This is a genomic window from Aeromonas lacus, assembly GCF_000764665.1.
GTDB lineage: Bacteria > Pseudomonadota > Gammaproteobacteria > Enterobacterales > Aeromonadaceae > Aeromonas > Aeromonas lacus.
Map to the genome: position 1 here is coordinate 1 of NZ_JRGM01000026.1, position 57671 is coordinate 57671.

Below are 57671 nucleotides of genomic sequence, written 5' to 3' on the forward strand. Positions count from 1 at the left end.
GATACTGGATGGATTCATATCGCTCTTTCTGATTGCTGCATAAGGCATCAACCAGCAGATTGGCATCCTCCCCTTCCAGAGAGAAATCATATTCTTCCAATCCAGCTTTTTTGATTGCCGCTTTCAACGCCAGTTTACCGCCAACCTTAAATAATCCAAGCAGCCGCTGACGCATTCCTTCTGGAATCGGATTTTCTTTTCCCGCAATCATTTTTAATTGGTCGATAATCGATGAAATAACCGTCAATAAAGGATCATCGGAAAAGTCCTGCTGCCAGGCATCGATATAGACGGTGGGATAGTGCGCTTTCAGCTCCATATACCAGCGCTTGATAAACCAGGTTTTCCCCGCCCCCCATTCGGCATTGAGGTTAAGCACATAGTTGCGCTGCTTGCCTTCGGCGGCGAGGTAGTTGGTCAGAAACTCGGCATAGCGGGCACGATCCAACCGATCGGCACTCAAACTCTCTTCGCTACCCGCAATGGCCCCCGGCCCGTCCCACTGAATTGTTGAATCCCATTTAAACGGTGCCACTGCCATCTCGAACCTCCCCATGTTACGTTGCAGGGATGATATCAGGGGCACCGTGAAAATAGTTTGATTAAAGACCTGTTTGTTGCCCTTTCTGCCGCTCAGGTTGGCGTATTTGACTGCCGGTTAATTTCTCTCTGCTGGCCCACGAAGCCGGGCCGATATGGGTGGGACAGTTATCTGAACAGCCACGGACTCAGTTGATTTCCTTTGACCACACCAACGATGACAATCGTGTGACATCGCGCAGATCCTGCGGAAATAAACGCGAAATATGGCCTGTTCAGTGCTTAATTTAAACAGTTGGTACATATATTCGCGCGGTATACAACGACTCCATTAACCAAGGATGGTTAACCCCATGAAGGATGAACCCTTCTCCATTCGATTGCAGCATGAGCTGGATCACCTCAAAGCCATCTTTAACGAGACTGACGCCTACCTTTTTACCAAAGATTTGGCGGGCCGTTACACCTATGCCAATCAGGCGGTGCTGGATCTCTTTGGCTGTACCCTCGCCGAGTTGCAGGGGCAGGATGATCGTGCCTTTTTTGATCTCGAGTTCTCTGATGCCGTTAAGCGCAATGATCAACTGGTGCTGGAGCAGCAGCTCGCCCTCGCGCAGGAGGAGATCAACTACCTCAAAACCACCGGAGAAAAGCGCTTCTACTGGACAGTCAAAAAGCCCATGTATGACCGGGATGGCAACCTGATCGGCCTGTGCGGCATCTCAACCGATATCACCGAACACAAGATGATCGAGGCCCGTCTGGCCGAGCAGCACCAGTTGCTGGAGATCATCCTCGCCAATGTCGATGCCCATATCTATATGAAAGACAGCCAGCACCGCTTTCTTTACGTCAATCAAAAGGTCTCCGAGCTACTTGGCATCCCTGCCGAACAGATCATCAACCGGCGCGATGACGAGGTGATCCCGGCCGCTAGCGCCTGCCAGCTGTGGCGGCTGGACAACCGGGTATTCGAAACGGGAGAACTGCAAGCCGGAGAAGAGACGCTGACCGATATCGAGGGCAATCAGCACTACTACTGGTCGGTCAAGGTGCCCTTTCTGCTGGGGGATGGCACCCCGACCCTGATCGGTATCTCCTCCGATATCACCGAACTGCACCAGCTCAAGGAGCAGTTGCACCAGCAGTCGGTGCGCGATGGCCTCACCGGCCTCTACAACCGCCGTTTCTTTTTCGAGATGTGTGAGAAGAACCTCAGTCTGGACATGCGCCACCACCTCACCTCGGTGCTGATGGTGCTGGATGTGGATCAGTTCAAGTGCATCAACGATCGCTTCGGCCATCCCCTGGGGGACAGGGCGCTGGTTCATCTGGGCAGGGTGATGCAATCGGTGCTGCGCAGCGAAGATGTGCTGGCTCGTATCGGCGGCGACGAGTTCGCCATTTTACTGCCCAACACCACCCTCTCGGCCGCCGCATCACTGGCCGAACGGCTGCGCCTGCAGGTGATGCAAAACCCGCTCTCCCTGCCCGATGGGGATGAGCTGATCATCACCATCAGTGCCGGACTGGTGGAGAATGGCGAGGGGGAGCTGATGGAGAGCCTCTACGCCCGCGCCGATCAGATGCTCTATCAGGCCAAACAGACCGGCCGCAACTGCGTCGCGTGCAAGGCGCGATAGCTGGCTGGCCAGTCAGGCATTCCCATCTCCTTTTTTGCACTTATCCCAACCGCTTATCCACCCTATTGCAAGCTGCTTTCACTCACGCGCATGGGCGTCTATCCCAACTGCTTGCGCAGCACAAACTTTTGCACCTTGCCGGTGGAGGTCTTGGGCAGCGGGGTGAAAATGATGCGCTTGGGCGCCTTGAAGTGAGCCATCTGCTCCCGGCAAAAAGCGATAAGCTCCGCCTGGGTGGTCTCTCGCCCCTCTTTCAATTTCACGAAGGCGCAGGGCACCTCCCCCCACTTCTCATCGGGCATGGCGATCACTGCCGCTTCGTCCACATCGGGATGGCGATAGAGCACATCTTCCACCTCCAGACTGGAGATGTTCTCCCCGCCGGAGATGATGATGTCCTTGGATCTGTCCTTGATCTCCACATAACCATCCGGGTGCCACACCGCCAAATCCCCACTGCGGAACCACCCCTCCGCCATAGCCTCGGCGCTGGCCGCAGGATTTTTCAGATAACCCTTCATCACCACGTTGCCCCGCAGCACTATCTCCCCCATGGACTTGCCATCTTTGGCTACCGGCTCGCCGGTGACCGGGTGGACCACCCGCATCTCCCCCTGCAGGGGTGATGCGACACCCTGCCGTGCCTTTAGGCGCGACAGCGTGGTGGCATCCTGCCCCTGCCAGCTTCTTTGCGGTTCGCACAACACGCAGGGGCCATAGGTTTCGGTCAGGCCATAGACGTGGGTCACGTTTATCCCCATCGCCTCCATGCCAGCGATCACGGTGGCGGGGGGCGCAGCCCCGGCGGTCATAACCTTGATGGGGTGATCCAGCCCCTGCTTGAGCGCAGGATCGGCATTGTTGAGCATATTGAGCACGATGGGCGCTGCGCAGAAGTGGCTCACCTTGTGCTCGTGCAACGCCTCATAAATGGCGGCCGCCTGCACATGACGCAGACAGACGCTCACCCCTGCGGTGGCTGCCAGCGTCCAGGGGAAGCACCAGCCGTTGCAGTGAAACATCGGCAATGTCCAGAGATAGACGGGATGTTTGGGTAGCTCCCAGGAGAGCACATTGTTGATGGCGTTGAGGTGGGCACCGCGATGGTGATAGACCACCCCCTTGGGATTGCCGGTAGTGCCCGAGGTGTAGTTAAGGGAGATGGCCTGCCACTCATCCTCTGGCTGCCAGCCGGGTTCATCGCCACTCCCTTGCGCAAGGAACTGTTCATAATCGAGATCACTGATAAGCGCTCCCTCCCGGTAGAGGGGATCGTCAATTGCGATGACCAGCGGTTGGCTCTCCAGCAGATCCAATGCCTTGCGCACCACAGGGCCAAACTCCCTGTCCACCAGCACCACCTTGCTCTGGGCATGCTGGAAGATAAAGGCCATCGACTCAGCATCAAGCCGGGTATTGATGGTATTGAGCACGGCGCCGTTCATCGGCACCCCGAAGTGGGCTTCAAACATCGCCGGGATATTGGGCGCGACGATGGAGACGGTATCCCCCTCCCCGATACCGCGAAGCCGCAGGGCCGAGGCAAACTGGCGACAACGGCGGGCGGTCTCGCCCCAGCTCTGGCGCAGCGGACCGTGGATCAGCGCCGGATTGTCGGGGTAGACCCGCTCCGCCCGTCCCAGAAAGCTGATGGGGGTCAGCGCCTCGTAATTGGCGGGATTTTTTTCCAGATCGCGCTGATAGATGTTCTGCTCTGTCATCGGACTCCTTCCTCACAGGTGGCACAAAACGGGCTGTTCCGGGATCATTCCGGGCTCAACAAGCGACATGGGCATCCTGCCCGTCGCAGGTCTCTTATGGGGATGACAGCCTAACAGTGAGCCTGTGGCGGCAGGTATTAGCAAAACGTCTTAGAGAGGGCGTCAACGAGGCGGCGAAGAACGAGACAGTGCAGAGAAGCCTCTCACCATGAGTGAAAGGCTCTCTTGATTTGGGATAGAGCTCAGTGGCGGATCCGCCCCTGTTGGCGGAAGCAGTAGAGTTTGAGACTGATGTCGGCCAGCTCAGCAGGCAACTCTTCACCCTGCTCGGAAAGTGGCTGATAGAGAGAGGCGAGCAGGCGCTCCGCTTGCTGCACCGTGATGATGTTGGCCTGAATGGCCGGGGTGATCCACCCGGGTAACATTGACATATCTCCCCCTCATTGCTCCGGTTCGGAGGTGGTCTCCTGTCTGGCGCGACCCCTTGGTGCCTAACGCCCCACTCTCCTTACCCCAATCCAAGCAAAAGGCTTGCCGTATTCTCTTATCGGCACAAAGACGATCTGGCTGCAGTGGTTTATCAATGAGTTGGCGGCAGCATCCTGGGGATTACGCACTGCACTTGACCTCGCGGGCGGAAGCAGTTTGCCACTAGCCAGATAACCGTCATTTTTTCATTGCAAAATGCGACTCATAATGGGCTGTTCACCCCCTCATTTCCTTCTCATTATCCCCAAAATGGTCATTTTTACGGCGCTGTCGCCAAAGTCAGACACTTTTTTGTAGTGGCTGTTTTTTGACCTTGTCACCAGCTGTCGCACCCTCATCCCTCTCGCCTTGTCCGCAGCAGCGGCTATGACAAGATGGCGCCAGATTGGAACAGCTCGAATGGACATTGCAGGAGAACAACAAAATGAACAGATCCATGATGGCAGGTATCGGTATTGGCGTCGCTTCCGCACTGGCTCTGTCGGCGGCGGCCAGTGGCTCGCTCTTTACACCGACCCCCACCTTTGCCGAGGTGATTGCCAGCAAGCCGGTCACAGAGACCATCCAGACTCCGCGTCAGGAATGTCGCAACGTCACGCTCACCCACCGCAAACCGGTACAGGATGAGAACAAGCTCCTCGGCACCGTGGTTGGCGCCGCGCTGGGTGGTGTACTCGGCCACCAGTTTGGTGGTGGCAGCGGCAAGAAGGTTGCGACAGCCGCCGGAGCGGTTGCGGGTGGCTACGCCGGCAATCAGGTACAGGGCAATATGCAGGCGGGCGATACCTATACCACTACCGAGCAGCGCTGCAAGACGGTACAGGATAGCAGTAGCCGCACCATCGGCTATGACGTGACCTACCGACTCGCCGGCCAGGAGGGGGTGATCCGGATGAAACAGGCTCCCGGCCCCACCATTCCGGTCAAGGATGGCAAACTGGTGATCGAGCCGCAAAAAGGGTAATCAACCCGGTTAACGACTCAAAGAGAGAAGGCCCGCCTCTTGCGAGACGGGCCTTTGGTTTTATGACTTGTTACGCGGTTACGCGGCGTTCGTCACCGAAGGGGCAAACTGCTCTCAACCCTTGCAGCACCTCTTCACCGCCCGCACCACGTTCTGATAGCCGGTACAGCGGCAGAGGTTGCCCGACAGGCCGCGGCGGATCTCCGCATCGGTCAGCGGACGGCGCTCAGTCTTGTCGAGCAGGGCTGCACTCGCCATCACGAGACCCGGCGTGCAAAAACCGCACTGCACCGCCCCCTCCTCGATAAAGGCCTGCTGCACGTCGGAGAGCTCATTGCCTTTGCGCTCCCCCTCCACGGTGCGAATGGATTTGCCATCGGCCCAGACCGCCAGATAGAGGCAGCTGTCGATGGCAGTGCCATCCACCCGCACGGTACAGGCACCGCACTCACCGACACTGCACCCCTCTTTCACGCTGATAAGCCCCTGCCCGCGCAGGAAGTGGAGCAGCGACATGGTGGGCGGCACAGCATAGGAGTAAGGCTTGCCGTTGATCTCGCACTGGATCTCTACGGAGGGACAGCTTTGCGGTTGCATCATAGGATCTTGCCTCCGGCACGTTCTACTGCGCAGGCGACCACCCGCTGCGCCAGGGTTTTGATAAGGTGCAGGCGAAACTCTTTCTCCGCCCGCCAGGAGGATCGCGGCGCCACATCGGCCACCACCGCCTCGGCAATCGCGGCTAGTGTGGCGCGAGTTAGCGGTTGCCCTTCGGCCGCCGCTTCGGCGTGCGGGGTGCGCACCGGGGTCGGGGCCGCCACCCCATAGGCCAGCCGCAGACTTTTGAAGTGGCCATCCTCAATCTGGCAGTAGGCGGCGCAACCGATGGTGGCGATGTCCATGGCGTCGCGCATGGCGTATTTGAAGTAATGGGAGCCCACATGGGGGTGCGAGTCCGGGGCAAAGTGAAACGCCACCAGGATTTCCGCCGGTTGCAGTGCCACCTTGCCGGGGCCGGTGTGAAATCCGGCAATGGGAATGCGGCGTGTGCCGTCTGGCCCCGCAATTTCGAGCTCGGCTTCCAGCGCTACCGTGGGCGCTGCCGAGTCGGCACTGGTGGCACCGTTGCAGATGTTGCCGCCATAGGTGGCGACGTTGCGGATCTGCGGACCGGCTATGGTGGCAGCCGCTTCGGCCAGCATCGGCAGGCGGCGCTGCACCAGTTCGTTTTCGATGAGCTCGGTAAAGGTGGTGCCGGAGCCGATACGGATCGATCCGTCGGCCAGCTCGCTCACCCCTTTGAGCTCGGGCAAGTCGTGAATATCGACGATATGGCGATAGGCGGCGTTGAGGTGATGGAGCTGGATCATCACATCGGTGCCACCGGCCAACAGACGCGCCTCGGGGTCGGCCTGGCGCAGGGCAACCGCCTCGGCCACACTGTGGGCCTTGTAGTAACGGGCAATATCAAACATGGCGTTGCTCCTCCCCTGCTCCCTCGCCAATCAGACCCGCCACGACAAACTCCCGAAACAGGGTCTTGGGGGTGATGGGCAGCTCGTTGATGGCGACCCCGGTCGCCATGCGAATGGCGTTACGGATCGCCGGGCCCGGCGAGATGATGGGCGGTTCCCCCAGGGATTTGTGACCATAGACCGACTGGGGCTCGTAGGTCTGCACGAAGTCGCATTCGAGCTCGGGCAAATCCAGCATGGTGGGGAACTTGTAGTCGAGCAGGTTGGGGTTGCGCACCACGCCGGTCTTGGCGTCGATGATCATCTCCTCGAACAGGGACCAGCCGATCCCCATCCCCATGCCGCCGTGCACCTGCCCCTCCGCCAGCTGCGGGTTGAGGATCTTGCCCGCATCGTGCAGGTTGAGGATGCGGTTGATGGTCACCTTGCAGAGATCGATGTCGACACTGAGATCGACGAAGGTGCAGCCAAAGCTCGGCGGGTTGGTGGTGGTCTTGTGGGAGACCTCGGAGGTGATCTGGCCGCCGATGGTGAGGTGGTAATAGGCGTTGACCGACACCTCGGCGACGCTGATGAGCACCTTGTCCGGCGCACCGGCCAGCACCACATAACCATCGATCAGGGTCAGGGATCCCACATCCTGATGGCAGAGCTGGGCCGCCAGCGACAAAATACGGGCCCGCAACTGCAGCGCCGCCTGATGGATAGCGGGGGCCGCCACATAGCTCTGGCGCGAGGCGAACGAGCCCGGGTCGTAGGCGGTGATGTCGGTATCCTGGGTCGAGATGACCCGGATCTGCTCAAACGGAATGCCTAAGGTCTGGGCCGCCATCTGGGCAAAGACGGTGTCCGACCCCTGCCCTATCTCGGTGGCGCCGATCTGCAGATTGACGGTGCCATCCTGATTGAGCAGCATGCGGGCACCGGCGATCTCGACCCCCACCGGATAGGTGTTGGAACCGTAACTGAAACAGGCCACCCCGATGCCGCGCCGCACCCGGCTCGCCGGATCCTGCGCCAGACATTCTGCCTTGAGCCGCTCCCACTCGAACTGCTCGCCACCCCGACGCAGACACTCGGGCAAGCCGGCGCTGTAGATGGTTTTCTGGTTGACCTGATTGACGTCCCCCTCGCGGGCCACGTTGGCGATACGCACCGCAAGCGGATCCAGACCCAGCTCGGCGCAGGCATCGTCCAGCATGCATTCGAGGGCAAACACCACCTGCGGCGCGCCGTAGCCGCGCATGGCACCGGCGGTGGGCAGGTTGCTGTAGAAGGTTTTGGCGTCGTAGCCAAAGGCGCTGCGCGGATAGAGGTAGCTTATCTTGTTGGCGCCGGCACTGGCGATGGAGTGGCCGTGGGAAGCATAGCCGCCGGTGTTGGAGAGCACGTCCAGCTGATAGCCCTTGAGGGTGCCATCCCGGCTGATGCCGAGGGTACCGTCGATGGCAAAGCCGTGGCGGGTGCGAGAAGCGAAGAAGCACTCCTCCCGGCTCAAGGTCACCTTGACCGGCACGCCGCCGAGCTTATAACTCAGAAACGCCGCCATCGGCTCTTCCAGCACATCCTGCTTGTTGCCAAAACCGCCGCCCATGTAGGGCTTGATCACCCGCACGCTCGACCAGGGCAGGCCGAGGGATTTGGCCACCCGGCTGCGCACAATCTGGGGGATCTGGGTGCTGGTGACGACGATGATGTGGTCCGGCTGATCCATGTAGGCGTAGCAGGTCACCGTCTCCAGGTGGCAGTGCTGCACCACCGGCGTCTGATAGTGCCCCTTGAACTGCAAGTCGGCGGCGGCGATGGCCTGTTCCGGCTCTCCCGCCCGGATCTGGTTCTGGCGCAGCAGGTTGCCGGTCGGGTGGATGGGGCAGGCCCCCTCGGCCAGGGCGCTGGCCGCATCCGTCATCACCGGCAGCGGCTCGTAGGTCACCTTGACCAGGGCGGCAGCCTTCTCGGCCACCAGCGGATCGCGCGCCACCACGATGGCGACCCCATCGCCGAAGTGGCGCACATGGTCGGTGAGCAAACGCCGGTCTTTCACGTCCCGTTTGGCCTCATCGAGGGACCAGGCGTGACCGGCGGTGCGAAAACAGGTGGTGGGCACATCCTCGTGGGTGAACACGGCTTCAACCCCGTGCAGGGCCAGCGCCTCGCTGGCGTCGATGGTGAGCACCTTGCCGTGGGCGATATGGCTTCGCACGTACTTGGCGTGGCGCATGCCGAGCATGATGTTGTCGTCGGTATAGCGGGCGCTGCCGGTCACCTTGGCCTCGGCATCCACCCGCTTGAGCGGTAATCCTATGGACATATGCAAGTCCTTTGTCAGGCAGAAAAAATCAGAACCGGTATAAAAAACAGCAAGATATGCGCCCGTTTCCGGCAAGGTGGGCCAACCGGGGGGCAAAGGCGGCGAGCAAAGGGAAGAAGTGTGAAGAAGATCCCATCCGGCGCCCATCAGGCTCTCCGTCATGGCCGTGGTCAACCCCGCAGCAGCAGCCCATGGAGGACTCGGCGGCGCCATTGCCGGGCGGCGTTATCAATCTGGTAGCCCCCGTTATCAAAATGGTATGAGTTCGGTTTGAAGGGCGGGGCCGGCCAAGAGAGGCTGGCCCCGCGATAAAGAAGGACGCGATGCGGACTAGATGGCCCAGCCGCCAGCGTAGAAGAGCACCAGCGCCAGGGCGATGATGACGGTGCCGACGTTGAGCTTGCGCCACTCCTTCGAGCAGATACGGCCGATCACCAGGGCGCTGAAGCCCAGCATGATGCCGGTGACGATGTTGCAGGTGAGCACGATGAAGACGGCGCACAGCAGGCCGGACATGGCCCCGACGAAGTCATCGAAGTCGAGCCGGGCGACGTTGCTCAACATCAGGAGACCCACATACATCAGCGCCGGTGCGGTGGCATAGGCCGGCACCAGATAGGAGAGCGGCGAGAGGAACAACATCAACAGGAACAAGACCCCTACCACGGTGGCGGTAAGGCCGGTCTTGCCGCCTGCCGCTGTGCCCGCCGCCGATTCGATGTAGACGGCGGCCGGCGCGGCCCCCACCAGACCGGAGAAGATGCTGCTGATGGAGTCGGCGCTGAGCGCCTTGCCACTGTTGATGATGTGACCATCCTTGTCCAGCAGGTTGGCCTGCCCCGCCACGGCGCGAATGGTGCCGGTAGCATCAAACACCGCCGTCATCACCAGCGCCAGCACGCTTGGCAGCACCAGCGGCGAGAGCGCCCCCATGATGTCCAGGCTGAAGATGAGGGACTTGCCCTGCTCGTCGGCGAGGCTCGGCATGGCGAACAGCCCCTGGTACTTGACCGCCGGATCGAAGATGAGGCCGAAAATGGAGATGGCGATGATCACCAGCAGGATCCCGCCCGGCACCTTGAGCTTCTCCAGCCCAACGATGACCGCCAGCCCGATGAGGGACATGATGACCGGCATGGAGGTAAAGGCCCCCAGCGCCACCGGCAGCCCCTCCAGCGGGTTCTTGATCACCAGCCCCACCCCGTTGGCGGCGATCAGCAGCAGGAAGAGCCCGATGCCGATGCCGGTGCCGTGGGCGATCCCCATCGGCAGGTTGTCGAGGATCCAGCTGCGCACCCCGGTCACCGAGATGGCGGTAAACAGCACCCCCATCAAAAAGACGGCGCCGAGCGCCACCGGGATGGGGATCTGCTGCCCCAGCACCAGGCTGAAGGCGGTAAAGGCGGTGAGCGAGATGGCGCAGCCGATGGCCATCGGCAGCTTGGCCCAGAGCCCCATCAGCAGCGAACCAAAGCCCGCCACCAGACAGGTGGCCACAAACACGGCGCCGGGGGGAAAGCCCGCCTTGCCGAGCATGCTGGGCACCACGATCACCGAATAGACCATGGCGAGAAAGGTGGTGAGCCCCGCCAGCACCTCCTGGCGAACGTTGCTGCCCCGCTCGCTGATCATGAAATAGCGATCGAGAGCCGTGAGCGGTTGCTGTTGTGATGCGGTCTTGCCGGTGTCTTGACTGGCCAGCCCTTCCACGCTGTTTGTCCTGCTGTTTGCTTGGGTCATACCCAACTCCTTCACAAGCGCCTGAATGTTTCATCACGAAATGGCGACAGGATCTGTGGATCTGCCATTGCACACGGGAGGTGCAACTCAGAGACCAGGGCTGGCAGCACCAATCAAACGTTTGCCTTGCTGATCAAAAAACCGGGCCATTTCAGGTTGGTCATCAGGGGGTCGCCCTGATGTATCGCGGCGCTGGCGCCCCGGGCGGGCACGCCAGCTTCCGTATTCGTGGCAGAGCGGCGATCTTGCTGCCCTGCCCGGTTTATTCTCCCTAACCCCGTTCGTGGACCAGCTGACCATCTACATAGGTACGGTAGATGGCTCTGTCATCACCCAACGTCAGCAGCACAAAGAGCTTGTCGCGCAAGGTGGTGGAGTTGTCGTAACGCAGCTGCTGCAGCGGGGTGGCGACCGGATCGAGCACTACGAAGTCAGCCTCCTTGCCCACCGCAAAGCTGCCGATCTTCTCATCCAGCCCCAGCGAATGGGCGCCGCCCAGGGTGGCCAGATAGAAGGCTTGATAGGCCGAGAGGCGCTCGCCCTGCAACTGCATCACCTTGTAGGCCTCGTTGAGGGTTTGCAGCATGTTGAAGGTGGTACCGGCGCCAATGTCGGTGCCCATCCCCACTTTCACCTGCTTGCGCCACGCCTTGTGCAGCTTGAAGAGGCCGCTGCCGAGATAAAGATTGGAGGTGGGACAAAACGCGATGGTGGAATTGGTCTCTTTCAGACAATCCCACTCCTGCTCTTCCAGATGGACGCAGTGGGCAAAGACGCAGTTGTGGCCGGTCAGCCCATGCTGGTGATAGACGTCGAGATAACCCTTGTGTGCCGGGAAGAGGGATTTTACCCAGGCGATCTCGTCCTTATTCTCGCACAGATGGGTGTGCAGATAGGTGGTGGGAAACTCTTCGCGCAGCCGCCTCGCCATCGCCAGCTGCTCAGGTGTCGAGGTGGGTGCAAACCTTGGTGTGATGGCATATAGAAGTCGACCGTTACCATGCCAGCGCTCGATAAGCTGCTTGCTCTGCACATAGCTGCTTTCGGCGGTATCGAGCAGATAGTCGGGCGCATTGCGATCCATCATCACCTTGCCGGCGATCATCCGCATATTGATGCGACTTGCTGCCTCGAACAGGGCATCAACCGACTCGGGGTGAACGGTGCCAAACACCAGCGCCGTAGTAGTACCGTTGCGCAGCAGTTGCTTGATAAAGAAGGTGGACATCTCGCGGGCATACTCGAGATCGTTGTAGCGTCGCTCGGCCGGGAAGGTGTGGCGGTTGAGCCACTCCAGCAGCTGCTCGCCATAGGCCCCCACCATTTCACTTTGGGGATAGTGAATGTGGGTGTCGACAAAGCCCGGCACTATCATCTTGCCGCGGTAATCCCGCACCCGCACTTCGGCCGGAATGCGATCCTTCCCCTCCTCCCACTGACCGAACCAGTCGATGCAACCGTTGCGAATGATCAGCAGGCCATCCTCGATAAGGCGGGCGTTGGACTCAATCTCCTCGGGCTGATCTACCACCCGGTTAATATCGAAGAAGCTGCCGCGTACCGCTTTGACAGAGTTGTCGTTTTTCATAACCGTTTCCCTGTTTTTCTTGTTCTGTTGACGTTTTTTGCCGGTTTAACCGTCAGATCCGTTCCACTTGTGGCGCCACCGCTTGCCCGGGCACTGGCTCTGGTGACCCCTCACCCTTGCTGGCCGACGGCTGGCCCGCATTGCGGGCGGTAAAGATCACATCCGGCTTGTCGCTCAGCTGGATCACCTCCACCGCCTCGGCATCCCTGACGGCCGCCTTGCGTTTGCGGCTTTGCGGCAAAACCAGATTCATGATGATGGCGGTGATGCCACCGGCACAGATGGGGTTCTCCACCAGCATGTAGATACCCGCCGGCAGCACCTTGAAGACGTTCGGGTCATAGGAGACACCAAGCCCAAGGCCCAGGGAGGTGGCGACGATCAGGGTCTCCCGCCGATCGAAGCCGTGGCTGATGATGATGCGACCACCGGCGATGGCGATCATGGAGAACATGATGACCATGGCGCCCCCCATCACAGGCGACGGTATGGTGGTAAAGAAGCGCCCCACCACCGGGAAGAGCCCCAGCAGCACCAGAATGACGGCAATGAACTTGCCCACATGGCGTGAGGCCACCCCGGTCATCTGGATCACCCCGTTGTTCTGGGCAAAGGTGGTGAGCGGCAAAGAACCGAGGGCCGAGGCGATCACCGAGACCAACCCATCAGCCAGCACGCCGCCGGAGAGCCGCTTTTGAAACTCGGGGCCCTGAATATCCCGGTTGGAGACCATGGCGGTGGCGGTGATGTCCCCCACCGCCTCCAGCACGCTCAACAGATAGATGGTGCCTGCCAGCATAAAGGCGTGAAAATCGAAGGAAAAACCGTATTTGAACGGGATCGGTACCGTAATAAGCGGCAGGTTCTCAAGGGCGGAGAAATCCACCATGCCAAGCATCAGGGCCACCCCATAACCCACCATCAGGCCGATGGCAATGCCGCTCATCCGCAGCAGCGGGCTTCGACTGCAGTTGAAGGCGACGATGACGCAGAGCACCAAAAGCCCCAGCCCGATGTGCTCGTATTTGCCAAAGGTGCCGCTGCTCATGGCGGAGAAGCCGCCGCCAAAGTCGATGATCCCTACCTTGATAAGGCTCAGACCAATCATCAGCACCACTACCCCGCTCACGGTCGGGGTGATCACCCGCTTGAGGTAGGGCAGCACAAAGGAGGAGCCCATCACCAGAAAGGCACCGACAAATGAGACCCCGAGCAGGGTCGAGACGATCAGCTCCTCATGGATGCCATCTTTTTTCATGGCGCCGCCGAGTGCGATCATCACGGTGACGAAGGAGAAGTTGACCGACTGGATGGAGAGCAGCCCCGAACCGATGGGGCCATAACGGTTCACCTGCAACCAGGTGCCGATACCGGAGGCGATCATCGCCATGGAGACCAGATAGGCGGTAATCTCGGTGGATAGACCCAGGGCGCCGCCGACGATCAGCGCCGGGGTCACCATGGGGACAAAAATCGCCAGCAGATGGGTCACTGCGCCCATCAGGGTTTGATAAAACGGGGGTTTGTCTTCCAGCTCGTAAATAAGATCCGAGTGCTTGCGTGTTGTTTTAGACATCGTGTTTGTCCCATCACACAGAATGTAGGCGGAGTACTCATTCCGCCGTCAGGCGCTGGGGACGAGCTTGCGCCCGCCCCTCACCTTTTCTTTTGTTATGCCGACACGTGTTGCTCCAGCTTGCCCAGCTCGCGCAGGATCTGCTCCGGCGTGAAGTGCCACTTGCGCAACCAGACACCACAGGCGTCGTGGATGGCGGTAGCGATGGCAGGCGCCGCGCCGTTGACCCCGATCTCCGAGATGGACTTGGCGCCGTAAGGGCCGACCTTGTCGTCACTCGGTACCAGGAAGGCCCGGAAGTCGCGCGGAATGTCGCCAATCTTGGGCGCGCCATAGCTCTTCAGATCCCGGGTGAGCGGGATGCCCTTACCGTCGTAGCAGATCTCCTCGGTCAATGAGTGGCCGATGGCCCGCATGGTCGCCCCGTAGATCTGGCCGAGCGCCAGTTCCGGGTTGATGGGGGTGCCGCAGTCGAGCAGGGCGTAGAACTTGTCGAGCCGGATCTCGCCGGTTCTGACGTTGACCGCCACCTCGGCGAAGTTGGCCCCATACGGGAAGGCAAGCTCAGAGGTGATGTAGCTGGCGGTGCCCACGAGGATACCGAAGCCGGTACCGGTCTCGGCCTTGTGGGCCAGCTTGGCGAGGGTCACCTCCCCCAGCTTGCCGCGCACCACGCCCGGGAACGCCAGCTCAACATCTGTTACCGGCTCGCCCAGCATGGCGGCACCATGGAACAGGATCTTCTCCTTGAGGTTCTCGGCCGCCTTCTTGGCCGCGTTGCCGGAGAAGCAGGTACCTGACGAAGCGTAAGCCCCCTTGTCGAACAGAGCGTGGTCGGTGTCACCGGAGATGACGTGAACATCCCCGAGCGGGCAGTGCAGCACCTCGGCAGTCAGCTTGGCCACCACGGTATCAAGGCCGGTGCCGATATCGGCGCCACCGGAGTGGACGATAAAGGTGCCGTCCGATTCCAGCTTGACCATGCAGTTGGCCTGATCGATATCCGGGATCCCCGATTTTTGCATGATGATGGCGACGCCACGACCGATGCGCCAATCCCCGTCAGCGGGTTTGGGGCTATCCCAAGCAATCAGCTCGCGACCCTGTTTGAGGATGGGCTCGAGGGCGCAACTGGCGGCGTGGGGTACCGAGGTGGGCATCTTACCCTCGCCGATGGCGCCCAGCACCTTGAGGATGTCCCCTTCATGCACCCGGTTGTGCTCCACCATGTCGAGCTGATCGATGCCCAGTTTCTCGGCAAGTTCCGCAATGGCCATGGTCAGCGCGAAGTTGCCCTTGGGCGCGCCATAACCCTGATAGGCGCCGGTCGGACAGATGTTGCTGTAGTAGGTGTTGACGGTAAAGCGCACGTTGTCGCACGGATAGAGCGGCAAAGAGAGCGCCGGGCCGTTGCTCGGCACCGTCAATGAGTGGTTGCCGTAAGGGCCGGTGTTGGCGCGAAAATCCATCTCGATGGCGGTAATGGTGCCATCTTTCTTGGCCCCCACTTTCACCTTCACCTTGGCCACGTGGCGGGAGGTGTTGCTGATGAACTCCTCTTCACGGGTGTAGCGGAAGGTGACCGGACGACCGGTGACCTTGGTCGCCCAGGCGCACACCTCTTCCAGCAGGATATCCTGCTTGGAGCCAAAGCCGCCCCCTACCCGCTCCTTGATCACATGCACCTGGTGCTGCTTCATGCCGACGATGCGCGCCACCTGACGGCGCACGTGCCACGGCACCTGAGTGGATGCGTGAATAACCAGACGATCGCCATCCATGTAGGTGAAGCAGATGTGCGGCTCGGTCGGGCACTGCTGGGCCTGGGTCGATTCGTAGGTGCGCTCGACAATCTCGTCCGCCTCGGCAAAGCCTTTGGCCACGTCGCCGATCTGGCCATGGACGCTGGCGGCCAGGTTCTCGTGCGGGCGGGAACCGATGGGGAAGTTGATGATCATGTGCTCGTCACCGCGACGCACCGAGCAGGCGTTCTGCTGCTCGAGATCCGCCGGTGCACCGGCCATGTAGACGATGGGCTCGTCGTGCACCAGCGGTGCATTGGGGGCCATCGCCTCGTCAATGCTCATGACCGCCGGCAACACCTGATACTCGACCTCGATGAGTTTGAGCGCGACCAATGCGATGGCTTCGCTCTCGGCCACCACGGCGGCCACCCGGTCACCTACGTGACGCAGCTTGCGGCCAAACATGCGGCGATCGAGCGGTGACGGCTCGGGGGCGCTCTGGCCACCCGGGGTGTAGTAGATATCCGGGCAGTTGAGGTGGGTGATGACATGCACCACCCCCGGCATGGCTTCGGCGCGGCTCACATCAAGTTTGGTGATCACCGCATGGGGATGGGGGCTTCGCAGCATCTTGATGACCAGCGCATCCTCGGTGACCCGATCCTCCACGTAACAGGGCTTGGCCTGTACCATCTTGGCGGCGTCAACCTTGGGGCAGCTCTTGCCGATATGGCGCAGATCGTCACGGAACTCGGGGGCAATCTGGCACAGATAATCGGGATCCTTCATCCGTGAACTGGCAAGCTCGATGGCCTGATAGAACTGCTGGTAGCCGCCATCGCGGTGAAAGAGACCCGAGAGCGCGTCATCGATTTGATCACGGGTGGGTTCGGGATGGCGATCAAGCAGGTCGGTGACGATGAGCGCCGCAGCCGGATCGTTGTAGCCCGACTGCACCACGCCCACGTCCACCATGGCCTGCTGCACCAGACTGAGCTGGTTCCAGCTGCCCAGCGACTCGGCGGTGCGCACCTCTGAACCATCCAGCTGGGCGGCGATCAGCAGGGAGGCGTTGATCACCTTGCCGTTGAAGAGAATGGCGTCGGAGCCGGCAAAGCCAAAGCCATCGTCACTGTTGCGCACCGAGTGCATCCGGCACTGGTTGAACAGCACCCGCTGGGCATTCTCGCCAGCTGGGATGATAACGGTGCGCAGGGCACCGTTCAGTGTGAAGTTGAGTTCCATCATGCCTGTACCTCCTGCTGCTGGCACTCGACCAGCAGATCCGCCACCACTACCCCGCTGATATAGCGCTTGTAGGTCACGCTGCCGCCGAGATCCTTGCGCGGTGCAACCAGCTCGCTCACGGCCGCCTCCAGCGCGGCATCGTGCAGATCGCGGCGCTCCAGATCCCGCAGACGCATCGGCTGCGGCGTAACGCCAGCCACGGCCACCCGCATCTCGCCAATGCTGTCGAGGGCCACGGCGGCAGTCATCACCGCCAGGCCATCGGCGTTGCGGCTGATGCGGCGAGTCGCGCAGCGCAGTTCAGGCTCCGGCAGCACCACCCCCAACACCAGCTCCTTGCGCTGGCCCGCCAGATAGGTATCGATGGGTTCCAGCTGGTTGCTCTCCAGCACTACCACGGCTTCGAGGACCAGCAGTACCGGCAGCAGCGGGGAGTCCTGCTGCTGGCAGGCAATTTCGCCGCCAATGGTGGCCTGATTGCGCAGATGGCGGGAGTAGACAAACCCCAGCGCCTCGCACAGGGCGGCCGGGGTACGGGGGTCATCTTTGAGGGCTTGCAGGGTAACAGTGGCGCCGATGTGGAGTTGACCGTGCTGCTGCTCAATCTGGCCAAGTCCGAGCTTGTCCAGCGAGATGGCGACCTTCTTGTCGGTGCGGGTCGGGGCTGCGTTGAGCTTGCTGCCGCCCCCCATGTAGACGGCGTCGTTGCCAAAGCGGGCCTTGAGTTCCAAAGCCTGACCCAGTTGCTCGGGTCGGAAGAATTGCTCAATCATGTGTCGTCCTTACTCTTGCTGCCCGCCGCCGGGCAAATCCACAGGGCGGGCAATCCAATCCAAACGTGCGGAGGGGGGCCTTAGGCCAGCTGATCCATCCGTTGCCACAGGCGGCTCGCCACCTTGCTGGCCTGCTGATAAATGGGCTCGACGTCAAAGGCGAACTCGCGATCCTGATAGACCATGCGCCCCTCGACCATCACGCTGTTGACCGAGGATGAGCCCATACCGAAGGCGAGATGGCCGCCGAGGTTGCGCGGCGCCAGCGGGGTCGGTGCGTCGTAGTCGAAGAGTGTGAGGTCGGCCTTGTAACCCGGCTCCAGGCGGCCAAATTTGGCGCCGAAGTTGCGCTCCAGCAGGGTGTTGCCGTTCCAGAGGAACCGGGCAAAGCTGTCAGGCCAGAGCGCTCCGCCGGCATCCTTGTGCTTGAAGTAGGCGAACTTGAGCTCTTCGAGCATGTCGGAGCCGATACCATCGGTACCGAGCGCCAGATTGCGATACTCCGGCAGGTGCATGTTGTAGCCCACGTGGTTGTTCATGTTGGAGCGGGCGTTGTGCACCAGGAAGGCATCGCGGCTGTTGAGCAGTTCGATGTCAGCCGGGCTCAGGTAGATGCCGTGGGCGATCAGAGTCTTGCTGTCGATAAGGCCAAACTCGTCCAGCCGGGCGATGGGCTCCTTGCCATAGTGGTGGTGGCCGTGGGCCATGTCGTAGCGGTCTTCCGCCACATGGATATGCAGCCCGCGACCGGTGACCTGCACCGCTTCGCGCAGCATGGCCAGCCCTTCGTCAGGTACGGTGAAGGGGGCGTGGGCACCGATATGGGCTTCCACCAGATAGGGTTCGCTGCCCTTGGCCTTGGCGGCGTCAATGGCCTGCGCAAACAGGATGTTCTCCTCCACCCCGGCCTGCAGTTCGGCGAGGCCACCGTTGCGATCCGTGGTCTCGAAACAGGTCATGCCACGCAGGCCCGCCTCCATAAACCCTTTGCGCAATACATTCAGCGAGCCCTTGATGAAGTTGGGCGAGGCGTGGTGGTCGATCACCGCACTGCAGCCGCTCTTGATCGCTTCCAGCGAGCAGATGAGACCGCTGTAGTAGAGGGACTCTTCATCGAGCGCCCGATCGAGCCGCCACCAGAGGTTTTTCAGGGTGGAGATAAAGTCCGGGCAAGGGGCGATATTGGCCATGATCCCCCGCGACAGGCCGGAGTAGAAGTGGTTATGAGCACAGACGATGCCCGGCATCACCAGCTTGCCGCCCATCTCCCGATAGTTGGCCTCCGGGTAGAGGGCCCGCAGATTGGGCCCCACCGCTTTGATAAGGGTGCCTTCGATGGCGATATCCACCCCTTCCAGCACCCGGGTCGGCTCCAGCTGGACGGCGGTGACGTTTTTCAGAATAAACATGGTTTGCTCCTTCGCTTATTCGTGGTTCGCTCAGGCCTCGACGGCCCCCAGCAGGTAGTGGTGATGAGCATGGACATGGCTGATGATGCGGCACATGTCGCCGAGAGCCGCTGGCGCATCCTTGATCCGGCTCTGGGCGTCGATGGTCAGGCGATAGGTCTCGCCATCCTGACGCACCCGCAGCTCACCGCCATCCGCCAGATAGAAACCGGGGTTGCGGCTGTTGTCGAAGTCCTCGGGCAGGCTGAAGATGGTGACCTTGTCCTGATAGGGCTTGCCCTGCCACGGGCAGAACTGGGCGCAGTTGCCGCACTCGTTGCAGTAGGCATCCAGGTGCAATGTCTGGAACTGATCCTTGAAGCCCGGCACCGCGATGGCGACGTTGGCCCGGTTGGGGCAGACATCCACGCACTTGCTGCAGAGGTAGTTGCACTCGAGGCAGCGGTGCGCCTCTTGCGCCACGAAGGCATCGCGCTCGTTTTTGTCAACCATGGTGACGGCGATGCTCCCCTTGCGGCGATAGATCTCATCCTTGCCCGATGGCTGGATGGTCACTTCACTCTGCTGGCTGGCGATATGCTCGCGAGAGAGCACCAGATCCGCGGCGCGGCGGGCACCACCAATGGCGCCGACAATGGAGGACGGGCCGCTCTGCACGTCACCGATGAGGAAGACGTTGCGACGGCTGGTTTCGCCGGTCTGGCCATCCACCTCGGGCCAGCCATCGCTGCCAAGGGGAATGCCCATCGCTTTCAATACTTCGCAATCAGGCTGCTCGCCGATGGCGGTGATCAGGGCATCCATCTGCATCACTTCGGTCTGCTCGGTGGGCACCGGACGGCGGCGGCCCTGCTCGTCAGGATCCCCCAGCGCCATCATCCGCACGGTGAGCTTGCCATCTTTGTCAAAGCGCTCCGGATTGGTGAGGAAGCAAAAACGCACCCCATCCTCCACCGCTTCCAGATACTCCTCGCGATAGGCGGGCATCTCTTTTTCGCTGCGGCGGTAGATAACGGTCACATCGCTGACACCCGGCACCTTGAGGGCGGCGCGGGCACAGTCCATGGCGGTGTTGCCGGCACCGATCACCGCCACATGGCGGCCCAGCGGCAGCGGTTTGCCCTGATTGAAGCTGCGCAGGAAGTGGAAGGATTTGTAAATCCGCTCGTGTCCCCCCTCGAGGCGCATGCCGCCATTCTTGTCGGCGCCGATGCCGACGAAGACATAGCTAAAGCCCCGGGCATGCAGCTTGTCGACGGTGAGCGCCGGATCGCAGCCAAACTCGAACTTGACCCCGTGGGCGGCAACAAAGTCGATATCGTGCTGGATCAGTTCGGCCGGAATGCGGAACTCGGGGATGATGTGCTTGACCACGCCACCGGCATCCGCTTCGCGCTCGAACACGGTGACCGGGTGGCCGGCACGGGCCAGGAAGTAACCGGCGGAGAGACCGGCCGGGCCGGCGCCAATGACCGCGACCGGATGCTTGTCACCGCTGCCTGCCGGTTTGTGCCAGCGCGCCTTGTACCCTTCCCAGCCGCGCTCCAGCGCCACTTTTTTCAGTTCGCGGATATTGAGCGCGCTGTCGTAGTCGAGGCGGGTACAGTTGTACTGGCACTGGTGATCGCAGATGTGGCTGGTGATGGCAGGCAAGGCGTTGCGCTGATAAATCAGCTCAAGGGCTGCCACATACTCCCCCTCGCCCATCAGACGAATGTACTCGGGGATATCCTGATGCACGGCGCAGGCAGTGACACAGGGCGCCACGTAGCAGTCGGTCAGCGGAAGGCCACCCCCCACTTCGATGCGATCCTCGGACTTCCACTCCTTCTGGGTGTAATCCATGGTGAGCGCCTTGGCGGCAAGCGCTTCCAGCTTAGCCACATCCACCTGACTCATGCCCCAGCTGTCCGACGCATCTATCTCTTTGAGGCACTCAATCTGGCGCAGGTAGCCACCCGGTTTGAGCAGGTCGGTGGCCATGGTGATGGGACGAATACCGGTCTCGAAGATCTCGGCGATGTTGAACTTGCTGGCACCACCGGAGTAGGAGATAGGCAGCTTGCCATCGAAGGCGCGAGACAGCACGGCGGCCACGTTGATGGAGAGGGGGAACAGCGCCCGGCCGGACATATACATCTCATCCCCCGGCAGCGCCCCTTTGCGGTTGATGGTGCCAAGGGTATTGGTCAGCTTGACCCCGAAGGTGAGCCCCTTCTCGGCCCCCAGCGCCATCAAGCGGGTCAGCATCGCCTTGGCCTGATCCAGCTTGAGGTCGTGATCGAACGACTCTTCGCTCAGACCAATGTAATCAAAGCCGCAGGTATCGAGGATCTCGCGCACCCGCGGGTAGCCCAGCAGAGTCGGGTTCAGCTTGACGAAGGTGTTGAGCCTCTTCTCTTCCAGCATGTAGCGGCAGATGGCCTCAATCTCGTTGGGCGGGCAGCCATGCATGGTAGAGAGGGTAACGCCGTGCACCAGATTGGCCGGGATACGATCTACCAGCTGTTGCAGGCGATCGCGGCGCGCCCCCATTCCCAGCTCGGCGATAAACTGCTCGTCGGCCACGAGGTCACGTACCACCTGCTTGTACTCGGCAAATTTCGGATTGCTGCTGGCATCCATCAGGCTGTGGATGAACTGCTGCATCGGTGGCTGTTTGATGCCATCGAGGTTGTAACCCACGCTCATGTTGAAGATGAAGGACTTGGCCTCTCCGTCGAGGCGCGGGTCGAACACCTCCTCCAGCAGGTAGAGGGCAAACCAGGCCTTCAGATACTCGTCAAACGCCTTGGGCAGGGTGAACTCGGTAGACCACTCGGTGTTGAAGCACTCATCCTCGGCATCGATGCAGGGCTTTTCCAGTTCGAGACGGTCCAGGATCTGCACCGTCTTGAGCTCGATAAAGCGCCCGCCAGTCAGCCAGGAGGTGACGATGTTCTGGGCCAACTGGGTATGGGGGCCGGCTGCCGGGCCAATGGGGGTCTCACAGGTTTCACCGAACACCTTGATCTTGCGCTCGTCCTGCTTGCGATAAAATTGTGCGGCGGGAATACCGAAAATGCTCTGACTCTCTTTATATTCCGCAAAAATACGGGTCAGAAGGTTCTTGAAGGGAACGGGTCGCATAATATCGCCCATGGCTATCTCCTTGCAGCTGTTCTGCGCATTGGCAGCATGAATAAATGGGGTATCCCGCACGGGCATTACCCCTTGGCAAGGAGAGGAGCAACTATCAGGCCACTCCATCGGCAAAACTATTTTTTAGGGTAAAAGCGTGAGATGGCTCGAATTAATGAAGGCGGTTTGGCATGTCGCCATTATGATTAATGAGAGTGGTTCTCACTCACTTGAAATTTTATTCAAGGCAATGCCAGAGAAAAATGAAAAGTATCAAATCGGCAGCGATAAATATCACTTTGATAGGGTAAAAATCATCCAGCATTATCGCAAGCAAACCCCGGCCAATATGGCCGGGGCTGGCTTAAAAGTCACTGCCATATAAAAGGCAGTCGTCGCTATTTCGGTTTGTCCAAAGGCTGCGGGATGACTCGGCGTTACCGCCCCGCTGGCTGCCATTGTATGCAGAGGGAGGTGGGTCCCAACGATACGACTCAGCCCTGCTCGGTCGTAAACTCGTCGGCAGAACACAGCTCCAGCTCGCCGCGGATCAGCGCCTGATATCGCTCGGGGGTATCGATATCAAAGAGGATGGCAGGACTCTCGACCGGTATGCTTCGGTGTGGGCGTTGCAGCAACCAGCGGCGCACCGAACCCTGTGCCGGCGCATCAGCCAGCGCCCTTGCGAGGGATTTTGGCAGCAAGACCGGGTGGCCCGCCTCCCCCTCAAAGCTCGGGAACAGGGCGAGCTCTCCCCGCGCCTGCCACAACTGCTGATAGACCTCGCACGGGATACAGGGCAGATCCCCGTGGCTGATAAAGAGGTAGTCAGCATTGCTGGCCGCCAGAGCGCAGCGGATGGAACTGCCCAGCCCCAACTCATAGTCAGGGTTATGGACGATGAGAATGTCGGGGCGATTCCCATAACAGGCAGCGAGTTCGGCCCCGCGATGACCCACGACCAAAATAATCCGGGAGCAGAAGGCCAGGGCATTTTTGAGACTTGCATCAAGAATTGTCCCCGAGCCATAAGGTAGCATCATTTTCCATGCCCCCATGCGGGATGACAAACCTGCTGCGGTAATTATACAGTCACACTGTTCACGCCCCCGAGCCTGCACCTTTTCATTCACCTCGCTATTTATTTCGGTCATTGCCATGTTCTTGCCACACTCTGTTATTCACGCGTTTCCGGATATTGGTTCGCTTTTAAATCCACTGCTTGAAAATAGTGACAACCATACCACGCTAATTAGCCTTTGTGGTGCCGGCGGAAAAACCAGCACCCTGTTCTGGCTAGCGGAATATTTTTATAAGCAGGGTAAAAGGGTGCTAATTACCACCACCACCCGGATGTTTCTGCCAGCCCCGTCACACTATCGGGAATTGATTATCGAGACGGATCCCGTTCGTCAACTTACCCGCTGTCAGGCCCTGCCGGATGGCCCGACCCTGGTTGCCCTGTTCAGCCATCTCGACGAGCGCACCGGCAAGGTTGCAGGGCCGGATCTGCGCCAAATCGACCTGCTCAAAGGACAGCAGCGCTTCGATCTCATCCTGGTCGAAGCGGATGGCGCCCATCACAAGTTATTGAAAGTGCCCGCTTTGCACGAACCTTGCATTCCACACCAGAGTGACTGGGTGATCGCCCTGCTGGGCGGCGCCATGGTGGGAGCCAATGCCGAACCGGCGCAGATCCACCGCTGGGCTGAATTGCAGGCCCTGTGCGGGATTGCGGCGGGTGAGCCACTGGATTGGGCGCTGTTTGACAGGCTGCTCTCCCACCCCGAGGGGGTGTTCAAGGGCACCCCGCCCGGGGCGCGCCGGATCTGGTTTATCAATGGCGATTATCAAAATGAGGCGTCGTGGCTGGCGGAATTGATAAAGCTGCAGAGCCGCCACCCCGAGATCCACGCCATCTGGCAGGGGGCCGTGCGCGAATCCCCTCCCATCCGTCACCTGATCTGCACAGCTCCGCACGGGGAGGCGCTTTAGCCTCACCCCTGACGTTTTAAGGATGAAAAGAGGTACCTTATGAATCTGTTTGCACACGCAGCCCGACTGGAACAGGAGAACACGCCGTTTGCCATGGCCCAGATCATCGAGAGCCGGGGCTCCACCCCGCGCCATCAGGCCCAGATGCTGGTGATGGCCGATGGCCAGATCCTCGGTACCATCGGCGGCGGCATGATCGAGCGGCTGGTGATCGAGGAAGCGATGGCCGCCATTGCCGAACGCAAGCCCCGTATCTTCCACGGCCGGATGGCACGCAACGGTGAGCATGCGGTCGGGTCGGATTGCGGTGGTGCCATGTCGGTCTATATCGATGTCTATGGTCTGCGACCACGGCTGGTGCTCATTGGTGCCGGCCACGTCAACCGGGCTGTGGCCCATGCTGCGGCGCCGCTCGGCTTTGATGTCCATGTAGGGGATTGCTTCGTGGGGAGCCTCAACCCTGACCTCTTCCCCGCCGGTACCCATCTGGTGCAGGCCGATACCATCAGCGCGGTGATCGATAAACTGGCCATCGAGCCCGCCAACTTCGTCATCATCGCCACCAACCATCAGGACAAGGAGGCGCTGGATCGGCTCATCAGCCGTCCCCTCGCCTATCTGGGGCTGCTCGCCAGCAAGCGCAAGGTGCAGACCTTCACCCAGGCGCTGCGCCAGCAAGGGGTTAGCCAGGATCAACTGCAGCAGCTGCACGCCCCCATCGGTTACAACATAGGTGCCGAAACCCCCGAGGAGATCGCCATCAGTATCCTCGCCGAGCTGCTGCAGGTGAAAAACGGCAAAGCGGGTGGGCTGATGCAGGATGATGTGCGCCTCAAGCGGGATCAGCTGGTGGTGATGCGTGGCTCCGGCGATATCGCCACCGGGGTGGCGCTGCGCCTGCACAATGCCGGCTTCAAGGTGGTGATGCTGGATCTCGACAAGCCCACGGTGATCCGCCGCACTGTCGCCTTCGCCCAGGGGATGTTCGACGGTGAAACAAGCGTCGAAGGAGTACGAGCCAAGCGGGTCGAGTGCGTCGAGCAGGCGTTCGAGCAGCTGGATCGGGGCGTCATTCCGCTACTGGTTGACCCCGACTGTGCCACCCTCGCCGAGCTCAAGCCCCGCTATCTGGTGGATGCCATCCTCGCCAAGCAGAATCTCGGCACCCACAAGGAGATGGCCCCCATTACGGTGGCCCTTGGCCCGGGGTTTGAGGCGGGGCGCGACTGCGATGCGGTCATTGAGACCAACCGTGGCCACCATCTGGGGCGAGTCATCTATCAGGGCCCCGCCCAGCCCAATACCGGCATTCCCGGGGTGATCGAGGGACACTCCGCCCGCCGGGTGGTGCGCGCCCCTGTCGCCGGGGTGATGAAGAGCATTATCAAGCTCGGTGATCTGGTGCAGGAGGGAGATGTGATCGCCCATGTAGGTGACACCCCCATTATCGCGCCGCTCTCCGGCATGGTGCGAGGTCTGCTCAGCGATGGTATCGAGGTCACTGTCGGCTTCAAGATCGGTGACATCGACCCCAGAGGCGAGCGGGCCGACGCCACTACGGTATCCGACAAGGCCCGCGCCATCGGCGGCGCCGTGCTGGAGGCCATGATGCATCTGGCCCAGCGTAGATAAGGCTGTGTGCCAACACAAAGGGCCCGCCATGATGGCGGGCCCTTTTTATTTCGTTGCCGACAATCGACTCAGCCGTGCTTGATGCGAGTCTCCCCCGCCACCGACACCACAGAGCGCTTGCCCTTGCGGCTGATGACGATAAGCGCCAGCACGATAAGGGCGATGCCGCTCCCCTCCACCGGCCCCGGATTTTCACCAAGCAGCCACCATGAGAGCAGCACGCCGCTCACCGGCACCGCCAGGGTACTGAGGCTGGCGATCCCGGCAGGCAGCTTTTTCAGCACGAACAGCCAGAGGCTCCAGGCCAGTGCCGTGGCGAAGATGGCGCTGTAGGCGAGCGCGCCAAACACATAGGGCTGCCAGTCGATGGGTCGCTCCGGCACCAGCGCCGCCACCACGGCCATCACCATGGTGGCGTAGATCATCTGCCAGGTGGTGAGGGACATCAGATCCACCGCGGGGTGGCGGGCATACATCCGCTTGGCGATGATGGCACTGATCCCCCAGCAGATGCCGGAGGCAATCCCCAGCAGCGCACTCTTCATGGAATCCAGATGCAGCTGCCAGGGCTCGATCACCAACAGCAGCCCGCAAGCAGCCACCCCGACCGCCAGATAGTGGAGCTTGCGCATCCGCTCGCCGAGAAAGAGCGCCGCGAAGACCACCACCCAGAACGGCATGGTGTAGCTCAAGATTGCCACCTTGCCCGCCCCGCCGCTGATCAGGGCCCACTGAGCCAGCCCCACCATGCCGCAGGTCTGGAACAAGGCAATGGCCAGGGTATAGCGAAACGGGGTGGGTTTGAGGTAACGGCGCCCGCGCAGGGCCAGCACCAGCAACAACACTAACGAGCCGCACAGACAGCGCAGGGCGGTGAACTCGAAAGCCCCCGCATAGAGCATCACCTGCTTCATCACGATCCAGCTGTAACTCCAGATGGCGGTGAGCAGGATTAACCCCCCCAGCGCCGCCATATTGATCTTTCCACTCATCTCTCACCACGCATTGCTCTGCCTTTCGCCTGTTGTTCCGGTGGGCCAACCCCTTTGTCGGGGTGGCCATCTTACCCCTGCGCTGGCGGGCTGCCCACGCCCTACGGACAAATTGCCTGTGGACAGATCACCCTCAGCCACGGCAGCGCCCTTGCCAAACACAACAGGGGGCCTAGGCCCCCTGCGCATAAATCAATCATCGAGCGACTGGTTACTGGCTGATCACGGTCCCGGTCTTGCCAGCGATCCCCTCTGCAGCCTTCTCCAGCAGGGTGATCAGGGATTTACGGCCCGGCATGGAGGTCGCAAAAGAGAGCGCCGCCTCCACCTTGGGCAGCATGGATCCTTTGGCAAACTGCCCCTGCTCGATAAAGCTGTTGGCATCCGCCACGCTCAGGTTATCGAGCCACTGCACATCAGGCTTGCCGAAGTTGATGGCGACCTTCTCTACCGCGGTAAGGATGATCAGCATGTCGGCGTCAATCAGTTCCGCCAGCTTGGCACTGGCCCAATCCTTGTCGATCACCGCGCTGGCACCGCGCAGGTGATTGCCCTCGCGCAGCACCGGAATACCGCCGCCACCGACGGTGATCACCACCTGACCGGCGGCCAGCATGGCAGAGACGGTCTCCTTCTCGATGATATCGACGGGTTTGGGAGATGCGACCACCCGGCGATAGCCACGGCCGGCATCCTCTTTTAGCCGCTCGCCCCTGGCCATCAATGCTTCGGCCTCCTCCTTGCTGAAGAAACCGCCGATGGGTTTGCTCGGGTCGAGGAAGGCAGGATCGTTTTTATCCACCTCCACCTGGGTCACCAAAGTGGCAACCGGCTTGTGAATACCACGCGCCAGCAAGGCCTCGCGCAGGGCGTTTTGCAGGTCATAACCGATATAACCCTGACTCAGAGCCACGCAGACCGACATGGGCAAATGGGGCGCCTTGGGGTCATGGCGGGCCGCCACCTCGAACGCCTGCTGGATCATCCCCACCTGCGGGCCGTTGCCATGGGTCACCACCACCTCATGCCCCTGGGCGATCAGGTCGGCAATGGTGCCCGCCGTGCTCTGCACCGCCTTCATCTGCTCGGGCAGGTTGTTGCCCAGCGCATTGCCACCAAGGGCCAGTACGATTCTCTGTTTCATCTTGTTATCTCCAGTGATGGGACAAGCCGGCGCAACACCGGCCCACCTTTCGTTGTTCGCATAAGTTTGCGGGTTAGCGTGCTTCGAACTGATTGTCAGCCTGCCACCACGGGGCAAGGCGAGTGCAGCTCCGGCGCCAACGCCGGGTCAAAGGGCGCTCTGGCCAGAAAACGGCCGTGACCACGTTGCCCCAGAAACTCGCCGTCGCGGGCGACTATCTCTCCGCGGCTCAGGGTCAGCCTGATCTGGCCCGGACAGCGCATCCCCTCGTAGGGGTTGTAGTCGCCGTTGTCGTGCAGCACGGCGTGGTGGATATGGGTCTCGCCACGGGGATCCATCAACACCAGATCGGCGTCGGCCCCCGGTTGCAAGTTGCCCTTGCGCGGCCAGAGGCCAAACAGGCGCGCCGGGTTGGCGCTGGTGAGGGCCACGAAGCGGGACGGCGAGATGCGTCCGCCCAATACCCCGTGGGCAAAGAGCAGCAGCATCCGGTTTTCGACCCCGGGCAAGCCGTTGGGGCAGCGGCTGAAATCGCCCCCCGAGAGGGTCATGCGCTGGGCGTGGGAGAAGTTGCAGTGATCGGTCGCGACGGTGTCGATATCGCCAGCTGCGATGCCGACCCACAGCTTGTCCTGCTCGCGGCGTGAGCGCAGCGGCGGGCTCAGCAGATAGTCGACCCCGTTCTCCTTGTAATAACACTGCTCATCGAGCAGCAGATATTGCGGGCAGGTCTCCACCCAGACCGGTTGCCCCTGACGGCGCGCCAGTTTCAGATACTCCATCCCCAAGCCGTTGGAGAGGTGGACGATATAGAGCGGCGCATTGCTCGCGAGCCCCGCCAGATTGATCATCCGGGCGATCGCCTCCGCCTCGCACTCCAATGGGCGGCTTTGCGGGTGATACCAGGGCTCATGATGGCCAGCGGCCAATAGGGCAACTCGGCGCGCCGCAATGGCGGCATCGTTCTCGGGATGGACGGTGGCAAGCGCCCCCACCTCCTTGAGGCGGGCCAGCGCGCGCAACACGTCGTGATCACCCAGCTTGTACTGGTAGGTGAGATAGAGCTTGAAGCTGCTGATCCCCTCCTCCTGCACCATGGCGGCCATCTCGTGGAGGATGGCGTCATCTACATGCTGGACAACGCCGTGAAAACTGTAATCGATCACCGCCTGATCGGCGGCATAGTCGTGATAGCGGACCAGCTGGTGATGCAGATTGCACCCCGCCGGGCCAAATCCCATGTGATCGACGATGGTGGTGGTGCCACCACAGGCGGCAGCACGGGTACCGCTGAAAAAGTCATCGCAACTGCGGGCAATGCCCACGTCGATGTTGAAGTGGGTATGAACGTCGATGCCACCCGGCATCACATAACAGCCGCTGGCATCGATCACGTCGGTCTCGCCATCGGGCTGGATAGCGGCGGCCCGCGCGCGGATCACCCCGTTATCAATCAGCAGATCCTGACGATATTCACCCTGTGCATCGACCAGCACACCGTTTTTGATCAGCCGTTTCATTCCCACCACCTCGAACATCACTTCAAACAGCAAAGCCCCGCCTCAATGGAGACGGGGCACTTGCCACACTTGCGACAGACGGGCGGTGATGAGAGTCACCACCCGGCAGACCCCTTACTTGTCCAGCTCGGCCAGATAGAGCATGGGGATCACGGCGTACATGGCGGCGCACTTGACCAGATGCTCTTTCCAGGTCTTCTCGTTCGGGGCGTGGGCCTCCGGCTCTTTACCCGGGCCAAAACCGATGACCGGAATACCGTGGCGACCCATGATGGAGACCCCGTTGGTCGAGAAGGTCCACTTGTCCACCACCGGCTCCTTGTTGAACAGCTCACGATAAGCCTTGGAGAGGGTTTTGACGGTGATGTGATCCTCTTCCACCTTCCAGGTCGGGAAGTAGCACTCGGTCGGATAGACCAGACCGGTATAGGCCGGACGATCGTACTGGTACATGGAGACCTCGGCACCGGCGGCTTTCACCGCTGGCAGGGCACGGATCTCGTCGAGCGCTCCTTGCCAGGTTTCACCCCAGGTGAGACGGCGGTCGATGGAGACGGCGCAGCTGTCTGCCACGGCGCAGCGGCTCGGCGAAGTGAAGAAGATCTCGGAGACGGTCAGGGTACCCTTGCCGAGGAAGTCATCATTGCCGAGGTTGTGGCTCAGCTCCTGCAGCTCGCCAAGGATGGGGCCCATCTTGAAGATGGCGTTGTCACCGCGCTCCGGTGCGGAGCCGTGGCAGCTGACCCCCTGCACATCGATGCGGATCTCCATGCGGCCACGCTGGCCACGGTAGATCTGGCAGTCGGTGGGTTCGGTACTAACCACAAACTCGGGGCGGATCTTGCTCTGCTCGATGATGTACTGCCAGCAGAGGCCATCGCAATCCTCCTCCTGTACGGTACCGGTCACCAGCAGGGTGTACTGATCTTCCAGCCCCAGATCCTTGATGATCTTGCCCGCATAGACCATGGAGGCCATGCCCCCTTCCTGATCGGAGGCGCCGCGACCACCGATGATCTCGTGATCTTCCATCCCCTCATAGGGGTCAAACTTCCAGTTGGCCATGTTGCCGACGCCCACGGTATCGATGTGGGCATCCATGGCGATCAGGTGCGGGCCGTGGCCGATATAGCCCAGCACGTTGCCCATGGGGTCGATCTCGACCTTGTCAAAGCCAACCTTCTCCATCTCCTGCTTGATGCGCAGCACGACGCGCTCTTCATCGCAGCTCTCGCTCGGGATGGCGATCATGTCGCGCAGGAACTGACTCATCTCTGCCTTGTACTGGTAGGCCTTCTCCAACACCATTTCAAACGGAATTTGCTTGCTCATTGTGATTCTCCATAACAACTGAGAGTGCGCGGCCTGTTCGTCGGCAGCGCCCTGTGCCCGTTACCGCGCCCCGTTGGCGAGGCGCGATCAGTTCTTCAATTCATCTCTCTGCTCTCGCAGGGAGTTACTCGCAGCCGGGGTTAATCGCAGGCAGGATGTTTGCCTTCCCACACCACTTCCCGGTAGTGCTTCACATCGGTATCCCCTTCGGTGTTGATGATGAGCACGACCGAGTTGCTATCCAGCCCCAGACGTTCCATCAGTGCCGCGCGATCCGGGTGGTGACACACCGCCGCCAGTACACCGGTACCGACCGAGCCGGATTCACCGGAGATGATGCGAGGGTCATTGCCAAGGGGGTTGCCGAGCACTCTCATCCCTAATGCCGACACCTTGTCGTGGCAGGAGATGAACTGGGTGGTGCAGCCCCTGAGCAGCGGCCAGCCAAGCGGGTTGGGTTCACCGCAGGCGAGACCGGCCATGATGGTGCGCATGTCGCCCCCCACGTTGACCATCTCCCCTGCCACGCCGGAGCGGTAGATGCAGTCGGCCTGATCTGGCTCGACCACGATGCTGTGCAGGTTTTTCGCCCCGAAGCAGTCCACCAGATAACCGAGCACGCCGCCCGCCAGCGCCCCTACCCCGGCCTGCAGCAGCACGTGGGTCGGCTGCTTGATGCCCATATCCTGCATCTGCTCGACCGCTTCGTCGGCCAGGGTGGAGTAACCCTGCATGATCCAGGTCGGGATCTTGGTGTAGCCCTCCCAGGCGGTGTCCTGCACTATGTGCCAGCCGCGCTCTTCCGCCATTTTCATGGTGAGACGGACGGTATCGTCGTAGTTCATGTCGGTGACGATGCACTCGGCACCGAGATTGAGAATGTGGTCAACCCGCTCCTGGGCAGAACCCTTGGGCATGTAGACCACCGCATGCTGACCTACCTGCTTGGCGGCCCAGGCAACGCCGCGACCGTGGTTGCCATCTGTGGTGGTGGCGAAGGTCATCGGCTCCTTGATGGTGCGCTTGATGAGATCGAAGGAGAAATCCTCGACTGCCACGCCATATTTTTCACAGAGCAGGTTGGCAATGGCGTAGACGCCACCCAGCATCTTGAAGGCATTGAGACCAAAGCGTTTTGACTCATCCTTGACCAGAATATTTTTAACCCCGATATAGGCGGCCAGATCTTTCAAATCACACAAGGGGGTTGGCTCATAACCGGCCAGTTTTTTATGAAAGGCACGGGCCTTTTGTGCTTCGGCGCGAGAAAACAGGGGAGATGGTTCACCGGTAAAAAAACGGTTATCGGCAATATCCATCTTCAGAGAAAATTGGGACATGCGTACCTCATCCAGATTATGGGGTCGGGAGCCATCTCACCGGGAAATCCGATATTCAGATACCACGGGGAGAAAACTCACGACAATTCCGCTGTTGTAGCAGGCAGGGGAATGATTACCCCTGCCATTTCTTTTATTTATTTCAGCCAACGCTATTTATTTAACCCGCTTCTGGGCCTCTTTCAGCAGCGTTTCGAGGGTCTCTCCCGGGGCGGAGAATTTACGGGCCATGATCATGGCGGCGATAATATAGGGCTTCCAGCTCGCCTCTTTATAAGTAGCGATACGATATTTCTCGAATACCCCTTCGGTCACTTCACCCTCTTTACAGGAGACGCCGGAAATATCGGCCGGCAGGCAGTGCATATAGAGCGCTTCGCCACCCTTGGTGAGCTTCATCATCTCTTCAGTGCAGTGCCAATCCTTATGCTTGGCGTTCTGCTCAAGGCAGTGTTTCTCCAGCTCCTTGAGGCCGGCGTGGTCATTGGCACGCAGCAACTCGGTGCGCTGCTCCATCACCTTGTAGGGGGCCCAGGACTTGGGATAGACGATGTCGGCATCCTTGAACGCCTCTTCCATGGAGGTGACCTGACGGAAGCTGCCGCCGGAGGCCTTGGCATTCTCCTTGGCCACTTCGATCACATCTGGGATCAGGTCATACCCCTCCGGGTGGGCCAGGGTCACATCCATACCAAAGCGGGTCATCAGGCCGATGATGCCCTGCGGCACGGAGAGCGGCTTGCCGTAGCTCGGGGAGTAAGCCCAGGTCATCGCAATCTTCTTGCCCTTGAGGTTTTCCAGGCTGCCGAAGTGCTCCTGCAACCAGGCCAGATCAGCCATGGACTGAGTCGGGTGATCAATGTCGCACTGCAGGTTGACCAGCGCCGGACGCTGGGGCAGCACCCCCTTCTCGAACCCTTCATCCAGTGCGGCGCCCACTTCGCGCATGTAGGCGTTACCGGCCCCCAGATACATGTCATCACGGATACCGATGGCATCGGCGCAGAAGGAGATCATGTTGGCGGTTTCACGGACGGTTTCACCGTGGGCAATCTGGGATTTGCCCTCATCCAGATCCTGCTGGGCCAGACCGAGCAGGTTCAGTGCAGAGGCATAAGAGAAGCGGGTTCGGGTGGAGTTATCGCGGAAAACCGAGATACCGAGCCCGCTGTTAAACAGTTTGGTAGCAATATTTTCGGCACGCAGTGTCTTGAGGGATTCGGCCAGTTTCAATACCAGTTCAAGCTCCTGAGGTGTTTGCTCCCAGGTCAGCAGAAAATCTTTTTCATGCAGGTTGGATTTGAGTGCTTTGATCTCTTTGATTAACTCGTTCACTGCTTTCATCGTTCGCCCCAATTCGTTGGATGATATATGAATAGCTCCCCAGTCACTCACGATGTCACCAGCATCCCGGTTATGGGTGAGCTCATCGGTTAGCGTCGATATAGGGCAATCAATAAGCGTGCCAAGGTAAAGATTTGCGGCGGAATAATATGAAATGGCAAAAGTATGTGATGGGCGCCACAAAAATAGCAGCGATTAGCCCTATTTGGCTGATGAGGTTATGCGCGCACTGAATTTATCCTGCTGCGACCACATACCTATGGGGTGATAAAACCGAGTCACGGTAGAGATAATTATCATCCGGGTGCATCGCTCGGGGCTGAAATGATATAAAGCAGACCAACTTTATCATTATGATAAGCAGCCGGGAGGTGACCGCCCTCCCCTCCTCTCTGCAGCCTTGCAAAGGGCATTGAGGCATGTATGCCACATCTGTCTGAATACCAGAGCGCCTTTCCGAGACTGGTAAACACAGGCCAAAGGGCGCAAGCTGGTTTGACCTGCAGACCATTCGCAGCATGGTTCCGGCCACTTTACCCACCGCAGCAAGGAGTGCTTATGACCGATGCCGCCGACAAGTCGCCCTCCTCCTGGCAGCTTTCGGATATCCGCGAGCTGGCGCAACTGCTGACCCAGGCGCTGCCCGCTACCGTGCAGATCACAGAGGCGGTGCATCAGGCTGTACTGGGCGGTATGGGTATCAAGGGGCGGGACAAGGGTAAAACGGCGGGGCTCACCGGGCTTATTTACAAGGGGGTTCACGGGGCCGCCAATAGCCTCGGCAGTGGTATCAATGGCCTGCTGGCCTGCCTGCCACTCCCAACGCAACATTCTGTAGCAGAGACGCCCAAGCGCGCGGCTCTGCTTGCCACCCTCAATGGCGTGCTGGGGGACAAGCTGGTCGAGCAGCAAAACGCCCTCGCCACTCCGATGACTCTGCGCTATCAGGGCAGGTCGCTCAATTGGCAGACCATGCCAGCCGACCTTCCCCACGCGGGGAGAGTGCTGCTGATGATCCATGGCCTCTGCATGAACGACTTGCAATGGCAAACCAGCTATCAGGGGAAGTCCATCAACCATGGCGAAGCGGTGGCCAGAGAGCTTGGCCATCTGCCTCTCTATCTGCGCTACAACTCGGGTCTCTCTATTGCCAGCAACGGGCAGGCGCTGGCGCTACAGCTGGAGGAGCTGTGTGACCGATGGCCGGGGGCCATCAAGCAGCTCAGCGTGCTGGCCTACAGCATGGGGGGACTGGTTATCCGAAGTGCCTGCCATTACGCCCAAATCCACTCACTGCGCTGGCCCGAGCGACTGCGGCATCTGATCTTTCTTGGCACGCCGCACCATGGTGCGCCGCTCGAATCCGCTGGCCACTGGCTGGAGCAACTGCTGCCAGTCACCCCTTACAGCATGCCCTTTGTGAAGCTGACCCGCATACGCAGCCAGGGCATTCGGGATCTTCGCCATGGCAAGGTCATCGACGCCTCCCGTAATAACAGGGAGCGCACCATAGGGCGCGATCCCCGCCAACCGCTCCCGCTTCCAAGCGGCGTAGCCTGCTTTGCCATCGCAGGCACCACATCCGCCAAACGCACCCTGCTGGCAGAGCGGCTGATTGGCGATGGACTGGTCCCCCTGCGCAGTGCGCTGGGCCAGCACCGGGAGCGCGCACATCAACTCGACTTTCCTCCAGAACATACTCTGATCGCCTATCGCACAACTCATATGGCGCTGCTCGGCAGCCCGGAGGTTGGCGCACAACTGCTGGACTGGCTTGACGATGCCAGGTGATCCCCCTTTTCCTTGCATGCCGTTTCAGGTTTTTGGTCGAACAGCGCCAATCGGGCGCCGCATGCTGTGCTCGTAGCAGCTAGCCTTGGAGGCAGTGTTTGATATGAGCCAGCAGTGGAGCGCCATATGTTCTCTTACACCCTCACCTTCAAGGATGATGTCGACCGCCTGACCGCCCCCGAGCAGGAGGTCTCCTTGCAAAGCCCTGCCCAGGCGGGCGATTTCCTTATCCTCTCCGACGGCAGCCGCCATCAGGTGATGTTTGTCACCCACAGGGCCAACTACAGCAGCCTCTATCTCGATAAAGGGGTCAGGGTGCCGCAAAGCTAGCGAAGCTCATACCTCAGTTTGCGAAAGCAAAAGAGCGGCACTTGGCCGCTCTTTGATAAGTCGTGATATGGCGTTGGCGTCACAGCACCTTGATCACCGGTTGGTGCACTATCTCGACGTCGTTTTTATAGACCACCAGCTCACCCGGTGGCACGCCTCGCTCACCCAATACGGTGACGACACATTCGTAGCGATAAGGGCCGCTCGTGAAGAAATAGGTATGATTGCCACCCGTCCCTTCCATCCTGACGGTGCCATTTTTCAGCACCAGATCCGGCTTGTCGGCGAGCGTCTTGCCCTTTGCCCAGGAGGCGTAGCGATAGTGGCCATCGTCCAACTCATCGATGCGGATGGTAAATTTCTCGGTTTGCCACATCAGCTCGGGGCTTTTGTACTCCTGCACACTGGGATGCAGACCGCTCTTCTGCCTGGCGATAAGCTCGGCTTTCAATTTGGCGGCCTGCGCCGTCTGATGATTGATACCGATCACCTTGCCATCAAAATCCATCCAGACCTCGCCACTGCCCAGCATGATGCCGCGCCAGCCCATGGTCTGCCAATCCTGCCCGACCCGGGAGGTAGCGATGCTTTTTAAAATGGCGTCATCAAACACCTCGTCAAAACGGGTCAGCATCTCCGCCGGGGTTTTGATGGCGGGAATGGGATACTCCAACTTGAAGGGGTATTTCATTTGATTGGCAAGGGCCTGATGATCCCGGGCTTCTGCCGCATCGACCAACTGCTGCACAAAGGGGCGATATTCGGCCGGCAACTGCTCTTCGTCGGCAGATACGGAGAGCGATCCCAATAATGATCCCAGCAGCAACGCAGCCCATAGGCCATAACGCCCCTGCCCTCCTTTGCTATTACGGCCAAACAGCGCCCTGACATTCCATCTTGCCACTTTCATTCTGCCTGCTCTCCACATAACTGAAATGGCCAGCCACTATCCGCAAACATTAGCTGGCGGACTTCAGAGATTTTTTAACGCGTTTGAGTGCCATCTGCCGCTTGAGCGGTGACAGGTAATCAATGAACAAGTTGCCATCCAGATGATCAATTTCATGCTGCATGACAATGGCCAAAAAATCGCTGCTCTCGATAGTGATCGGATTACCTTTTCGATCCAGTGCAGATACCACCACCGAGCTGTAACGCTCGACATCCGCGTAGTAATCCGGCACGGAGAGACAGCCCTCTTGTCCAAGTACCTTTTCAGTACCGCTTATCACTTGTGGATTAATCAAAACCAGCGGCTGATCCCTGCTCTCGGACAAGTCGATAATAACGACGGCCTCTTTACGCCCGACTTGAGTCGCGGCCAAACCAATCCCGTTTTCCGTCGCATACAGGGTCTCCAGCATGTCATCGATCAGCCCCTGTACGGCAGCAATATCCTCAACTCGCTCGGCCTTGAGCCTCAACCTGGGGTCGGGAGCCGTCAAAATATTCAAAATCGCCATCACAACTCTCCATTAACCACTTTTTTCAATCCGAGGTCACAGCCCAACGGCCGGGACATCGAGACAAACGCCTGATCCTCTTCGACCACGCTGTAACCAAGGCGCTCATAAAACCGTATCGCCCCATGGTTCTCTGTGAAGCTGGACAGGGTGACCCGGCATTTGCCCTCACGCTCAGCCTCCTGATGCAGCCGTTCCATCACGGCAGCACCAAGCTGCCGTCCCTGATACTGAGGGAAAATGATCAGCAGATGAACATGCTGGGCATCCTCATATGGCTTGCGACATAACAGACCAATACGTTCTCCCCCATGCAGGATCCACAAAAACCATTGCGGCAGATATGAGCTGGTTAGTCGGTCGCGTTGAAATTGGTCATCCCAGCCAAAGAGCGCCTCAACATAGGGAAATATTCCCTCTTTGACGGCAGTAAAGACCTGCTCAAATTCACTTTGCGGCACATTAATCAGCTCAATATCCATCTCTTTCCCTGCTCAAGCCGTATTGAATACGCTGTTAGCGCACAATCACCCTATTACGATTTTTCCAAACGACTGCAGATTCTGAAGCATCACGAGCGGTTACAGCACCTCAACCTTTACCTTGATAATGCCATCACGAATATTGGCGATGGAGCCGAAGGCAGATTTGGAGAGATCGATAATACGCCCGCTTTTAAAGGCGCCGCGGTCATTGACCTTGACCACTACGCTCTTGCCGTTGGCGAGGTTGGTCACCCGCACCATGGAACCAAAGGGCAATTCCATATGGGCGGCGCTATTGAGATTGTTGCGATAGAGCTCGCCGCTGGCGGTCTTTTTACCGTGATAGCGGTCGGCATAATAGCTGGCATAACCGGTCTCGCTATAACCGCGCCAGCTGCCGCCGTGGCTCTCGTCATAACGGCTGCTACAGGCGGCCAGCAGCAGGCAGACAAGCAACAGCCCCCCTTTGCAGGCCGATTGCACCACTCCCTCTCTCCCGATGCCGCGCATCTACTTCTCCTCGCTCACCTTGCCGGTTGGATAGTCCGGCGGATCATATCGCGTTGCAGTAACGAGGAGATTCTCCCCATACCGGCAAGCCACCGCAATGTAGGCGGCCCTTCGCGATCCTTGGACCCAGCCCGGTTGCCTACGCCGTGGTTACCACGATTGTTGCAATAAACACAGGCTTTAAATCACCACTGTTGCACCCAAGAGACAATCAAGGGGCCACGTCTCTGCTCGCGTTTGCCAACTCGAGCACGCAAACACCCTCCGATCTGCGTCCGCAATGCAGCACAACAAGAGGGATACTTAACCAGAACCGGGCAAGCCCGTTCATCCGCTGCCTTATCCCATCGCAGGCAGCGCCGCTACTTTGCCATATTTTTCCAATAAAAAGGGAGGCGAATGCCTCCCTTTTCTCCAGCTATTTGCCCATCAGAGTCAGGCGATCAGCTTGTCGTCGGCAAAGCCGAAGCCGCGCAGACCCACCACATGCACATGCTCGTGCTTGCCCTGCACCTTGCGGATGAGCTTGTAGGTGGTGCCCTTCTCGGGGCTGATGTTCTCGGGCGCAGCAATAAGCAGCTGCATATCCTGCCGCTCGCACAGCTCGAACAGGGTGGCGATGGATTTGCCATCCAGACGGGCCGCTTCGTCGAGGAACAACAGGCGGCAGGGGGCGATATCCTTGCCGCGCAGACGGCGGGACTCCTCCTCCCAGCTGATCAGTACCATCAAGAGGATGGCCTGACCGGTACCGATCGCCTCACCGGTGGAGAGCGCACCGCTCTCGGCACGCAGCCAGCCATCGGCGCCGCGCTGCACCTCGATCTCCAGCTCCAGATAGTTGCGATAGTCGAGCAGCACGTCGCCCATCACCTGATAGCTGCGATCCCCCTGCTCGATCTGCGGGTTCAGGCGCTGGAACAGCTTGGCCATCGCCTCGGAGAAGCTGAGCTCCTTGTCGGCGAACAGATCGTTGTGCAAGGCAGTTTGATCGGCCAGCGCCGTCAGCAGACGGGTATGGGCCTCGCGGATATTGACGTTGAGGCGCACTCCGCGCACCAGACCAAAGGCGATGTTCTGCAAGCCCTGGTTGAGCACCCTGATGCGGTTCTGCTCGCGGCGGATGATGTTGGTGATCTTGGCCGCCACCTCATGGGAGGAGAGCGACAGATGGGTTTCCCGCTGCTTGAGTTCGTCTGCCAGACGCGCCAGCTCGATCTCCATCTCCTCGATCGCTTCGACCGGATCATCGGAGCGGATGATGTCGTTGCGGATGCGATCTTTGAGGTAACGGTAGACCTGCACGTAGAAGGCCACCTTCTGCTCGGTGCTGCGGTTGCCCTCGGAGAGACGCAGCGCATCGCGCAGGGCTTCGTCGTGGGCCACAGCCACCCGCAGGGCGCCGAGGGCCTTGTCCGACATGGAGCGCAGCTCGTCGCTGTCAAGGTACGCCAGCTCGCGCTTGTTGAGGCGTTTCTCGACGTCGGTCTCCCGCGCCAGACGCACCACCCGCGACCAGCTCGCCTTGTGACCCACCAGAGATTTACGGGCACTGTAGTAATCCTTGCCTTCCAGCTTGAGACGGCCGCCAAGGGATTCAATCTCGCGCTTGGTGACCTGCAACTGGGCCTCGGCGCTGGTGCGACGGGAACGGGTGCGGATCAGCAGCTCTTCGATCTCTTTCTTGTGGGCGCGCGCCTTCTCTTCCATATCGTCGGAGAGGGTCAGCCCCATGGCCGCCAGCTCCTGCTCAAACTCGGTCAGGGTCTGGCGCTTGGCTTCGACGCTGGAGTTAAGGGCAGTGCGCAGCTGCAACGCCTCGGTGTGGCGCTGGGCAATCTGCTTGTGCTGCTCGCCAGCGGTGCGGGCCGCCAGCTCGGCCGCTTTGAGCTTCTCTTTGAGTCGCTCGCTCATCTCGGACGCCTTGCCCAGCAGGTCTTGCGCATCCTGATAGGCAAAGTGCGGCAAACGGGCCACCAGCTGATCGAGGGCGTAGCAACGGCGTTTCTGCTCGGCCAGCAGGTCGCTCACCTCATCGTAAGCTGCCTGCAGCGCCGCAAGATCCTGCGGATCCTGACGCAGCACCTGCACCTCGATCTCCAGCTTCTCAAGCGCCTTGCCGTGCTTGGCGATAAAGGCTTCGGCCTGTTTTAGCGCTTCCACATCGGCGTGAGCCGCCTCGAGGCGGGCAGCCAGGTCTGTCTCGGCAAACAGGTGGGCAAAGGGCAGCATCCCCTGCACCAGCTGGATATGGCGAGTCAGCTGGGCGGCGGCCGCTTTGGCATCACTCAGCAGCTTGTCGCACTCGCCGATGGCTCCTTGCAGCGCGCGCAGTTCGGCCTGTTTGGCCTGCACTTCGGCTTCGGGGTCGGGACGGAAGGCGATATCCAGATGCTGGCCGATAAAGTCGCGGAAGTGACCGTAGAGACGGTGGTACTTCTGCTGCTCGAAGGCGGCCTTGGCGTAACCCTCGATGAGCCCTTCGCGCTCAAGGTCGAGCTGCTCGATCCGCTTTTCCCGGGCGGCGCGGCCAAACAGCGGCAGCTCGGGATAGCGGGAGAAGCGTACCTGACGCTTGCTGGTGCGCACCAGGACGGCGTCCCCCAGCTCATCCGCTTCTACCAGATCCTCGTCAAAGGAGTCAGGGTTGCCCTGAATCAGGTAGATATCTTCCGGGCAATCTTCCAGCTTTTTCAGCCGCTCGATGGCGCCCTCAAGGTCGAGCACCACCAGGGCGCTGCGGGCCGGACCGTAGAGCGCGGAGTAGTAAGGGGCATCGTCGATGGAGATATCGTCATAAACATCGGAGAGCAGCACGCCCCCCACCTGCTCGGCAATACGGGCCAGACGCGGATCCGCCTCGCCAGCCCCCAACTGCAGGTTGCGAATTTGCAGCTCCAGCGCCTGTTTCTGCGCCGCGATGCGATTGCTCTCCTGCTCGAACTCCCGCTCCTTGTCGAGCACGGTTTGCATACCGGCCGAAAGCTCTTCGGCGGTAGTCAGCGGCAGACCGCTCTGCTCGCGCAACTGCTCGAGTTTTTCAAAGGATTTCAGCCAGCGCGGCGCCAGCTTGGTGAGCTCCGCAATATCACGGCCCAGCTGGGCGCCCTGATGCTCGAGGCTGGCACGGCGCTGATTCACCTCGGCCTGCTGCTCGGAGAGCTCCTCCTGACGGGTGCGCTGGGCTTCGAGGAAGATCTCCAGCTCATCGCTGCTGGCAATCAGCTGGCCAGAGGCCTGCTGCAGCTCGTCACGCAACTTGAAGAGACTCTTCTGGCTTTCGCTCTCTTTCTCGAGGCGAGCCAGCGCGGCGCGCAGCCCCTGCCCCTGGGCAATACGGGCCTTGTCTTCGATGTGACGCTTGAGCAGCGCCTGCGCGGTGGGCCAGGCGGCCTCGCGCACTGTCTCGGGGGCGATGCTGAGCAGCAGCGCCAGCGCCGCTTCGTGCTCGGCCACTGCCGCCTTGGCCAGCGCCAATTGCTGTTCGGCCCCCAGCACCCGGCTGGTGAGACTCTGCTCGGCTGCGCGGAACTGGTGCAGGGTGTCGCTCGCCTGTTCGGCGGTCAGCCCCGGCAGCTCGCACTGCTCGCGGGCAGCATCGAGAGCCTGCACCGCCTGACGGTACTGGATGGCGCGGGTCTGCTGGATATCGAGCGCCTGCTGGTAGTCGGCCAGCTGGGTCTTGAGGCTGTCGACTTCTGCCTGCGCCAACTCCTTGCGCTCTTCCACTTCCAGCAGCTGGCCGTGGATCTCCTCCACTACCGCCTGCTGCTGCTCGAGTTTGTCAGAGAGCTCCGCCAGATCGGCGCGATACATCTCGATCTTCTTCTGCAAGCTGACGGCCGCCATCACCTTGGCCAGATGCTCGGAGGCAGACTCCAGCTCGTCGGTCAGCAATTTTTCGCGGTTGGTGAGCTGCTCCACCTCGTCGGCCAGATAGATGGCGCGCTGCTTCTCTTCGGCCAGAATGCGGCGCTTGTCGGACAGCTCCTGACGCGCCTTGAGGGCCAGCTCGGAGAGACGGTTCTTCTCGGCGGCGTTGCGCACATAGTCCGCGGCCACATAGTGGGTGGTCTCGGTGATCAGGTTCTTGAACAGATCCCGCTGACCCTGGGTCTCTTTAATGGCTTCCAGCGTGCGGCGGTTTTCATAGATGGCCGCCTCCATGTCCGCAAACGCCTTGCGCACCCCGGAGTTCTCCGGCAGCAGGTATTCGCGCAGGGAACGGCTGATGGACGAGGAGATGCCGCCGTAGAGGGAGGCTTCGATCAGGCGATAGAACTTGCCGCGATCTTTTTGATCACGCAGCTTCTTCGGGGTGATACCGAACTCGAACATGAAGTTGTGATAGTCGGTCACCGTATTGAATTTGGCGACTTTCAGCGCCCCCAGCTCGGCGGCCGCCCCTTTCAGGTCGGTAAAGGCGCGTACCCGCCCTTTGCCGCCATCGAGCTTCTCCAGCAGCAGATCGGTCGGAGCCAGATTTTCCGGCACATCCACCAGCGCGAACGGGGTGATGTTGACCTTGTTGTCACGGTTGGCCACCTGCTCGAGGTGCACGCCGACCCAGATCCGCTGTTCGCGGCTGTTCATCACTTCCAAAAGCGAATAGCAGTGACCGCGCTGCAACTTGCCGTAGAGCCCCTTGTCACGGGAGGCGCTGCTCGATCCCGCTTCCGTGGTGTTGCGGAAATGGAGCAGTGACTGGTCGGGGATGAGCGCCGCGATAAAGGCCGCCATGGTGGTGGACTTGCCCGCGCCGTTGCCGCCGGAAAGGGTGGTGACCAGCTGGTCGAGATCGAAGGTCCGGGCAAAGAAGCCGTTCCAGTTGACCATGGTCAGGGATTTGAACTTGCCTCGCACCGGTTATACCTCCAGATCCAGTTGTTCTTCATCGAGATCCGCCTCGATGTCATCAAAGAGCGAGTCGCTGCTCGGCATTTCGTCGTCGTGGAAGATGGCTTCACCCTCCTGGATCATCCGCAGCTGAACGGCGCGCGGATCTTCATCGGAACGCACGTCGGCGGCGAAACGGAACACCGATTCGTTGACCCGGAATTTATCCCCGTTGCCAAGGGCGGTGATCATGCCAAGACGGCGCAGACGGCGCATGGAAGTACGGATCTTTTCGAGCAACTTCTTCTTGTCGAGATCGGTACCGCCGGAGCGGCTGTTGACCATCCGCAGCAGCTGCTTCTCGTCGGCGAGGCTCAACACCTCCTCCTGCAGCTCGGCCATGGCGAATACCCCTTCCGAGGCCAGACGATCCGGGCTCAGGTAGAGGTAGCAGAGCACCTTGCCCACCAGCATATCGAGCTCGGAGAGCACAGTGGTGCCGATGTCGGAGCTCGGGCGCGGGCGCAGGTAAAAGAAGCCTTCCGGCGCCTTGATCAGCTCCACCTGATAGCGGCCGTAGAAGATCTCCAGCTCGCTGTGATATTCGACCAGCGCCGAATGCTGCTCGAACTCGTCGGCACTGATGTGACGGCCGGAGCGCAAGGCGGTATCGATGCGCGGAAACAAGGGGTTGGCAATCGCCTCTGCGAGGCGCAGCGGCAAGGGAAACTCAGAATTGATCAATGACATAGGCCTGAACCTTGGATCCAGCTTGGTTAATGGGTTTCCATGCGGGTTGGCGATGCAGTTCGCGCTCGCCGCTGGCATGGCCCAGGCGCACGGCCTGGTCGATCAGAAGACGCGCCACATCGAAGTGGGCATGGGCCGGGTAATCCAGCAGGTATTCCCGCAGCACATCGGCCAAGTCCAGCTGCTGGCCCTGCTCGGGGTAGCGGGCCAGATAGCGCTCGATGCGCTCGGCCAGCTCCTGGTTGATATCCACCATCTCGACGTACTCCATCTCGAGGGGCACCTCACCGGTCACCTCCTCGTCGTGGATGGCGATGGTTTCGTCGCGCAGTTCCAGCAGACGGGGCTCTTCGGCAATGCGCAGCTGCCAGTTGTGCTGCTCGAAATTGCGGATGGACTCGCGCAGCCGCTGGCTGAAGGCGCGGTTCTTGTCCATGTCGATGGCGTTGCGGATAAATTTGTGGACGTGTCTGTCGTAGCGGGACCAGAGCTCGATGCACTGCTGACCCCAGCTGGTGATGACGTCAAGACGCCCCTGCAACGCGTGAGTCAGCTCCTCGACGTGGAACAGATCGTCACGCCCCTGCGCCGCTTCCTGAATGTTGAGCAGCCCCGCCTGCAGGCGGTGGCCGGCAGCATCCAGGGTATCTTGCAGCTCGCGCAGGGTCTGGCCGGTCTCGTGCAGCAGCTTTTCGCAGCTGTGAATGGCATCGACCCAGTTCTGGGTCAGCAGGGCAGCAATCTCGCTTTTGACCTGATTCTGCTGCTCATCCATGGCGCGCTGGGTGAGATCGATCCGCCCCAGCGTCTCTTCCAGCGAGAAAGTGAGGCGCGGCAGCACCTCGGCATCCCACTGCTCGCGGGTGTTGGTCTCGAGCGCCGCCTTGCGGGCGGTGTCGAGCTCGGAAGCCAGGTGTTCGAGCAGGATGGAGAGCTTGATGGAGTCAACCTGACGCTGATCCATAAAGAAGTCGACGATGCTCACACCCAAGCGCGACAGGCGGTAGAGGCTCTCCCCCGCCACCATGTCGGTGTTGAAGCGCGACAGCAGCTGCTGGCGAATGAGATCGTTGATGGCGTTGTTGGCGCGACCGGTGAGGGTCTCGTCCATCTGGCCGAAGGCGCTGCTGACATAGCCAAAGGCATCGTGCAGCGCAGCTTCCGACAGGTCCGACTCATCTTCGGACAGGGTCTTGATTGCAATCAGAAAGGCCAGCCGGTCGGTCGGCAGGCTCAACGCCAACCCCTCCTGCCTGACCCATCCCACCATCTCTGGCAGGGTACGGGATGTACTCATCATGATGTTGTCATCTCGTTGTTGTATTGGGCGCAAAATCGTGCGCGCGGCTACATCCGGTAGCATCGAAAACATGGTGCACATCGACGTGAACCGCGAGCAATCAGCTGGCCGGCTTCTGGGCCATCACATGGATATAGCGACCGAGGGAGACAAAAGGCTCCTGACGGCAATATTGCTGCTCCATGGCCAGCAGATCGTCGAACTTCTCCACCTGATCCTGCTTGTGACGCATATAGTCGTGGATCACCCGCACCCCGGTCTTGCCGATGATGCGCAGCCCCCCGCGACCAATCCAGTCATAGACCTGCTCCGGCAGCTGGGGATTGGTGGGCGTAAGCGCGGTCTGGCGCTTCTTGCGAAGGCCAAGGCGCACATAGTCAAAATTGCCCACCACCAGGCTCTGGAACAGCAAGCCATGACGGTTGTAAAAAAGCAGCGACAGTATGCCCCCGGCATTGACGAAAGGGAACAGACCCAGCAAGGTCTGGCGCGGCTCGGCGAGCCACTCCAGCACCGCATGGCAGAGCACCAGATCAAAGGTACCGGTCACGTGTTGCTTCAGATCCTGAATGGGGCAATGGATGAGACGAATTTTGTCTTCCAGCCCCTTCTCGGCGATCTGGCTGCGGGCCAGTTCCAGCATTTCTGCTGACAGATCGCACAGCTCCACCTGATGACCCATGGCCGCCAGCTTCTGGGCGAAATAGCCAAAGCCGCCCCCCGCATCGAGGATGCGCAGCGGTCGGTTGCCAAGGCGGGCCAGGCAGGCTTCGATGTCGCTCCAGACAATGGTGGTGCGGATGCGCCCCTTGGTGGAGTCGTAAATGTTGCGGGCGAACTTGTCGGCGCGCCCGTCAAAACTCTGATCGTGCTTCAAGGAGAAACTCAACATTAGCGCCACAGGGTTGTGACCATCCCAAAAAAGAGAGGTATTCTGTCACATCCCGAATTTGCTGAAAACTCAAGGAAGTGTCTACCGTGTTTGTGCTCAAAAAGTGGCTGGGTCAACTGTTGATGCCGCTCCCCTTCTCCCTCTCCCTGCTGCTGGTCGCCCTGCTGCTGCTCTGGTTCACCCGTTTTCAGAAAACCGGCAAGCTGCTGGCGACGCTCTCGCTGCTGCTGGTCGCCCTGCTGGGAATGCGGCCGGTGAGCTATGAGCTGGCCCGCGGGCTGGAGCAAACCTTCCCGCCGTTCGAGGTGAGCCAGCATCCCAAAATCGACGCCATCGTGGTACTCGGCAATGGTCATGTCAGCGATCCGGCGGTACCGATGCGCAGTTGGCAGAATAATATCTCGCTGGCACGGACTCTCGAAGGGGTACGCCTTGCCCAGGCCTATCCCGAAGCCGAGCTGGTGTTCTCCGGCTATGTGTCGGGGGATACCCTCTCCAATGCCGAGGTCAATGCCCGGATGGCCGAGAGCCTCGGCATACCCCGTTCGCGGATGACGTTGTTTGAAAACAACAAAGACACTCATGATGAGGCGGTCAGTATCAGCCGACATCTGAAAGGAAAAGAGGTGGCGCTGGTCAGTTCTGCCACCCACCTGCCGCGCGCCATGGCCCTCTATCAGGGTCAGGGGCTCCACGCCGTGCCGGCCCCCACCGATTACACCGCCAAGCAGAGCCAGGTGGCCCAGCCCCTCTATAGTTATTTACCCAAAGGGCGTTATTTGATGTATTCCGAAGCTGCCATCCACGAATGGATTGGGGTATGGTGGGCCCGCTTGCGGGGGCAGGTTAACGAATGAGCAATCAAGCGTTTCATTCCTGATTTGGATCAGGAAAGCGAAAAAAAATTACGTCATTTGCCGCCGGGTCAGCTATCTTGGGCTCGGTTCAATTCATATAATGTTGCGCAATCAAATGCCTAGGAGATTAAGAAGATGAGACAGCACCTGGTAATGGGTAACTGGAAACTGAACGGCACCAAGGCTTCTATAGAAGCTCTGATCAAAGGACTGACCCCGGCTGCTGCCGCTCATCCTTCTGTGCAAGTCGCCGTCTGCCCGCCGGTTATCTTTTTGGGTCTGGTTGAGCAGCTGACCGCTGGCACCAAAATCGCCTACGGTGCTCAGAACGCCGACGTACACGAGTCTGGCGCCTTCACCGGTGAAAACGCCCCCTCCATGCTGAAAGCCTTCGGTTGCACCTACTCTCTGGTCGGCCACAGCGAGCGTCGTACTCTGCACGCAGAGACTGACGACGTGGTTGCTGCCAAGTACGAAGCGATCCAGAAAGGCGGCCTGGTGCCGGTTCTGTGCATCGGTGAAACTCTGGAGCAGTTCGAAGCCGGCGTGACCAAAAACGTGGTTGAGACCCAGCTGAAAGCCGTTATCGACCGTTGCGGTATCGCCTCCTTCAACAACGCCGTTATCGCTTACGAGCCGGTATGGGCCATCGGTACCGGCAAGACTGCCACTCCGGAGATCGCTCAGTCCGTTCACGCGCACATCCGTCAGTACCTGGCCGGTTTTGATGCCGCCGTTGCAGCCAAAGTACAGATCCTGTACGGCGGTTCCGTCACTGGCGCCACTGCTGCCGACCTGTTCGGTCAGCCGGACATCGACGGTGGCCTGGTCGGTGGTGCGTCCCTGAAAGTGGACGACTTCTCCCAGATCATCGCTGGCGCTGCCAAGTAATCGCTGATTACGGCAAAGAGAGGGGCTTGTCCCCTCTCTTGTATCGCTTTTCCTATGGTGGCCCCCGCATCCCATACGAAAGCCGATATAGTAAAAGTGGCTTGTCTATTTCCAAACATTCGTATTTGACAACTCAGATCCAGAGGCACTCATGACCAAACAAATCAAACGTATTGGTGTTCTGACCAGTGGTGGCGACGCGCCGGGTATGAACGCAGCCATCCGCGCTGTGGTTCGCGCCGGTCTGCATCACGGCCTGGAAGTTTACGGTATTTATGATGGCTACCTCGGTCTGCACCAGGATCGCATCGTCAAGCTGGAGCGTCACAGCGTCTCCGACGTGGTCAACCGTGGAGGCACTTTCCTCGGCTCCGCCCGTTTCCCTGCTTTCAAAGACCCTGCTGTGCGCGCCGAAGCGATCGAGAACCTGAAAAAGCACGGTATCGATGCGCTGGTCGTCATCGGTGGTGACGGCTCCTACATGGGTGCCAAGAAGCTGACTGAAGAGGGTTTTCCCTGCATCGGCCTGCCGGGCACCATCGACAACGACATCGCCGGTACCGACTTCACCATCGGTTTTGATACCGCTCTGAACGTGGTTGTTGACGCCATCGACCGTCTGCGCGACACCTGCAGCTCCCACCACCGTATCTCAGTGGTCGAGATCATGGGCCGCCACTGTGGCGATCTGGCCATGTCTGCTGCCGTTGCCGGTGGTGCCGAGTATGTGATCGTGCCGGAAGTGGCCTTCGACAAAGAGAAGCTGCTCAAGCAGATCAAGGAAGGCGAAGCCAAGGGCAAGAAGCACGCCATCATCACCATCTGCGAGCACGTTACCGACGTGAACGCCCTGGCAAAAGACATCGAAGCTCTGACCGGCCGTGAAACCCGCGCCACCATCCTGGGCCACATCCAGCGTGGCGGTGCCCCGACTGCCCGCGACCGCATCATGTCCAGCCGTATGGGTGCTTACGCCGTTGAGCAGCTGCTGGCTGGCCACGGTGGTCGCTGCGTCGGTATCCAGCGCAACGAGCTTGTACACCACGACATCATCGACTGCATCGAGAACATGAAGCGACCGTTCGATCAGGAGCTTTACAACCTCTCCACCACCCTGTTCTAAGCACCGCTGGAACAAGCTGGTTATGCAAAAACCCTCCATCCGGAGGGTTTTTCTATTTCTACCCGCAGATCACCGTGGTGCGCAGAAAATGGATTGGTTCCAGTACATTTGGCAATGTCATCAGGCCGGCCCGCCAACTGCGATATAACAACAACGTGTATATGACCGGGTTGAGGTTATGCTTCAGCTCGACCAATTTTTTACCCACAGTTGCCAGTCGCTACCGACACCTTGCCCAGCCTACTCTCTGTATCATCTCTTTCGCTCTCTCTTATTCCCCCTGTCCTGTCCTGCCTCTAGCGCTCCTGTTAGGCGATGCGTTATCTCTTATCAACGCACGATGGCGCTACAGATACAGGCAGGAGCAGTTCGGGGGCCTATCTCGCGCCCCCCTGCTGGTTGCAACTTGTCCCCTTGAGGGAAAAACCGCTTCCCAAGCCGCTATTGCACCAACCAACATCAATCCCGGTATCTCTTCCATAGTCAGAGGCTAAAAAACGGACTGCAACTGCATTTTTTCTCTCTCAGAGCCAGCTACATCGCTAAAAACAGGGCTATTTATGTAAGTCCATGAACAGAAGATCGTGGTAAAACCCTGTCATAGCGCTGGATTACATGCTGACACCGGCTTTACTATCCTTTATGGTAGATTTTCTTCGTCAGGAACGGTCAAACCAGATTCATAGCCATTTTTTGACGCCTAAAATGGCTGCACAGCCCAACAAAAAATGTAAAACCAATCGTTGGCGTCATTCAAGTCTCTCTTTTTGGATTGCCAGCATTAATATAAGTAGCTGAAAATAAAGACATTTATATATTCCCGTCCCATTAAAACAGCCAACACTTCAAGAGGCGAAGATAAAACAGCCACAAGATTACGAAAATAGAGACTTCATCACTACATATAACCAAGAGCTCATTTTTATCAATTAAACCCTTGTTTTAAGCTCCTGTTATGGTATCTTGACCTCATCAACCAACAACCTAGGGAGAAAAAAGATGAAAGAGTTTGTTGTTACCGCTGTTTTTACCGTGTTTTTCACCCTGGTTGCTGTCTCTCTACCCTCGCTGTCACAGCTCTGAGTCGGATAGAGAGGCATCAATCGGGAGCGATCCTCTCTGGCATGACGCTTTAATCACCACAAACTGGTGCTTTCAGCCATCAATGCCGAAATGGTCAACATGGATATGATTTCAAGCTGTTGTGGTTGCTTGTTTAACCACACTTCTGACTGAGCCAACGTCAGACCATCCTAGGGGGAGCAGCCAAGCTCCCCTTTTTGCTACCTGCCGTCTGACCACACCATTGCTCTCTCATTATCCTTTCCTCCTCTTCTACCGCTTGGCTGTTTGTTCTGACCAATCCATTTTTCCAGTAACCAGCGGGCACAAAAAAGCCCCCACCCGAAGGTGGAGGCTTGTGCATAACTGGAAGTGTCTACCCGTGAGTAATCCCGCTTATGCCTTGTTCCAGCGCTGCGGGTCATACTCCGGGCTGAAACGATCAACGATCACGGCGCAGGCTGCGTCGCCGGTGATATTGAGGGAAGTCCGGATCATGTCGAACAGACGATCCAGCGCGAACAGCAGCGGCAATCCTTCGATGGGGATCCCTGCCGCCAGCAGCACAGCCACCACCAGGAAGCTCGGCCCCGGCACACCGGCCTGGCCAATCGCGCCCAGGGTGGCCGTCACTATGATGGCCGCCCAGGCACCGACGCTCAGATCAATGTTGTAAACCTGAGCAAAGAAGATGGCGACCAGCCCGTAATAGATGGCGTTGCCGCTCATATTGATGGTGGCACCCAGCGGCAGCACAAAAGAGGCCGTCGCATTGGTCACCTTCAGATCCTGCTCGCAGGTCTCCATATTGACCGGCAGGGTCGCCATGGAAGAGGCGGTAGAGAAGGCAACGATCTGCGGCTTCTTCATCGCCGAGATATAGGTCATCACCGGCGTGTTGGAGAAGAGCGCCACCAGCAGCGGGTAGACCACAAAGCCGAAGATCAGAATCGCTGCAACATAGACCACGAACAGCTTGAGCACCAGCGTCAACACATCGAAGCCATAGGTGCCGATGGCATCAGCCATCAGACCAAATACCCCGAGCGGCGCGATGATCATCACCTTGTTGATCATCCAGACAAAGGCATCCACCAGGGTATTGAGGCCATCGACCAGCGGCTTGGCCCGCTCGCGCGGCTGTTTGGCCAACGCAATACCGAGGAACATGCAGAACACCAGGATCTGCAGAATATTCGCCTCGTTGAGAGACTGGAACACGTTGGTCGGGATCATGCCAAGCAGGGTTGCGACGGCATCGGGCAGCGCCCCTTTATCGGCATAATCACCGCCAAACATGGAGGAGACAGAGCCAAAATCGACCCCGACACCCGGCTTGAAGATCTGTCCCATCACCAGTGCCAGCAACACGGCCAGTGCCGAAGTAACAAGGAAGAAGGCCAGCGTGGCCACCCCTATCTTGCCCGCCGCCGGACTGGCGCCCAGATTGGCGGCGCCGGAGAGGATGGCAACCGCCACCAGCGGGATCACCAGCATCTTGATGAGCTGGATAAAGAGGGTACCGAGTGGAGCAAAAATGGTGGCCTGCTCACCCATGAGCACTCCGACCACTGCCCCCAGTACCATGGCCACCACAACCTGGAAGCCGATATTTTTTATGAGTCCTTTAGTCAACACAGTACTTTCCTTTATGTAGCTACATTCGCACTTTCCCAGTGCAATAAACCAGACAGGGGAATGAGCTCCTGCACATTCCCCTGCTGCGGCGTGTTATCGCATATTTCATTGCTGTTTGAAATCGACAAATCGTTAACAGAAGCTATTAATAATTCTCTAAAAAGCGCATTTTCCACCCTTTGGTTGCGTTTTTTGCAGCCACCCCAATGACAACTGGCAAAATGTTGTGCTAGCTTGGCTGCACAACCGAACATACAAGGATGTAAAGATGCTGAAAGTTAACGAATATTTTGACGGAAATGTAAAATCCATCGGTTTTGAGCAAAAAGGCGAGAAATCCACTGTCGGCGTCATGAACGCCGGTGAATACCTGTTCAATACCGCAGCCCCCGAGCGGATGACGGTGATCAAGGGCGCTCTGACCATCCAGCTGGCAGATGAAGATGAGTGGCACACCTACAGCCAAGGTGAATCCTTCTTGGTTGCGGGCCACTCCTCATTCAAGCTGGAGGTGAATAGCCCCACCGCTTACCTGTGTGAATTTCTCGACTGATCTGCCCGGCTGAAGGGGCTTATCCCTTCAGCCCTCTCTTCCCTCTCCTGCTCTTCATATCTCTACCCATGTCACAGCGCGGCACATCCCCGCTTTTCATCCATGGCAAAAATCCTAGAATAAACAGACATAAACCATCACCGGAGTGGTGTCATGATCAGTGTGTTTGACCTTTTCTCTATCGGTATCGGCCCCTCCTCTTCCCATACAGTCGGTCCCATGCGTGCCTCTTATGCCTTTGTGCAGCAGCTCAAGCTCCATGGCCATCTGCCTCATACTGCGCGAGTCGAAGTGGAGTGTTACGGCTCGCTGGGCCAGACCGGCAAGGGACACGGTACCGGCAAGGCGATCATTCTGGGGCTGGCGGGCTTTGAACCGGAATCGGTCGATATCGATGCCATCCCCGCCATTCTAGCGCGAGTGGAAAAGGAGCAGAGCCTGCAGCTGGCAGGCGAACAACCAAGCCATTTTCCCCGCACCGGTGCCATCATCTTTAACCGCCGCAAAACCCTGCTGGCCCACACCAACGGCATGACCCTGCGTGCCTTTGGCGAAGATGAGAACCTGCGCTTCAGCCAGACCTACTACTCGATTGGTGGCGGCTTCATCATCGAAGAGAGCCACTTCGCCACCGCCAAGGAGGAAGCCGCCAGAACGGATAGCGAACACCCTATTCCCTACCCCTTCGAGAGCGGCGCCCAGCTGCTGGCCCACTGTCAGGAGAGCGGTCTCTCCATCTCCGGCATCATCCTGGCCAACGAGCGGGTATTTCGCAGCGACGAGCAGATAAAGAGCGGTCTTCGCAAGATCTGGCAGGCGATGCAAGGCTGCGTCGAACGCGGTTGCAAGAGTGAAGGGGTGCTGCCGGGCGGGCTCAAGGTACGGCGCCGCGCCCCGGGGCTGTTTCGCCAGCTCAGCTGCGAGACCAACTTCAACAAGGATCCCCTGATGGTGATGGAGTGGGTCGACCTGTTTGCACTGGCCGTCAACGAAGAGAACGCGGCAGGCGGACGAGTCGTCACCGCCCCCACCAACGGCGCCTCCGGTATCATTCCGGCGGTGCTCCACTACTATGATCGTTTCGTCCACAAGGTCGATGACGACGAGTTGGTACGCTTTTTCCTCACCGCGGCTGCTATCGGCATCTTATATAAGAAAAATGCCTCCCTGTCGGGAGCAGAAGTGGGCTGTCAGGGTGAAGTGGGCGTGGCCTGCTCCATGGCGGCCGGCGCGCTGACCGAACTGCTGGGGGGCAGCCCGGCCATGGTGGAGAACGCCGCCGAGATCGGCATGGAACACAACCTCGGGCTCACCTGCGATCCCATTGGCGGGCTGGTGCAGGTGCCCTGCATCGAGCGCAACGCCATGGGGGCGGTCAAGGCGATCAATGCCGCCCGCCTCGCCCTGCGCGGCACCGGCGAGCACAAAGTGTCCCTCGACAAGGTGATCAAAACCATGTGGGAGACCGGCAACGATATGAAGACCAAATACAAGGAGACGGCCCGCGGCGGCCTCGCCGTTAACATTACCGAATGTTAAAAAACGGAAATTGACTCCATTTGGTTCCGAAATACCCGGCATCGCCGGGTATTTTTATGGGTAAGCGCTTAACAAAATGGATAAGCACCAAAATAAATTTTATACTCGCGCCTTAAACTCAACAAAAATAGATCTATTTCAACTTTTTTTAGGTCGCAAGCCGTTACACTACGGTTATCTGGTTCAGTGACCTGCGCAAACCAGCGCGTTCCATGGATCTCCCAAATTTCTGTGAGTGGGCATGCCGCCCCCTTCTACCCTGAGGTAATAGTGACATGATCAGCGTTTTTGATATCTTCAAAATCGGTGTAGGCCCCTCTTCTTCCCACACTGTTGGCCCGATGAAAGCAGCCAAACAGTTTGTTGACGAACTGCGCGCAGGCGGCAAGATCCGCGATATCACCCGCATCAATGTCGATGTCTACGGCTCCCTCTCCTGGACCGGTAAAGGCCACCACACCGACACCGCCATCATCATGGGCCTGGCCGGCAACCTGCCGGAAAACGTCGATATCGATGCCATCCCTGAATTTATCTCCCGCGTAGAACAGACCGAGCGCCTGCCGATCGGCCTACACTGCCACACCGTCAGCTTCCCGCGCGACGCCATGGTATTCCACGACGAAGCCCTGCCGCTGCACGAAAACGGCATGAAGCTGAGCGCCCTGATTGAAGACGAAGTGGTCTACAGCAAGACCTACTACTCCATCGGTGGCGGTTTCATCGTTGACGAAGAGAACTTCGGCAAGGCTGACAGCGGCGACATGTCCGTACGCTATCCGTTCAAGAGCGCCGCCGAACTGGTTGCCCACTGCAGCCAAACCGGTCTCTCCATCTCTGCCCTGATGATGGAAAACGAGAAGTGCTTCAACACCCCGGAAGAGATCTACAAGAAGTTCGGCAAGATCTGGAACACCATGCGTGAAGGTATCGAGCGCGGCTGCCGTACCGAAGGCGTCCTCTCCGGCCCGCTGCGCGTGCCCCGTCGTGCGGCTCCACTCTACCGCCAGCTCAACACCAACGAGAACCTCTCGAGCGACCCGATGAACATCGTTGACTGGGTCAACATGTTCGCTCTGGCCGTGAGTGAAGAGAACGCTGCCGGTGGCCGCGTGGTCACCGCACCGACCAACGGCGCTGCCGGCATCATCCCGGCCGTACTGGCCTACTACGACAAGTTCATCCAGCCGGTTGGCCGCGACGAGTACACCCGTTTCTATCTGGCTGCCGGTGCCGTCGGCATCCTCTACAAGATGAACGCCTCCATCTCCGGTGCCGAAGTGGGCTGCCAGGGTGAAGTGGGCGTCTCCTGCTCCATGGCCGCAGCCGGTCTGACCGAACTGATGGGCGGTAGCCCGGAGCATGTCTGCGAAGCCGCTGAAATCGGTATGGAGCACAACCTGGGTCTGACCTGTGACCCGGTTGCCGGCCAGGTTCAGGTGCCCTGCATCGAGCGTAACGCCATCGCCGCCATGAAGGCGGTCAACGCCTCCCGTATGGCCCTGCGTCGTACCTCCAAGCCGCGCGTCTCGCTGGACAAGGTGATCGACACCATGTACGTCACCGGCAAGGACATGGACTCCAAGTACCGTGAAACCTCACGTGGCGGTCTGGCCATCAAGGTTATGCAGGTTGCCTGCGACTAAGCAGCCACTGGCATGACGACAAAAGGCGGGTTATCCCGCCTTTTTCTATTTACCGGTTCCGGCACTGCGTCACTGGAAGAGTGGATAATAAAAAGGATGGCCTTGCGGGCCATCCTTTTTTATCTGCTCTATCCAGCCAATAACGGCACCAGGGCTGCACACCGGATCAGGAGGAGAGTTTGCCATCCAGTTCGGCAATCTTGGCAGACCAGTAGGCCGGGCCGGTTTCGTGGATATTGTTGCCTTCGGAGTCGACCGCAACGGTCACCGGCATATCTTCCACTTCAAACTCGTAGATAGCTTCCATGCCGAGATCGGCAAAGGCCACTACCCGCGCCTTCTTGATGGCCTTGGCCACCAGATAGGCGGCGCCGCCCACCGCCATCAGATAGACGGCCTTGTGCTGCTTGATGCTCTCGACGGTTTTCGGGCCACGCTCGGATTTGCCGATCATGCCGATAAGGCCGGTGTCACCCAGCATCATGTCGGTGAACTTGTCCATCCGGGTGGAGGTGGTGGGGCCAGCCGGGCCAACCACTTCGTCACGCACCGCATCGACCGGGCCAACGTAGTAGATGAAGCGGTTGGTAAAATCGACCCCTTCCGGCAGCCCTTCGCCACGGGCCAGCATGTCGGCGATACGCTTGTGGGCAGCATCGCGGCCGGTAAGGATCTTGCCTGACAGCAGCACGGTATCACCGCTCTTCCAGCTGGCCAGCTCGGCCTTGGTGATGCCGTCGACGTTGACACGGCGCACGTTGCCACCCGCTTCACGGGTGATCTCCGGCCAGTCACTCAGTTTCGGCGGGGTCAGTTCGGCGGGGCCTGAACCATCCAGTTCAAAGTGAACGTGACGGGTCGCAGCGCAGTTGGGGATCATCACTACCGGCTTGGAGGCAGCGTGAGTCGGCGCGGATTTCACCTTCACATCCAGCACGGTAGTGAGGCCGCCCAGACCCTGGGCACCGATCCCCAGCTTGTTGACCTTGTCGTAGAGCTCGACACGCAGCTTCTCTTCGGTAGTTTGCGGGCCACGAGCGATCAACTCCTGAATGTCGATGTGCTCCATCAGCGCCTCTTTGGCCAGCACGGCTGCCTTCTCGGCAGTACCGCCGATGCCGATGCCGAGCATACCTGGCGGGCACCATCCCGCACCCATGGTCGGCACGGTTTTCAGCACCCACTCGACGATATCATCGGAGGGGTTGAGCATGACCATCTTGGATTTGTTCTCGGAACCACCGCCCTTGGCGGCGATGCTCACCTCAACCTTGTCACCCGGGATCATGTCGATATGGACGACCGCCGGGGCATTGTCTTTGGTGTTTTTGCGACTGCCAGCCGGATCGGCCAGCACCGAGGCGCGCAGCGGGTTGTCCGGATTGGTGTAGGCACGGCGGGTACCTTCATCCACCATCTCCTGCACTGTCATGTCGCTGTCCCACTGCACCTGCATGCCGATCTTCACAAAGCAGGTGACGATGCCGGTATCCTGACAGAGCGGACGGTGGCCTTCGGCAGACATGCGCGAGTTGATCAGGATCTGGGCCAGAGCATCCTTGGCTGCGGGGTTGGCTTCCCGATCATAAGCAGCTTTGGCGGCCTGGACAAAATCCAGCGGGTGGTAATAGGAGATGTACTGGAGGGCATCTGCGATGGAATCGATAAAATCCTGTTTTTTTATAATGCTCATATCATCCTCACTGGTCCTTGCGTCACACTGGTGCGATGGACAAGGGCTTCCATATGATGGCTGTACAGAGGCGCAAACCAAACACTATCAGTCAGCAAAAAACCTGAAGCACAGCAGTTTTTTCTTTAGTCACCGCCACCTATGATACGCTTGCCCACCAGCACCGACTAGGGTTCGGGAATCAAACTGTTGCCTGTGTAACATAAAATGACGCCATCACTGCATATCCATTATCCAGATCATCACACACCTCTCCACGCGCTATTTGCACGGCTGCAACATCAGCCGTGGGCCATGCTGCTGGAGTCAGCCGGACCACTTGGTGCCGACAATGGCTTCGACATCATCACCGCCGATCCGCTGGCGACTCTCGAAACCTGTGGCCAGCTCACCACAGTGCGCTGTAGCAATGTAGAAAGAGAGCATCATGGCGACCCTCTCACCCTGCTGGCCGAACTTCAGCAACAACTGCTTGGCCAACCGGTCGCGCACAACAGCAAACTGCCCTTTATAGGCGGGGCGCTCGGGCTGTTTGGCTACGATCTGGGCCGCCATTTTGAACAGCTGCCAAGTCAGGCTGCCGCCGATATCAAGGTGCCCGACATGGCGGTGGGGCTCTACGACTGGGCGCTGCTGCGCAGCGTCGAGACCGGAGCCTGGCAACTGGTGCA

44 protein-coding genes (1 of these 44 running past the window's edge) are annotated in these 57671 nt (G+C 59.5%); 14 read left to right on the forward strand and 30 right to left on the reverse strand.

Annotated features, from left to right (window positions below; all coding sequences use genetic code 11):
- The coding region (locus LG31_RS0104095; protein WP_033113288.1) for a P-loop NTPase fold protein at window positions 1–541 on the reverse strand (541 nt) is incomplete at its 3' end.
- Between the two features lie 352 nt (window positions 542–893).
- Between LG31_RS0104095 and LG31_RS0104100 the strand changes: the two genes are divergently transcribed.
- Window positions 894–2183 (forward strand): sensor domain-containing diguanylate cyclase, encoded by a 1290-nt coding sequence (locus tag LG31_RS0104100; RefSeq protein WP_033113234.1) that lies wholly within the window; start codon window positions 894–896, stop codon window positions 2181–2183.
- A gap of 98 nt (window positions 2184–2281) precedes the next feature.
- Here LG31_RS0104100 and LG31_RS0104105 read toward each other — a convergent pair whose 3' ends face one another.
- Window positions 2282–3904 carry an acyl-CoA synthetase gene (locus LG31_RS0104105; RefSeq protein ID WP_033113235.1) on the reverse strand — a complete coding sequence of 541 codons (1623 nt, stop codon included), beginning with the start codon at window positions 3902–3904 and terminating at the stop codon, window positions 2282–2284.
- Window positions 3905–4146: 242 nt separating this feature from the next.
- A complete protein-coding gene (locus LG31_RS0104110; protein ID WP_033113236.1) occupies window positions 4147–4335 on the reverse strand; it encodes a hypothetical protein in 189 nt (62 codons plus the stop codon).
- 482 nt (window positions 4336–4817) lie between these two features.
- On the opposite strand from LG31_RS0104110, the gene LG31_RS0104120 reads away from it, so the two are divergent.
- Window positions 4818–5357, forward strand: a complete 540-nt coding sequence (locus LG31_RS0104120; RefSeq protein WP_033113238.1) for a glycine zipper 2TM domain-containing protein — start codon at window positions 4818–4820, stop codon at window positions 5355–5357.
- A gap of 114 nt (window positions 5358–5471) precedes the next feature.
- On the opposite strand, the gene xdhC is transcribed toward LG31_RS0104120, so the two are convergent.
- From xdhC to ygfK, 10 genes are all read right to left on the reverse strand, one after another.
- Window positions 5472–5957 carry a xanthine dehydrogenase iron sulfur-binding subunit XdhC gene (gene xdhC, locus LG31_RS0104125; RefSeq protein WP_033113239.1) on the reverse strand — a complete coding sequence of 162 codons (486 nt, stop codon included), beginning with the start codon at window positions 5955–5957 and terminating at the stop codon, window positions 5472–5474.
- Window positions 5954–6832, reverse strand: a complete 879-nt coding sequence (gene xdhB, locus LG31_RS0104130) for a xanthine dehydrogenase FAD-binding subunit XdhB (RefSeq protein WP_033113240.1) — start codon at window positions 6830–6832, stop codon at window positions 5954–5956. Before xdhB ends, xdhC begins: the two co-directional genes overlap by 4 nt.
- Window positions 6825–9143: a xanthine dehydrogenase molybdenum-binding subunit XdhA gene (xdhA, locus tag LG31_RS0104135; RefSeq protein WP_033113241.1), complete on the reverse strand. Its 2319-nt coding sequence runs from the start codon at window positions 9141–9143 to the stop codon at window positions 6825–6827. The genes xdhB and xdhA overlap by 8 nt, the downstream gene beginning before the upstream one ends.
- 330 nt (window positions 9144–9473) lie before the next feature.
- Window positions 9474–10775, reverse strand: a complete 1302-nt coding sequence (locus LG31_RS0104140) for an NCS2 family permease (RefSeq protein WP_238567474.1) — start codon at window positions 10773–10775, stop codon at window positions 9474–9476.
- A gap of 379 nt (window positions 10776–11154) precedes the next feature.
- The gene (gene guaD / locus LG31_RS0104145; protein ID WP_033113242.1) at window positions 11155–12471 is read right to left on the reverse strand and encodes a guanine deaminase; all 1317 of its coding nucleotides are present in this window, start codon (window positions 12469–12471) and stop codon (window positions 11155–11157) included.
- Window positions 12472–12523: 52 nt separating this feature from the next.
- Window positions 12524–14047: a nucleobase:cation symporter-2 family protein gene (locus LG31_RS0104150; protein WP_033113243.1), complete on the reverse strand. Its 1524-nt coding sequence runs from the start codon at window positions 14045–14047 to the stop codon at window positions 12524–12526.
- Between the two features lie 95 nt (window positions 14048–14142).
- Window positions 14143–17040, reverse strand: a complete 2898-nt coding sequence (locus tag LG31_RS0104155) for a molybdopterin-dependent oxidoreductase Mo/Fe-S-binding subunit (RefSeq protein WP_202962996.1) — start codon at window positions 17038–17040, stop codon at window positions 14143–14145.
- Window positions 17037–17813, reverse strand: coding sequence for a molybdopterin-dependent oxidoreductase FAD-binding subunit (gene ygfM / locus LG31_RS0104160; RefSeq protein WP_033113244.1), 777 nt, complete (start codon window positions 17811–17813; stop codon window positions 17037–17039). Before ygfM ends, LG31_RS0104155 begins: the two co-directional genes overlap by 4 nt.
- Window positions 17814–17893: 80 nt before the next feature.
- On the reverse strand, window positions 17894–19222 hold the full coding sequence (gene ssnA, locus LG31_RS0104165; protein WP_033113245.1) for a putative aminohydrolase SsnA: 1329 nt from the start codon (window positions 19220–19222) through the stop codon (window positions 17894–17896).
- 30 nt (window positions 19223–19252) lie between these two features.
- Window positions 19253–22363, reverse strand: coding sequence for a putative selenate reductase subunit YgfK (gene ygfK / locus LG31_RS0104170; protein WP_033113246.1), 3111 nt, complete (start codon window positions 22361–22363; stop codon window positions 19253–19255).
- Between the two features lie 136 nt (window positions 22364–22499).
- Here ygfK and LG31_RS0104175 point away from each other — a divergent pair, with 136 nt between their 5' ends.
- On the forward strand, window positions 22500–22727 hold the full coding sequence (locus LG31_RS0104175) for a hypothetical protein (RefSeq protein WP_152598294.1): 228 nt from the start codon (window positions 22500–22502) through the stop codon (window positions 22725–22727).
- A gap of 109 nt (window positions 22728–22836) precedes the next feature.
- Here LG31_RS0104175 and mocA read toward each other — a convergent pair whose 3' ends face one another.
- Entirely contained in the window at window positions 22837–23502 is a 666-nt protein-coding gene (gene mocA / locus LG31_RS0104180) for a molybdenum cofactor cytidylyltransferase (RefSeq protein ID WP_338010662.1), read from the reverse strand.
- On the opposite strand from mocA, the gene yqeC reads away from it, so the two are divergent.
- Window positions 23501–24337 (forward strand): selenium cofactor biosynthesis protein YqeC, encoded by an 837-nt coding sequence (gene yqeC / locus LG31_RS0104185; RefSeq protein WP_033113248.1) that lies wholly within the window; start codon window positions 23501–23503, stop codon window positions 24335–24337. The two genes, mocA and yqeC, sit on opposite strands and share 2 nt — an antisense overlap.
- Before the next feature lie 39 nt (window positions 24338–24376).
- A complete protein-coding gene (yqeB, locus tag LG31_RS0104190; RefSeq protein ID WP_033113249.1) occupies window positions 24377–25969 on the forward strand; it encodes a selenium-dependent molybdenum cofactor biosynthesis protein YqeB in 1593 nt (530 codons plus the stop codon).
- A 68-nt stretch (window positions 25970–26037) separates the two neighbouring features.
- Here yqeB and LG31_RS0104195 read toward each other — a convergent pair whose 3' ends face one another.
- The 6 genes from LG31_RS0104195 to ygeW all read right to left on the reverse strand — a co-directional run bounded on the left by LG31_RS0104195 (window position 26038) and on the right by ygeW (window position 33641).
- Window positions 26038–26961, reverse strand: coding sequence for a DMT family transporter (locus LG31_RS0104195; RefSeq protein WP_033113250.1), 924 nt, complete (start codon window positions 26959–26961; stop codon window positions 26038–26040).
- Between the two features lie 211 nt (window positions 26962–27172).
- Window positions 27173–28105, reverse strand: coding sequence for a carbamate kinase (arcC, locus tag LG31_RS0104200; protein ID WP_033113251.1), 933 nt, complete (start codon window positions 28103–28105; stop codon window positions 27173–27175).
- Window positions 28106–28200: 95 nt separating this feature from the next.
- Window positions 28201–29625 carry a dihydropyrimidinase gene (gene hydA, locus LG31_RS0104205; RefSeq protein ID WP_033113292.1) on the reverse strand — a complete coding sequence of 475 codons (1425 nt, stop codon included), beginning with the start codon at window positions 29623–29625 and terminating at the stop codon, window positions 28201–28203.
- Window positions 29626–29739: 114 nt separating this feature from the next.
- Window positions 29740–30957 carry a YgeY family selenium metabolism-linked hydrolase gene (locus LG31_RS0104210; RefSeq protein WP_033113252.1) on the reverse strand — a complete coding sequence of 406 codons (1218 nt, stop codon included), beginning with the start codon at window positions 30955–30957 and terminating at the stop codon, window positions 29740–29742.
- 140 nt (window positions 30958–31097) lie between these two features.
- Entirely contained in the window at window positions 31098–32297 is a 1200-nt protein-coding gene (gene dpaL, locus LG31_RS0104215) for a diaminopropionate ammonia-lyase (protein ID WP_033113253.1), read from the reverse strand.
- A gap of 156 nt (window positions 32298–32453) precedes the next feature.
- The gene (gene ygeW / locus LG31_RS0104220; protein WP_033113254.1) at window positions 32454–33641 is read right to left on the reverse strand and encodes a knotted carbamoyltransferase YgeW; all 1188 of its coding nucleotides are present in this window, start codon (window positions 33639–33641) and stop codon (window positions 32454–32456) included.
- 558 nt (window positions 33642–34199) lie between these two features.
- Here ygeW and LG31_RS0104225 point away from each other — a divergent pair.
- Window positions 34200–35432, forward strand: a complete 1233-nt coding sequence (locus LG31_RS0104225) for an esterase/lipase family protein (protein ID WP_033113255.1) — start codon at window positions 34200–34202, stop codon at window positions 35430–35432.
- Between the two features lie 126 nt (window positions 35433–35558).
- Complete coding sequence (locus LG31_RS0104230) at window positions 35559–35762, forward strand: hypothetical protein (RefSeq protein ID WP_033113256.1); 204 nt, start codon at window positions 35559–35561, stop codon at window positions 35760–35762.
- 79 nt (window positions 35763–35841) lie between these two features.
- Here the strand turns inward: LG31_RS0104230 and LG31_RS0104235 are convergent, their stop codons facing one another.
- The 8 genes from LG31_RS0104235 to cmoM form a co-directional block, all read right to left on the reverse strand.
- Window positions 35842–36672, reverse strand: a complete 831-nt coding sequence (locus LG31_RS0104235) for a hypothetical protein (RefSeq protein WP_084059536.1) — start codon at window positions 36670–36672, stop codon at window positions 35842–35844.
- A 49-nt stretch (window positions 36673–36721) separates the two neighbouring features.
- A complete protein-coding gene (def, locus tag LG31_RS0104240; protein WP_033113258.1) occupies window positions 36722–37225 on the reverse strand; it encodes a peptide deformylase in 504 nt (167 codons plus the stop codon).
- Complete coding sequence (locus LG31_RS0104245) at window positions 37225–37707, reverse strand: GNAT family N-acetyltransferase (protein ID WP_033113259.1); 483 nt, start codon at window positions 37705–37707, stop codon at window positions 37225–37227. The genes def and LG31_RS0104245 overlap by 1 nt, the downstream gene beginning before the upstream one ends.
- Window positions 37708–37806: 99 nt before the next feature.
- On the reverse strand, window positions 37807–38220 hold the full coding sequence (locus tag LG31_RS0104250) for a septal ring lytic transglycosylase RlpA family protein (protein WP_050513402.1): 414 nt from the start codon (window positions 38218–38220) through the stop codon (window positions 37807–37809).
- A gap of 435 nt (window positions 38221–38655) precedes the next feature.
- Complete coding sequence (gene mukB, locus LG31_RS0104255; protein ID WP_033113260.1) at window positions 38656–43083, reverse strand: chromosome partition protein MukB; 4428 nt, start codon at window positions 43081–43083, stop codon at window positions 38656–38658.
- Between the two features lie 3 nt (window positions 43084–43086).
- Window positions 43087–43806, reverse strand: coding sequence for a chromosome partition protein MukE (gene mukE, locus LG31_RS0104260; protein ID WP_005336835.1), 720 nt, complete (start codon window positions 43804–43806; stop codon window positions 43087–43089).
- Window positions 43787–45106 carry a chromosome partition protein MukF gene (gene mukF, locus LG31_RS0104265; RefSeq protein ID WP_033113261.1) on the reverse strand — a complete coding sequence of 440 codons (1320 nt, stop codon included), beginning with the start codon at window positions 45104–45106 and terminating at the stop codon, window positions 43787–43789. The genes mukE and mukF overlap by 20 nt, the downstream gene beginning before the upstream one ends.
- A gap of 100 nt (window positions 45107–45206) precedes the next feature.
- Window positions 45207–45983, reverse strand: a complete 777-nt coding sequence (gene cmoM, locus LG31_RS0104270) for a tRNA uridine 5-oxyacetic acid(34) methyltransferase CmoM (protein WP_033113262.1) — start codon at window positions 45981–45983, stop codon at window positions 45207–45209.
- A 101-nt stretch (window positions 45984–46084) separates the two neighbouring features.
- Here cmoM and elyC point away from each other — a divergent pair, with 101 nt between their 5' ends.
- The 3 genes from elyC to pfkA all read left to right on the forward strand — a co-directional run bounded on the left by elyC (window position 46085) and on the right by pfkA (window position 48869).
- Entirely contained in the window at window positions 46085–46855 is a 771-nt protein-coding gene (elyC, locus tag LG31_RS0104275) for an envelope biogenesis factor ElyC (RefSeq protein WP_033113263.1), read from the forward strand.
- Window positions 46856–46990: 135 nt separating this feature from the next.
- Entirely contained in the window at window positions 46991–47746 is a 756-nt protein-coding gene (tpiA, locus tag LG31_RS0104280; RefSeq protein ID WP_033113264.1) for a triose-phosphate isomerase, read from the forward strand.
- A 151-nt stretch (window positions 47747–47897) separates the two neighbouring features.
- Window positions 47898–48869 carry a 6-phosphofructokinase gene (pfkA, locus tag LG31_RS0104285; RefSeq protein WP_005336840.1) on the forward strand — a complete coding sequence of 324 codons (972 nt, stop codon included), beginning with the start codon at window positions 47898–47900 and terminating at the stop codon, window positions 48867–48869.
- A 1458-nt stretch (window positions 48870–50327) separates the two neighbouring features.
- Here pfkA and LG31_RS0104290 read toward each other — a convergent pair.
- A complete protein-coding gene (locus LG31_RS0104290; protein ID WP_033113265.1) occupies window positions 50328–51569 on the reverse strand; it encodes a dicarboxylate/amino acid:cation symporter in 1242 nt (413 codons plus the stop codon).
- Between the two features lie 268 nt (window positions 51570–51837).
- Between LG31_RS0104290 and ppnP the strand changes: the two genes are divergently transcribed.
- The 3 genes from ppnP to LG31_RS0104305 all read left to right on the forward strand — a co-directional run bounded on the left by ppnP (window position 51838) and on the right by LG31_RS0104305 (window position 55307).
- The gene (gene ppnP, locus LG31_RS0104295) at window positions 51838–52122 is read left to right on the forward strand and encodes a pyrimidine/purine nucleoside phosphorylase (protein ID WP_033113266.1); all 285 of its coding nucleotides are present in this window, start codon (window positions 51838–51840) and stop codon (window positions 52120–52122) included.
- Window positions 52123–52275: 153 nt separating this feature from the next.
- The gene (locus LG31_RS0104300) at window positions 52276–53661 is read left to right on the forward strand and encodes an L-serine ammonia-lyase (protein ID WP_033113267.1); all 1386 of its coding nucleotides are present in this window, start codon (window positions 52276–52278) and stop codon (window positions 53659–53661) included.
- A 275-nt stretch (window positions 53662–53936) separates the two neighbouring features.
- Window positions 53937–55307 (forward strand): L-serine ammonia-lyase, encoded by a 1371-nt coding sequence (locus tag LG31_RS0104305; protein WP_033113268.1) that lies wholly within the window; start codon window positions 53937–53939, stop codon window positions 55305–55307.
- Window positions 55308–55473: 166 nt separating this feature from the next.
- Here the strand turns inward: LG31_RS0104305 and LG31_RS0104310 are convergent, their stop codons facing one another.
- On the reverse strand, window positions 55474–57000 hold the full coding sequence (locus LG31_RS0104310) for a fumarate hydratase (RefSeq protein WP_033113269.1): 1527 nt from the start codon (window positions 56998–57000) through the stop codon (window positions 55474–55476).
- Window positions 57001–57294: 294 nt separating this feature from the next.
- On the opposite strand from LG31_RS0104310, the gene pabB reads away from it, so the two are divergent.
- On the forward strand, window positions 57295–57671 hold the start of the coding sequence (gene pabB / locus LG31_RS0104315) for an aminodeoxychorismate synthase component I (RefSeq protein ID WP_033113270.1). 907 nt of this gene lie beyond the right edge of the window; only the first 377 of its 1284 coding nucleotides appear in the window; the start codon lies at window positions 57295–57297; the stop codon falls past the right edge of the window.

Bases quoted from the DNA above. Each gene is read 5' to 3' on its own strand.
- LG31_RS0104100 (WP_033113234.1), top strand. From the start codon at position 894: ATGAAGGATGAACCCTTCTCCATTCGATTGCAGCATGAGCTGGATCAC.
- LG31_RS0104150 (WP_033113243.1), bottom strand. From the start codon at position 14,047: ATGTCTAAAACAACACGCAAGCACTCGGATCTTATTTACGAGCTGGAA.
- LG31_RS0104235 (WP_084059536.1), bottom strand. From the start codon at position 36,672: ATGAAAGTGGCAAGATGGAATGTCAGGGCGCTGTTTGGCCGTAATAGC.
- LG31_RS0104110 (WP_033113236.1), bottom strand. From the start codon at position 4,335: ATGTCAATGTTACCCGGGTGGATCACCCCGGCCATTCAGGCCAACATC.
- def (WP_033113258.1), bottom strand. From the start codon at position 37,225: ATGGCGATTTTGAATATTTTGACGGCTCCCGACCCCAGGTTGAGGCTC.
- yqeC (WP_033113248.1), top strand. From the start codon at position 23,501: ATGTTCTTGCCACACTCTGTTATTCACGCGTTTCCGGATATTGGTTCG.
- LG31_RS0104210 (WP_033113252.1), bottom strand. From the start codon at position 30,957: ATGAGCAAGCAAATTCCGTTTGAAATGGTGTTGGAGAAGGCCTACCAG.
- mocA (WP_338010662.1), bottom strand. From the start codon at position 23,502: ATGGCAATGACCGAAATAAATAGCGAGGTGAATGAAAAGGTGCAGGCT.
- LG31_RS0104245 (WP_033113259.1), bottom strand. From the start codon at position 37,707: ATGGATATTGAGCTGATTAATGTGCCGCAAAGTGAATTTGAGCAGGTC.
- LG31_RS0104105 (WP_033113235.1), bottom strand. From the start codon at position 3,904: ATGACAGAGCAGAACATCTATCAGCGCGATCTGGAAAAAAATCCCGCC.
- LG31_RS0104155 (WP_202962996.1), bottom strand. From the start codon at position 17,040: ATGATGGAACTCAACTTCACACTGAACGGTGCCCTGCGCACCGTTATC.
- hydA (WP_033113292.1), bottom strand. From the start codon at position 29,625: ATGAAACGGCTGATCAAAAACGGTGTGCTGGTCGATGCACAGGGTGAA.
- LG31_RS0104120 (WP_033113238.1), top strand. From the start codon at position 4,818: ATGAACAGATCCATGATGGCAGGTATCGGTATTGGCGTCGCTTCCGCA.
- mukF (WP_033113261.1), bottom strand. From the start codon at position 45,106: ATGATGAGTACATCCCGTACCCTGCCAGAGATGGTGGGATGGGTCAGG.
- LG31_RS0104230 (WP_033113256.1), top strand. From the start codon at position 35,559: ATGTTCTCTTACACCCTCACCTTCAAGGATGATGTCGACCGCCTGACC.
- xdhC (WP_033113239.1), bottom strand. From the start codon at position 5,957: ATGATGCAACCGCAAAGCTGTCCCTCCGTAGAGATCCAGTGCGAGATC.
- xdhA (WP_033113241.1), bottom strand. From the start codon at position 9,143: ATGTCCATAGGATTACCGCTCAAGCGGGTGGATGCCGAGGCCAAGGTG.
- xdhB (WP_033113240.1), bottom strand. From the start codon at position 6,832: ATGTTTGATATTGCCCGTTACTACAAGGCCCACAGTGTGGCCGAGGCG.
- ygfK (WP_033113246.1), bottom strand. From the start codon at position 22,363: ATGGGCGATATTATGCGACCCGTTCCCTTCAAGAACCTTCTGACCCGT.
- LG31_RS0104225 (WP_033113255.1), top strand. From the start codon at position 34,200: ATGACCGATGCCGCCGACAAGTCGCCCTCCTCCTGGCAGCTTTCGGAT.
- pfkA (WP_005336840.1), top strand. From the start codon at position 47,898: ATGACCAAACAAATCAAACGTATTGGTGTTCTGACCAGTGGTGGCGAC.
- mukE (WP_005336835.1), bottom strand. From the start codon at position 43,806: ATGTCATTGATCAATTCTGAGTTTCCCTTGCCGCTGCGCCTCGCAGAG.
- ygeW (WP_033113254.1), bottom strand. From the start codon at position 33,641: ATGAAAGCAGTGAACGAGTTAATCAAAGAGATCAAAGCACTCAAATCC.
- ssnA (WP_033113245.1), bottom strand. From the start codon at position 19,222: ATGTTTATTCTGAAAAACGTCACCGCCGTCCAGCTGGAGCCGACCCGG.
- arcC (WP_033113251.1), bottom strand. From the start codon at position 28,105: ATGAAACAGAGAATCGTACTGGCCCTTGGTGGCAATGCGCTGGGCAAC.
- LG31_RS0104195 (WP_033113250.1), bottom strand. From the start codon at position 26,961: ATGAGTGGAAAGATCAATATGGCGGCGCTGGGGGGGTTAATCCTGCTC.
- ppnP (WP_033113266.1), top strand. From the start codon at position 51,838: ATGCTGAAAGTTAACGAATATTTTGACGGAAATGTAAAATCCATCGGT.
- LG31_RS0104140 (WP_238567474.1), bottom strand. From the start codon at position 10,775: ATGATCAGCGAGCGGGGCAGCAACGTTCGCCAGGAGGTGCTGGCGGGG.
- tpiA (WP_033113264.1), top strand. From the start codon at position 46,991: ATGAGACAGCACCTGGTAATGGGTAACTGGAAACTGAACGGCACCAAG.
- LG31_RS0104250 (WP_050513402.1), bottom strand. From the start codon at position 38,220: ATGCGCGGCATCGGGAGAGAGGGAGTGGTGCAATCGGCCTGCAAAGGG.
- guaD (WP_033113242.1), bottom strand. From the start codon at position 12,471: ATGAAAAACGACAACTCTGTCAAAGCGGTACGCGGCAGCTTCTTCGAT.
- LG31_RS0104305 (WP_033113268.1), top strand. From the start codon at position 53,937: ATGATCAGCGTTTTTGATATCTTCAAAATCGGTGTAGGCCCCTCTTCT.
- ygfM (WP_033113244.1), bottom strand. From the start codon at position 17,813: ATGATTGAGCAATTCTTCCGACCCGAGCAACTGGGTCAGGCTTTGGAA.
- LG31_RS0104310 (WP_033113269.1), bottom strand. From the start codon at position 57,000: ATGAGCATTATAAAAAAACAGGATTTTATCGATTCCATCGCAGATGCC.
- dpaL (WP_033113253.1), bottom strand. From the start codon at position 32,297: ATGTCCCAATTTTCTCTGAAGATGGATATTGCCGATAACCGTTTTTTT.
- LG31_RS0104300 (WP_033113267.1), top strand. From the start codon at position 52,276: ATGATCAGTGTGTTTGACCTTTTCTCTATCGGTATCGGCCCCTCCTCT.
- yqeB (WP_033113249.1), top strand. From the start codon at position 24,377: ATGAATCTGTTTGCACACGCAGCCCGACTGGAACAGGAGAACACGCCG.